Origin of the sequence: Streptomyces sp. NPDC052052 (genome assembly GCF_040680455.1) — a bacterium.
Taxonomy (GTDB): domain Bacteria; phylum Actinomycetota; class Actinomycetes; order Streptomycetales; family Streptomycetaceae; genus Streptomyces.
In genome coordinates this window covers 1-57,671 of record NZ_JBFAWU010000034.1, presented here as the reverse complement: position 1 = coordinate 57,671, position 57,671 = coordinate 1, and the positions used below count along the sequence as shown (strand labels likewise).

Here is a 57,671-nt window from a genome sequence, read left to right as displayed (position 1 = left end):
TTCTCTGGCGGCGGCATGGAGCCGCGCGGCCTGTGAGGGCAGCGGACGGGCCGCCTCAGCGGCGGCCTCGCGGGCAGTGCGCCCGGGACGAGGGACGAGCAGAGCGCGTTCCTCCAAGGACCGGACGATGGCACGCATGCGCTCCTGGACCGCTTCGTTCCAGCGGCGGGCGGCGGCGTGGGCCTCCGCAGTCGCCCGGTGTTCAGCAGCGCTCCGGGCACTGTCGTCGAAGAGCGCGTCCGCGGAACGAACGGTGCGGCGTGGTGTGCCCAGCCGCCACCAGAGTGCGGTGATCAGGCCGAGGGCGGCCAGCACGAGTACGACAAGGCCGAGTGGACCGCCCGGCGCGCTGCCGGAGGCCGTGTCCAGGAGATCGCTGATCCAGTTCCAGATCCGGTTGAGGCCGCGGTGGAGCAGATCGGGGTCGTTCTCGTGGTACATCGGCTTGGACAGTTCGTGCTTCGCCGCCTCGCGGGCGGGAACACGTGGGGTGTCCACGGGTATGTCGCCGCTCGCGTGGATGAGCAGCCGTGCTGATGTTGTGCCTCCCGCCCCCGACACCGCATCAACTCCTGGTGTCGTACCCAGGCAGGCCCGCCGCCCGGGCGATGTCGATGTCGAGTGCCTCGCGGCGGATGCGCTGATCGATGTAGAGGAGGGCCGTCACTCCCGCGGAGAGTGGGTAGGTGATCGTTGTGGTGATCACTTGGCCGACACCCGAGACGATGAGGAAGGGCCAGCCGAATTTCGTGGAGCCGTCCGTGAGGAAGGAGCCCACGCCGATGCCGTCGACAGCCAGCGCGAGGATGGTGAACGGGATGGCGATGACCACGCTCACGATGACCGTCAGGAGCCAGGTGAGCGCCAGGATGCCGAATGTCCGCCACCATGCGCCCCTGACCAGCTTCGCGGAGCGGCGCATGGAAGCCATGATCGATTGCCGCTCCAGCATCAGCGCCGGCGAGGCGAAGCAGAAGCGGACCAGCAGCCAGATGACGACGACAGACGCGGCCGCGAGCCCGATGACGAGGAGTCCGGCGCCCGCCGCGGAGCCGACCAGGACTCCAGGCACCATGCCGACCGTCATGATGCCTGCGCTGATCAGCGCCAACAGCACGGTCAGCCCCAGCAGCCGGGCCAGCCGGGGTCGGGCCTCGGCCCATGCGGCGGAGAGCGTCACCGGGCGGCCGAGCACCGATCGGCTGATCACGACAGTCAGTACAGATGTCGTGATCAGTACGGTGATCAAGGTGATGAGCAGGGACGGCACACTGTTGATCAGCGCCGACTGGGCCGCTTCGGCGGATTGCCGCAGCGCTTCCGCACCGGTGGCGTTCGCGTCGACCTCCGGGGTTTCCGGCAGCACATAGCGCTGTACAAGCGTGGTCGCGACCTGGGCGATCACGGATACGGCCAGTGTGATTCCGAGGACCGTGCGCCAGTGGACGCGCATGGTGGAGACCGCGCCGTCGAGGATCTCGCCGACGCCGAGCGGCCTGAGCGGGATGACGCCGGGCTTGGCCACGACGGGCGGCTGCCCCCAGCCGGAGCCCTGCGGTCCACCTGCCCAGCCCGGTCCCTGGGATCCGGCGCCCCAGCCGGGAGCGGGCAGTGGTGCGCCGTGACCTGTGCCGGGAGCGCTCGGTGGGGACCACTGCCCCGTGGGCGGCTGCGCGGCGGACCAGTTGCCGGTCTGACCGCTGCCGTCGGCGGGCTGGGAAGGTCGGGGTACGCCTGCTCCCTGACCCTCGGAGGGGGCAGATCCGGGCGAGGCCCAGCCCGGAGTGTCGTTCATTCTCGCTCCTTCACGGTCCTGTCCGCTCATCGGGGCGACAGGCTGGCAGCCATCGTGCCACGCGTTGCTCCGGTGCGGGGCCGGTGCTGTATCTCCTTCGTACCTTCATTTGTGGGCCGTTCACCGGGCAGACTGGGCGGATGGCTGATCAGGACGAGCAATCACCGGTGGGCATCGAGCCTCCCGTGCTTCCCGTGCTTCGTTGGGACGAGCTTCCGGAAGGTCCCGTGCTGGTGCTCCTCGACCAGACTCGGCTGCCTGCCGAGGAGGCCGAGCTGGCATGTACCGATGCACCCGAGCTGGTGCGGGCGATCCGGACGCTGGCGGTTCGCGGCGCCCCGCTGCTGGGCATCGCAGGGGCCTATGGCGTGGCCCTCGCAGCGGCGAGGGGAGACGATGTGGCGGGGGCCGCGGAACTGCTGGAGGGAGCGCGGCCCACCGCGGTGAATCTCGGGTACGGGGTACGGCGGGCTGCCGGTGCGTACCGAGTGGCCGTCGAGAGCGGGGCGGATCCGGGGCGTGCTGCGGCGGTGGCGCTGGCCGAGGCCAGGGCACTGCACCGGGAGGATGCCGAGGCCAGCGGGCGTATGGCGCGGTACGGGCTCGCCCTTCTCGACGAGCTCCTGCCCGGCGGCGGGCACCGACTGCTGACCCACTGCAATACGGGGGCGCTCGTCTCGGGGGGTGAGGGCACCGCCTTCGCGGTGGCGCTCATGGCGCACCGGGAAGGGCGACTGGAGCGGCTGTGGGTGGACGAGACGCGTCCGTTGTTGCAGGGCGCCCGGCTGACCGCGTACGAGGCGGCGCGCAACGGGATGCCCTACAGCGTGCTCGCGGACAACGCCGCAGGTTCTCTCTTCGCAGCGGGGGAGGTGGACGCCGTGCTCATCGGGGCGGACCGCATCGCCGCGGACGGTTCGGTGGCGAACAAGGTGGGGAGTTATCCGCTGGCGGTGCTCGCGAAGTACCACCACGTACCGTTCATCGTGGTGGCTCCTAGTACTACCGTGGATGCGGACACTGCGAACGGGGCATCGATCATCGTGGAACAGCGGCCGGGCAGTGAGGTGACGGAGTTCACATCTGTGCGAGCCGGGGCCACGGGAGGAGATGCCGACCGATGGCCCGTGGCGCCGGAGGGAAGCCCGGCCTACAACCCTGCGTTCGACATCACACCGCCTGAGCTGGTCACGGCGATCGTCACGGAGGAGGGGGCAGTTTCCCCGGTCACGGGGGTCGGGCTGGCGGAGCTGTGTGCCAGGTCATCACAGATAACGATTAGCTAATGGGATGATGTCGATTATGAAGGGACGCGTCCTTGTCGTCGACGACGACTCCGCACTGGCCGAGATGCTCGGGATTGTGCTGCGTGGTGAAGGTTTCGAGCCGTCGTTCGTAGCGGACGGCGACAAGGCACTAGCCGCATTTCGTGAGGCCAAGCCGGACCTGGTCCTGCTGGACTTGATGCTGCCCGGCAGGGACGGTATCGAGGTCTGCAGACTGATCAGGGCCGAGTCGGGTGTGCCGATCGTCATGCTCACTGCCAAGAGCGACACGGTTGACGTGGTGGTGGGCCTGGAATCCGGGGCCGACGACTACATCGTCAAGCCGTTCAAGCCCAAGGAACTGGTTGCCCGGATCAGGGCACGTCTGCGGAGGTCCGAGGAACCGGCTCCGGAGCAGCTGGCCATCGGGGATCTGGTCATCGATGTGGCCGGTCACTCGGTGAAGCGGGAGGGGCAGTCGATCGCCCTGACCCCGCTGGAGTTCGACCTGCTGGTCGCACTCGCCCGTAAGCCGTGGCAGGTCTTCACCCGTGAGGTACTGCTGGAGCAGGTCTGGGGATACCGCCACGCCGCCGACACCCGGCTGGTGAATGTGCACGTCCAGCGTCTGCGTTCCAAGGTCGAGAAGGACCCCGAGCGTCCGGAGATCGTCGTGACCGTCCGAGGCGTCGGGTACAAGGCCGGGCCGAGCTGATATGCCCCCGAGCAGTGCTGTTCCGCAGTCCGGGGAGTCGGCAGCCCGTGCGGAGCGGGCTGCTGCCCCGGCAGGACACAAGGAGTCCCGGAGCGGACACCCTCTGTCGGGAGGCCGGTTGTTCCAGCACCGGGCGCTAAGCGGCCCTGTGCCGCGCCTGCTGATGCGCTGGGTGCGGCGTCCGCTGCTGCCGGCCGTGCGGCTGTGGCGGCGCAACCTCCAGTTGCGGGTGGTGGCGGGCACGCTGCTCATGTCGCTCGGAGTGGTTCTGCTCCTTGGGCTCGTCGTGATCGGGCAGGTGCGCAACGGCCTGCTCGATGCGAAGGGGAAGGCTGCTCAGACCCAGGCTGCCGGCGGTTTCGCGGCAGCGCAGGAGAAGGCGAACGCTCTACTCAGTCCGGGTGGGCAGGGCGGCGACGCGGCGGACGGCACCTCGGCCAACAACTCCTGGCGGACCGAGCTCGTCGATCAGCTCGCCAGCGGCGGCAAGAACGCCTTCAACGTGGTGGCGCTCAGTGCCGACGAGGGAAGCCGTGCGCCCCGCGGCTCGGGCAGCGTAGAGGCGGCGAGTATTCCGCAGAGCCTGCGGGACTCCGTGAACAAGGGCCCGGGAGCGTTCCAGACGTACTCCCTGATCCAGTACGCGAACGGACAGGAGCCGCAGCCCGGACTCGTCGTGGGCAAGCGGCTCTACGACATCGACCACAACCCGTACCAGCTCTACTACCTCTTCCCGCTGACGCAGGAGGAGAAGTCGCTGACCCTGGTCAAGGGCACGCTGGCGACGGCCGGACTGTTCGTCGTCGTGTTGCTGGGGGCCATCGCCTGGTTCGTCGTGCGGCAGGTGGTCACGCCCGTGCGGATGGCGGCAGGCATCGCCGAGCGACTCTCCGCCGGCAGGCTCCAGGAACGGATGAAGGTCACCGGCGAGGACGACATCGCCCGGCTCGGTGAGGCCTTCAACAAGATGGCACAGAACCTGCAGCTGAAGATCCAGCAGTTGGAGGAGCTGTCCCGGATGCAGCGGCGTTTCGTGTCCGACGTCTCCCACGAGCTGCGGACGCCGCTGACGACCGTGCGGATGGCCGCCGATGTCATCCACGAGGCCCGCGGCGACTTCGATCCCGTGACGGCGCGCTCTGCGGAGTTGCTCGGGGATCAGCTCGACCGGTTCGAGTCGCTGCTCTCCGATCTGCTGGAGATCAGCCGGTTCGACGCGGGCGCTGCCGCACTCGAGGCCGAGCCGATAGATCTGCGACAGGTTGTGCGCAGCGTGATCGGTGGGGCCGAGCCGCTGGCCGAGCGCAAGGGCACCCGGATCCGGGTGGTCGGCGACGATCAGCCGGTGATCGCGGAGGCCGACGCGCGGCGGGTCGAGCGGGTTCTGCGCAATCTTGTGGTCAACGCCGTCGAGCACGGTGAGGGCCGGGACGTCGTGGTGCGGATGGCGGCGGCCGGAGGTGCCGTTGCCGTGGCCGTCCGTGACTACGGGGTGGGGCTCAAACCCGGCGAGGCGACGCGGGTGTTCAACCGCTTCTGGCGGGCCGACCCGGCTCGTGCGCGGACGACCGGCGGCACCGGACTCGGGTTGTCCATCGCGGTGGAGGACGCCCGGCTGCACGGCGGCTGGCTGCAGGCATGGGGCGAACCGGGCGGCGGTTCGCAGTTCCGGCTGACTCTGCCGCGCACGGCGGACGAAGCGCTGCGCGGATCCCCGATACCGCTGGAACCCGAGGACTCCCGCCGCAACCGCGAGAACCAGGAGCGAGGCGCAGCCCCCACGGCCGGCAGTCGGCACCGGCTGACAGCGGTACCGGCCCAGCCCGGTGGCGGCGGCCGGTCCGCGCTGCCTGTTGCCTCGCGTGCACCCGTGGCCCCGGGAACGGCGTCGGCTTCGGTGAATCCGGCGGCACTGCCGGGGAGCGGCGCACGAGTGGTCGCGCGCGCCGCGGAGGGCCGGCCGGGTGGCGAAATCAATGCTGCAGCGCAGGACCCGGAGCGGGAGGACACGCATCGTGGGCACTAGGGTCTTTCGTTCGGCTCAGGCTGGATCAGGAAGCGGTGCCGGGGCGCGCGAGCCCCGCATGACCCAAACGGAAGAGCCCGACCGCCGCAGGGACGGCCGTGGACGCGCGCTGGGGCTGTTCGCGCTGCTCGGATGCGGGGGCATGGTTCTGTCCGCATGTGGTTCGATGCCCGTCACTGGTGATGTCAGAGCGGTCGACGCCTCGCAGGCCGCTGACCCCCAGGTGCAGGTGTACGCCGTGGCGCCGCGTGACGACGCCACGCCCAACGAGATCGTCGACGGCTTCCTGGAGTCCATGACCAGTGATGACTCGGAGTTCAGGACGACCCGGAAGTACCTGACGAGGAAGGCGGCGAGCACCTGGAGGCCGAGCGCGTTCACGACAGTGCTCACCAATGCGCCGAATCGCAGTGACCGTCCGTTCCGCGACAACGCCCCCGACGTCACGGAGATCACCTACGCCCTGACCGGGGAGAAGGTGGCAACGGTCGATGCCCAGAACGCCTATCAGCCGCTCGCACCCACGGACTACAGCCAGACGCTGCGTCTGGTGAAGGAGAACGGTCCGGAGGGCAAGGAGTGGCGCATCGATTTCGTGCCGGACGGCCTGCTGCTCGGGCAGTCGGACTTCAAGCGCCTCTACCGCTCCGTCGACAAGTACTACTTTGCCGCAGGGCGGACAGCCGAATCGTCGACCCTGGTCGCCGACCCCGTCTACCTGCGCAGCCGGACCGACCCCGTCACGGGGATGGATACGGTGACCCAGGCGGTTCGCAGTCTCCTGGCAGGGCCGACCAGTTGGTTGCGACCGGTGGTCGACTCCCGTTTTCCCGCAGGTACGGCACTGAAGAAGGGCGTCACCTCGCTGGCGCCCGACGAACGCAACGTGCTGAAGGTCCCGCTCAATGCGAAGGCGGACGGCGTCGGGCAGAGCTCCTGCCGCATGATGGCCTCACAGGTTCTCTACACCCTCAGGGACCTGACGTCCGCTCGGGTCGAGCAGGTGGAACTGCAACGCTCCGACGGCTCCCCGCTGTGCGTCCTGGGGAGGGACCAGGCGGAGGAGTTCGCGCCTGACGGTTCGTCGAGCGGGCCGGACGGCCAGTACTTCGTCGACATCAACGGGTATGTGGAGCGCATTCCCGGCAGTACCCGGGGCAGCGGCACTCCGGAGGCAGTGGCAGGTCCGCTGGGCGACGGGCCGGTGCGGATGGGCGTGGTCGGTGTGGCCAGGGACGAGCAGTCGGCGGCGGCGGTCTCACAGGACAGCAGGGCTCTCTACGTGGCATCGATCGTCTCGGACGGCGAGCTTCCCGTGCCCTCGGTGACCAGCAGGGCCCGGAACCCGGACGACCGTCTGTCGGCGCCGAGCTGGGACGGCCTGGGCGACCTCTGGGTGGCCGACCGCGATCCCGCCAACTCCAGACTCCTGCGGCTGACCGGTGGAACCGGAAAACCGCAGGAAGTCACGGTGCCGAGCCTGGCCGGTGGACGGATCGAAGCGCTGCGGATGTCCGCGGACGGAGTACGGATCGCCCTCCTGGTGAAGCGGCACGGGCACAGCACGCTGAAGATCGGCCGGATCGAGCGCCACGGGTCGGAGACGGAACAGAAGGTCTCGGTGGTGGAGCTGCGGCAGGCCGCACCCCAGTTGACGGACGTGACCGCGATGTCGTGGTCGGGCCGGAGCCGCCTCGTCGTGGTCGGCAAGGAACAGGGCGGCGTCGAGCAGGTCCGCTATGTGCAGGCGGACGGTTCGACGCCCGCGTCGGGCGTACTGCCCGGTGTGAACCAGGTGTCGTCGGTCGCAGCGGCGGACGACGAGCAGTTGCCGCTCATGGCGGCCACGGTGGAGGACGGGATCGTGAAGTTGTCGCCGGGCGACAACTGGCAGACGGTGGTCAAGAAGGGCTTTGCGCTGGTCTATCCGGGCTGAGACCGCACATGGCGTCGTCCGCGTTTTCCACAGGGGTGGCCCGTCCTTTTCGGGGAGGGCACAGTGGAGTCATGCGGGGATGGTGGCGGGAGATCTCCGGACTGGTTCTGCCGGTGTCCTGCGGGGGCTGCGGCAGCCCCCGCACGGAACTGTGCGAGGAATGCGGTACGGAGCTGTACGGCGGGGCACCGCGCCGGGTGCGGCCCGTGCCGGAGCCCGTGGGCCTGCCGGTGGTGCATGCGGCGGCCGCGTACGAGAACGCGGTACGTGAGGTGCTCCTGGCCCACAAGGAGCGGGGTGCGCTGGGCCTTGCCGGGGCGCTCGGCAGGGCGCTGGCGGGGGCTGTACGGGCCGGGACGGAGCGCACCGGCGTGGCCGGCCCGCTGTTGCTCGTACCCGTGCCGTCCGCGCGGCGGGCCGTGGCGGCGCGCGGACATGATCCGATGCGCCGGATCGCGCTGGCCGCAGCAGGTGAACTGCGGCGAGGAGGTGCCCACGCCCGGGTACTGGCGGCGCTTCGGCAGCGGCGGGCGGTGGCCGATCAAGCGGGGCTGGGGGCCCGGCAGAGACAGGCGAACATGGCCGGGTCGCTGGGGGTCGTGGCCGGGGGCGAACGGCTGCTGGCAGCCGGACGGGTGGTGCTGGTGGACGATCTTCTGACGACCGGCGCCTCGCTGGCCGAGGCGGCGCGGGCGATCGGGACGGCGTGCGGTGAGCCAGACGAGTGCGACGGGCCCGGTGCTGCGCCGGAGGGAAGCAGCCAGGCCGCCGTGGTCGCGGCATCCCCGTTCGCCTTCGAAATAAACCGGAACTGTCGGTGAACTTGCATCGTTGCAGGTAGTGAGTGGGCAAAGGAACTGGAACGGAGGTACGTGCGAGTAGCGGGTGCCGACATCCGGCCAGGCAGGATATGTTCAGTTGTGAGGAACGGCGAACGCCAGACCTCAAGGAATGCACCGCCGCGTTTCGGGCAGGTAACTCGCCAGTAGTTCCGAAAGTGCGGAATTCGGTGGGGTGGAGACCTCGCCGATGGGGGAGGAGGAGGTGGAAGTCACCGAGTCCGCGGCTCCGGCCACTGCCGGGGCCTGGTGCAAAAGGGAGATGCTCCGCCACTGGGCGGAGTGATCCGGGAACGGAGTTCTGCGTGGACATCGTCGTCAAGGGCCGCAAGACCGAGGTGCCCGAGCGGTTCCGCAAGCACGTGGCCGAGAAGCTGAAGCTGGACAAGATCCAGAAGTTCGACGGCAAGGTGATCAGCCTCGACGTCGAGGTGTCCAAGGAGCTGAATCCCCGTCAGGCCGACCGTTCCGACCGGGTGGAGATCACGCTCCGCTCGCGTGGACCGGTCATCCGGGCGGAAGCAGCGGCAGGCGACCCCTACGCAGCGCTGGACCTGGCCACCGGCAAGCTGGAGGCGCGGCTGCGCAAGCAGCACGACAAGCGCTACAGCCGCCGTGGCAACGGACGGGTTCCCGCTGCCGAAGTCGCGGAGAACGTGCCGGGCGCGGCGTCGTTCAACGGGGAGGGCGATCTGGTCGGCGCCGAGACGGAACGGTCCGTCCCCACCACCAGGTTCGGCTCGCTGGAGGTACAGGGCGAGGGCCCGCTGGTGATGCGCGAGAAGACGCACGTCGCCGCACCGATGTCGCTCGATCAGGCGCTCTACGAGATGGAACTGGTCGGACACGACTTCTATCTGTTCGTCGACTCCGAGACGAAGGAACCCAGCGTCGTCTACCGACGGCATGCCTATGACTACGGTGTCATCCACCTGAGGACCGATCCGCTGGCCGCCGACGAGGCGGGCGGCGCGGGCGGCGCCCTCGGCGGCTGACGCCACTCTCCCGGGGTGCCCCTGGAGCGCCTGTGCGCCCCCAGGGGCACCCGTGTGCGGCTACAGCATCACCGCGCCGACGCCCGGGCATGAAATCATGTCGTCCCGGCCAACCGGCGTTCTGTGACGTGCTGTTGGCGGACAGTCTGTGAACTCCAGGCCGTGGCCTTCAGGGGGAGGAACGATGGCGGACACCTTCGGGCCTGTGCGCGATGCGATTGAAACCGACCGTGGTGCCCGTGCCGACGCCGGGGCGGGCAGGGACGGTGGTTCCCGCGGGGAGCCGATCCGGGTCCTCGTGGTGGATGACCACGCACTCTTCCGCCGGGGCCTGGAGATCGTCCTCGCCCAGGAGGAGGACATCCAGGTCGTCGGCGAGGCGGGTGACGGGGCCGAGGCGGTCGACAAGGCGGCAGATCTGCTGCCCGACATCGTGCTGATGGATGTGCGAATGCCCAGGCGCGGCGGGATCGAGGCCTGCACATCGATCAAGGAAGTGGCCCCCAGCGCGAAGATCATCATGCTGACGATCAGCGACGAGGAGGCCGACCTCTACGACGCGATCAAGGCGGGTGCCACCGGCTATCTCCTCAAGGAGATCTCCACGGACGAGGTGGCCACCGCGATTCGCGCAGTCGCCGACGGGCAGTCCCAGATCAGTCCTTCCATGGCGTCGAAACTGCTCACGGAGTTCAAGTCGATGATCCAGCGGACCGACGAGCGCAGGCTGGTGCCGGCGCCGCGGCTCACCGACCGGGAACTCGAAGTCCTGAAACTCGTCGCCACGGGCATGAATAATCGCGATATCGCGAAGGAGCTCTTCATTTCGGAGAACACCGTGAAGAATCACGTCCGCAACATTCTGGAGAAGTTGCAGCTGCACTCCAGGATGGAAGCCGTGGTCTATGCCATGAGGGAGAAGATCCTGGAGATCAGATGACCGGTCCCGTGCTGGGACCGGTCAGGGCGACGCCGGGTAAAGGGACGGGAATGTGCGCTCAGGCCAGCGCGCGACCGATTTCCCGGGCGAGCGGCCCACGCAGTTCCGGAGCGTCGACCCGCTCCAGCCGGACATCCGTACAACCGACCCAGGACGCGGCCTCCACCAGCGCCTCGGCCATCGGTGCCACGGCCTTTCCGCTCTCCAGGGACACCTGGCGGGCGACCAGCGTGGTGCCCTCGCGTGCCGGGTCGACTCGGCCCTGCAGCTTTCCGCCCGCCAGCAGCGGCATCGCGAAATAGCCGTGTATCCGCTTTGGTTTGGGGACGTAGGCCTCCAGACGATGGGTGAATCCGAAGATCCGCTCGGTGCGGGCCCGCTCCCAGACGAGTGAGTCGAACGGCGACAACAGGGTCGTACGGTGCCGGCCGCGCGGCTCCGTGGCCAGGGCCGCCGGGTCCGCCCAGGCCGGCTTCGCCCAGCCCTGCACCCTCACCGGCACCAGACCGGAGTCCGCCACGACCGCGTCGAACTGTTCGCCCCTGAGCCGGTGGTAGTCCGCGATGTCCGCGCGGGTTCCGATGCCCAGCGACTGCCCCGCGAGCGCGACCAGCCGCCGTACGCACTCCGCGTCCGGGAGATCGTCGTGCAGCACGGCATCGGGCAGGGCCCGCTCTGCGAGGTCGTACACCCGCTTCCAGCCGCGGCGTTCGGTGCACACCACCTCGCCGTACATCAGGGCGCGTTCGACGGCGACCTTCGACTCCGACCAGTCCCACCACTCCCCGCCGTTCTTCGCGCCGCCCAGCTCGGTCGCCGTCAGCGGGCCCTCGGCACGCAGCTGCTCGATCACCCTCGCGTAAGCGCCGTCGGGCAGGTCGTGGTGCCAGTGGGGGCGAGCCCGGTAGGCGCGGCGGCGGAACGCGAAGTGCGGCCATTCCTCGACCGGCAGGATGCAGGCCGCGTGCGACCAGTACTCGAAGCTGCGACCGGCCGACCAGTACGCCTCCTCGACCGTGCGCCTGCCGACCGCGCCGAGGCGCGCGTACGGAATCAGCTCGTGCGAACGCGCGAGCACCGAGATCGTGTCGAGCTGTACGGCACCGAGATGCCGCAGCACCCCCGGCACCCCGGCCCGGCGGTCCGGAGCACCGAGGAAGCCCTGGGCGCGCAGGGCTATCCTGCGCGCCTGGTCGGCGGAGAGTTCGGCGGCTGGGGGCGGCACAGACGTCATGCCCTGCACCCTAGAGGCAGGCACTGACATCGGGACCTGGAGTTCCCGGGGGCATGTGGACCCGGCGTCCTGAGGCGGCCGGCGGCCGGTGCGCAGGGGCCCGGTGAGGTCGGCCGGCGGCGGGCAGATAGGCGCAGGTGCCGGGCAGGCCGAGATCCGACGGGAGCAGCGCGCCCACCCAGACGTCGCGTCGGACACCGTTGTTGAGCAGTCCCGACCGCTGCTCGCCCTCCATCCGGAAACCGGTCCGCAGCGCCACGGCACGCGAGGGGTGGTTGCCCACCTCTGCCCGCCATTCGAGCCGGTCACCGCCGAGCGAGGTGAAGGTCCAGTGGGCGGCGGACAGCACCGCCTCCGACGTGTAGCCCCGGCCTCGGTACTCCTTCGCGGTCCAGAACCCCACCTCGTACGTGCCCGGCAGATGGTGGCGGGTGATGCCGAGCGCACCCACCAGTGCTCCGCTCCCGCGCAGAACCACCGCGAAGTTGTACGTGGAGTCGTCGTGCCAGCCGTCCGGGCACAGCTGTGCCGTGAAGGTTTCCGCGTCGGCGCGGCCGTAGGGCGAGGGCACCGTCGTCCAGCGCTGGATGTCCGGATCCTGGCAAGCGGCGTGGACCGCGTCCGCGTCGGTGCCGGCGAAGGGACGCAGCAGCAGACGCTCGGTGGTCAGGGTGATCGGCTCCATGTACGGATTCTGGTGAGGCGCGGGACATGAGGCGAACACTTTTCGGAGTTCCCGGCACCTTCGGCGCTCCCCGGCCGTTGACTCGACAGGGGGCGAGGGAAGCCGACGCGGTGGCAGCCCTCCCGGCGCGGCGGTGTCCTCGCTTACGATGGCCGTTGCGGTGGGGCCCACCTGCCGTGCCCGCGCCAGCGTCCATCACACGACCCAGTGCCAGGCCCGACCGGCAAGGAGACCAGCCTCAGTGTCCGTCTTCAACAAGCTCATGCGTGCAGGCGAAGGCAAGATCCTGCGCAAACTGCACCGCATCGCGGACCAGGTCAGCTCCATCGAAGAGGACTTCGTCAACCTCTCCGACGCCGACCTGCGGGCGCTCACCGACGAGTACAAGGAACGGTACGCGGACGGCGAGAGCCTGGACGACCTGCTCCCCGAGGCATTCGCAACCGTCCGTGAGGCCGCCAAGCGGGTCCTCGGACAGCGCCACTACGACGTCCAGATCATGGGCGGCGCCGCACTGCACCTCGGCTATGTGGCCGAGATGAAGACCGGTGAGGGCAAGACCCTGGTCGGTACCCTGCCGGCGTATCTCAACGCACTCTCCGGCAAGGGTGTGCACCTGATCACGGTCAATGACTATCTGGCCGAGCGCGACTCCGAGCTGATGGGCCGGGTCCACAAGTTCCTGGGCCTGAGCATCGGTTGCATCATCGCCAACATGACGCCGGCCCAGCGCCGTGAGCAGTACGCCTGCGACATCACGTACGGCACGAACAACGAGTTCGGCTTCGACTACCTCCGGGACAACATGGCGTGGTCCTCGGAGGAGCTCGTGCAGCGTGGCCACAACTTCGCGGTGGTCGACGAGGTCGACTCGATTCTCGTCGACGAGGCCCGTACGCCGCTGATCATCTCCGGCCCGGCCGACCAGGCCACCAAGTGGTACGGCGACTTCGCCAAGCTGGTCAGGCGTCTGACCAGGGGCGAGGCCGGCAACCCGCTCAAGGGTGTGGAGGAGACCGGCGACTACGAGGTCGACGAGAAGAAGCGGACCGTGGCCATCCATGAGTCCGGCGTCTCGAAGGTCGAGGACTGGCTCGGTATCGAGAACCTCTACGAGTCGGTGAACACCCCCCTCGTCGGGTACCTCAACAACGCCATCAAGGCCAAGGAACTCTTCAAGAAGGACAAGGACTACGTCGTCATCGACGGCGAAGTCATGATCGTCGACGAGCACACCGGCCGTATCCTCGCCGGCCGCCGCTACAACGAGGGCATGCACCAGGCGATCGAGGCGAAGGAGGGGGTGGACATCAAGGACGAGAACCAGACGCTCGCCACGATCACCCTGCAGAACTTCTTCCGCCTCTACGACAAGCTCTCCGGCATGACCGGTACGGCGATGACCGAGGCCGCGGAGTTCCACCAGATCTACAAGCTCGGTGTGGTGCCGATCCCGACCAACCGGCCGATGATCCGGGCCGACCAGTCGGACCTGATCTACCGCACCGAGGTGGCGAAGTTCGCCGCGGTCGTCGACGACATCGTCGAGAAGCACGAGAAGGGCCAGCCGATCCTGGTCGGCACCACCTCGGTCGAGAAGTCCGAGTACCTCTCGCAGCAGCTCTCCAAGCGCGGTGTCCAGCACGAGGTGCTCAACGCCAAGCAGCACGACCGTGAGGCGACGATCGTAGCCCAGGCCGGCCGCAAGGGCGCCGTCACGGTCGCGACGAACATGGCCGGACGAGGCACCGACATCAAGCTCGGCGGCAACCCCGACGACCTCGCCGAGGCGGAGCTGCGTCAGCGCGGCCTCGACCCCGTCGAGCACGTCGAGGAGTGGGCGGCCGCGCTGCCCGCCGCGCTGGAGAAGGCCGAGCTGGCCGTGAAGGCGGAGTTCGAAGAGGTCAAGGAGCTCGGTGGGCTGTACGTCCTGGGCACCGAGCGGCACGAGTCGCGGCGTATCGACAACCAGCTGCGTGGCCGTTCGGGCCGTCAGGGCGACCCGGGCGAGTCCCGCTTCTACCTGTCGCTCGGCGACGACCTGATGCGGCTGTTCAAGGCGCAGATGGTCGAGCGGGTCATGTCGATGGCCAACGTGCCGGACGATGTGCCGATCGAGAACAAGATGGTGACGCGGGCGATCGCGTCGGCCCAGTCGCAGGTCGAGCAGCAGAACTTCGAGACGCGCAAGAACGTCCTGAAGTACGACGAGGTGCTCAACCGGCAGCGCGAGGTCATCTACGGCGAGCGTCGCCGGGTCCTGGAGGGCGAGGATCTGCAGGAGCAGGTCCTGCACTTCATGGACGACACGATCGACGACTACATCCGCCAGGAGACCGCCGAAGGCTTCGCCGAGGAGTGGGACCTCGACCGGCTGTGGGGTGCGTTCAAGCAGCTCTACCCGGTGAAGGTCACGGTCGAGGAGCTGGAGGACGCGGCCGGCGACAGGGCCGGGATCACCGCCGAGTTCATCGGTGAGTCCATCAAGGACGACATCCACGAACAGTACGAGGCGCGGGAGAAGCAGCTCGGTTCGGACATCATGCGTGAGCTGGAGCGGCGCGTGGTCCTGTCCGTCCTGGACCGCAAGTGGCGCGAGCACCTCTACGAGATGGACTACCTCCAGGAGGGCATCGGCCTGCGTGCCATGGCGCAGAAGGACCCGCTGGTCGAGTACCAGCGCGAGGGCTTCGACATGTTCAACGCCATGATGGAGGGCATCAAGGAGGAGTCCGTCGGCTACCTGTTCAACCTGGAGGTCCAGGTCGAGCAGCAGGTCGAGGAGGTTCCGGTGCAGGACGAGGCCGAGCGGACCTCGCTCGCCAAGGAGGACGCCGTGCCGGCGGCCCGTCCGGAGATCCGGGCCAAGGGGCTCGACACTCCGCAGCGTCCGGACCGGCTCCACTTCTCCGCCCCCACCGTGGACGGCGAGGGCGGGGTCGTCGAGGGCGACTTCTCCAACGGTGACGGTGGCGTCGTGTCCGAATCGGACGGCCTGACCCGCGCGGAGCGGCGCAAGGCGCAGAAGAGCGGTGGCGGGCGCCGTCGCAAGAAGTAGCGGTGGCGTCGACGCCATACCGGGCGTCGACGGTTACAGGCCGGGGCCGGGCACCTTTCGGGGTGCCCGGCCCCGGCTGCTTCCCAGGCCCGCGCCTGTCGCTTCCTCTGACCTCCGTTTCCCGTCCCTTCCCCACCCGCTGGGCGCCTGCGCTCCCGCCGGGCCACTGAGCGCCCTGGGCGGGCGCCTACCGGGCGGGCACTGCCTGGAGGTGTTCGTCACCCAGCTCCACCGCGGCGCAGCGCCAGCGGAGGTCTGAGCCCTGTTCCAGCCGGAAGGCCATGGCCCGCACCTGTTCGCCCGCCGCGATGCTCGCGCAGGCCTCCACCACACCCGGAGCCGGCTGGGTTCCGTGGCACATGCGGATGACCGGGCGGGCGCCGCGGGCCCGGAGCGGGGTGCGGGGGGCCAGTTCGGCCAGCTGGTCGTACGCCTCGCCGATGGTGTGTCCGAGCATCCAGTGCACCGGGCGCTGGCCGCTGAGGACGGCCAGGAGCCGCTCCGCGAACCAGTGATGGGGGCGCGCACGTCGGGGAGTCCTCGTGTACTGAGGCGGTACCCACCCGGGCCTGCGCGCATCGTGTCGTCCGGTGGGCCGGGTCCTGTTCGTGCTCATCGCTCACTGCCCCCGTGCTTCAGAGGCCCGGCTGAATACCGGGCGGTAACTTCTGCTGTGGCTCTTCTACGGCGACGACGGAGGAGGTCGCAAGCGTCGGTGAGCGCCGTATGCGCGCAGGAGGAATCACCTATTCGAGGGATGCGGCGGGGTACGGGCGGGCCACGGAGAGGGAGGCAGGAGGGTGAGAGGCGGTCGTCGGGTGGACGGGGCTGCCGGAGCGCACGTAACCCCAAAGGAGGACGTCGCACGTATCCTGAGGGCGTTTCCGACTACGAAAGCGGCCAGCCATGCGCGTGTACGTCCCCCTGACGCTTCCCGGTCTCGCAGCGGCGCACCAGGCGGGCGAGATCGGCCCCGGTCCGCTGACCGCCTATGGGGTGACTCCCGGACTGCGTGAGTGGTACGTCTCCGACGACATCGAGGAACTCGAGTACGCGGCGCTCAGCCGGGCCGCCGCCGCCTCCCTGCGCCTGATTGCCGGGAACCCGGACATCGCCCGCCGGCGGGTTGTCGTCGCCGTCGACGTGCCGGACGGCGCCGCTGTGGCCGACCCGGACCGCAGCCTCGACGCGTCCTCGCTCGGTGAGGTGCGGATCGCGTCCTCCGTGGCGCTGCGCGACGCCGCCGCCGTGCACGTCGATGCGGACGAAGCGGAGGAGGACGTAACCGCCGCCGCGGCCGCGCTGGGCGCGGCGGACCTCGGTGACGACGACGCGCAGTTCGCCGTGGACGGGGCCGAGGACCACGAACTGCTCTGGTTCGGCATTCAGGAGATTCCGAATCTGATCGGTTGATCGGGTGAGGGAAGGGGGCGCGCTGCCCGCCCGCCCGTCTTTCCGGTGCTGCCCGCCCCGCGGCCTGTGCGCGCTGCTCCGCGCGTGATCAGAACAGCCCCCCGGACGGATGTCGGACCCGGCAGGTACGTTCTTCCGCATGGGGACGCATGGGAAGCACCGCGCGCATCTGGTCTGGGACTGGAACGGCACACTGCTCGACGACAACGCCGCGGTCGTCGGCGCGACCAACGCCGCGTTCGGTGAGGTCGGCCTGGCGCCGATCACGCTGGAGCAGTACCGCGAGATGTACTGCGTTCCGATCCCCCGCTTCTACCAACGGCTGATGGGGCGGCTGCCCACCCAGGCCGAGTGGGAGCGGATGGACGGGATATTCCACCGGCACTACACCGAGCGGCGGGCCGCCTGCGGGCTCACCGAAGGCGCCGAGGAGCTTCTCACCCAGTGGCAGCTGGCCGGACGCAGCCAGTCCATCCTGAGCATGTACGGACATGACCAGCTGGTCCCCGTGGTCCGGGGATACGGCATCGAGCGGCACTTCCTGCGCGTCGACGGGCGCACCGGGCCGTCCGGCGGCAGCAAGGCCGAGCACATGGCGCGGCACATGGCCGCGCTGGACGGGGTGTCCCCGGAGCACACGGTGGTCGTCGGAGACGCGGTGGACGACGCCGTCGCCGCCGCCCACGTCGGTGCGAAGGCCGTCCTCTACACCGGCGGGTCGCACAGCAGGGCCAGTCTGGAGGCGGCCGGGGTGCCGGTGGTCGACAGCCTGGCCGAGGCCGCCGACGTCGCGGCACGGCTCGCCGGCCGGGCCGGTGAGCGGGCGTAGGGGTGAGCGGCGTACCCGGCAGGGGCCGGCCGGGTACGGGAAAGAGAACACGTGGGGCCCGGTCCCGCGTGAATGCCGTCAGGTGTTCACCGGGGCCTTGGTGCGGAGCACCTTCAGGAACTCGCGCATCCACGCCGAGTGGTCCGGCCATGCGCGTGAGGAGACCAGCGTGCCGTCGACCACCGCCTCGTGGTCCTCGTAGGTGGCGCCTGCCGCCTGCATGTCGGGTTCCAGCGCGGGGTATGCGGTGACGTGTCGGCCGGCCAGTGCGCCGATCGCCGCCGTCATCAGCGGACCGTGGCAGATCTGGGCCACGGGACGGTCCGAGTCGAAGAACGCCTTGAGGATCTTGCGCAGCTCGGCGTCGTTGCGCAGATACTCCGGGGCCCGGCCCCCCGGGACGACCAGGGCCACGTACTCTCCCGGGTCCACCTCGGAGAAGGCCAGGTCGGCGGGCCAGGTGTAGCCGGGCTTCTCGGTATACGTGTCGAAACCGGGCACGAAGTCGTGGACCACGAAGCGGAGCGTCTTGCGGGCGGGGGCTGCGATGTGGACGTCATAGCCCTCCTCGCGCAGCCGCTGGTACGGATAGAGGACTTCCAGGGACTCGGCGGCGTCGCCGGTGACGATCAGGATCTTCGGTGCCATGGCTGGGCTCCCGCGGGGGTTCGTCGTGGCCTGTTCCGTCTACCAGAGTGAGGCAATACGGGCCGCCGCGCTGTCCAGAGTGTCAAAGTTCGGCACAGTCTTTTGTACACATACAGCTCATGACGGTTCCGGGGGCGGGCGAGATAGCCTTGACCCCGTGATCAGCGCGATATGCCTCGGGGGCAGTGAAGCCTCCGACCTGCGCCCGGAGTGCCACAGCACCCGGGCGGCCATCCCTGATCTTCGTAGCCCGGACCGACTGCCAAAAATGGCCAATATGGTCCCGGGCGTCTCTCATAGCGGCATAGCGTCGAAGCAGACCGGAAACCCCGTGTCGTGGCGGTACGTCGTCTTTTTTCACCTACGTCACGCAACGGCGCGCGACAGGAGCCAGAGGACATGCAGACCAAGCTGGACGAAGCCAAGGCCGAGCTGCTCGCAAGGGCAGCCAAGGTAGCTGACAACAGTCCGGGCGGTGGTGTCGGCGGGCCGGGCGGAGCTCCCCGGGTGCGCGTCGCCACCGGGGCCGGCCAGGAGCGTCCCGGGCATGACGTACTCCTTGCCTACCTCCAGCGCTACTACCTGCACACGGCTCCGGAGGACATCGCGGGCCGCGACCCGGTGGACGTCTTCGGCGCCGCTTCCTCCCACTACCGGCTCGCGGAGACCCGCCCGCAGGGCACGGCGAACGTCCGGGCGCACACCCCGACCGTCGAGGAGAACGGCTGGACGTGCAGCCACTCCGTCGTCGAGGTCGTCACCGACGACATGCCGTTCCTGGTCGACTCCGTCACCAACGAGCTGACCCGGCAGGGCCGCGGCATCCATCTCGTCATCCACCCGCAGGTCGTCGTACGCCGCGACGTCACCGGAAAGCTCATCGAGGTCCTCGCCGAGGGCAACGGCCTCCCGACCGACCCGGAGGCGAACGCCAAGGGCACCAGGACCGAGCTGCCGCACGACGCGCTCGTCGAGTCCTGGATCCACGTCGAGATCGACCGCGAGACCGACCGCGCCGACCTCCAGCAGATCGCCGTCGACCTGCTGCGGGTGCTGTCCGACGTGCGGGAGACCGTCGAGGACTGGGAGAAGATGCGCGACGCCGCTCTGCGCATCGCCGACGACCTGCCCGCCGAGCCCCTCGACGACCTCGCCGACGAAGAGGTGAACGAGGCCAGGGAACTGCTGCGCTGGCTCGCCGCCGACCACTTCACCTTCCTCGGCTACCGCGAGTACGAGCTGAGGGACAGCGACGCGCTGACCGCCGTCCCCGGCACCGGCCTCGGCATCCTGCGCTCCGACCCGCACCACAGCCTCGACGAGGCGCATCCGGTCAGCCCGTCCTTCGAGCGGCTGCCCGCCGACGCCCGGGCCAAGGCCCGCGAGCGCAGGCTCCTCGTCCTCACCAAGGCCAACAGCCGGGCCACCGTCCACCGTCCCAGCTACCTCGACTACGTCGGTGTGAAGAAGTTCGACGCCGAGGGCAATGTCATCGGTGAACGCCGCTTCCTCGGACTTTTCTCGTCCGCCGCCTACACCGAGTCCGTGCGCCGGGTGCCCGTCATCCGCCGCAAGGTCGCCGAGGTGCTGGACGGCGCCGGCTTCTCGCCCCACAGCCACGACGGCCGGGACCTGCTGCAGATCCTGGAGACGTACCCGCGCGACGAGCTGTTCCAGACCCCCGTCGACCAGCTGCGCTCCATCGTCACCTCGGTGCTGTACCTCCAGGAGCGCCGGCGGCTGCGGCTCTACCTGCGCCAGGACGAGTACGGACGCTACTACTCCGCGATCGTCTACCTGCCGCGCGACCGCTACACCACCGCCGTACGACTGCGCCTGATCGACATCCTCAAGGAGGAACTGGGCGGCACCAGCGTCGACTTCACCGCCTGGAACACCGAGTCGATCCTCTCCCGGCTGCACTTCGTCGTCCGGGTTCCCCCGGGCACTGAGCTCCCCGACCTCACCGACGCCGAGACCGACCGCATCGAGGCCCGACTTGTCGAGGCCGCCCGCTCCTGGGCCGACGGCTTCCAGGAGGCGCTGGGCGCCGAATGCGGTGAGGAGCACGCCGCCGAACTGCTGCGCCACTACGGCCACTCCTTCCCCGAGGGCTACAAGGCCGATCACACGCCGCGTGCCGCCGTGGCCGACCTGGTCCACCTCGAAGCGCTCAAGAAGGACGAGAAGGACTTCGCCCTCAGCCTGTACGAGCCGGTCGGTGCCGGCCCCGGCGAACGCCGTTTCAAGATCTACCGGACCGGCGAGCAGGTCTCCCTCTCCGCCGTCCTCCCGGCACTCCAGCGGCTCGGTGTCGAGGTCGTCGACGAGCGTCCCTACGAGCTGCGTTGCGCGGACGGCACCCACGCCTGGATCTACGACTTCGGTCTGCGGATGCCGCAGACCAACGGCAACGGCACCTACCTCGCCGACGACGCCCGCGACCGGTTCCAGGACGCCTTCGCCGCGGTGTGGACCGGCGCGGCAGAGAACGACGGCTTCAACTCGCTCGTGCTGGGCGCCGGTCTGAGCTGGCGGCAGGCGATGGTGCTGCGCGCCTACGCGAAGTACCTGCGCCAGGCCGGGTCGACGTTCAGCCAGGACTACATGGAGAGCACTCTCCGCAACAACGTCCACACCACCCGGCTGCTCGTCTCGCTCTTCGAGGCACGGATGTCGCCCGAGCGCCAGCGGGCCGGTACCGAACTGACCGACGGGATCCTCGAGGAGCTGGACGGGGCCCTGGACCAGGTCGCCTCGCTCGACGAGGACCGGATCCTGCGGTCCTTCCTCACCGTCATCAAGGCCACCCTGCGCACCAACTTCTTCCAGACCGCGGACGACGGCAAGCCGCACGGCTACGTCTCGATGAAGTTCGACCCGCAGTCCATCCCGGACCTTCCGGCGCCGCGCCCGGCGTTCGAGATCTGGGTCTACTCGCCGCGCGTCGAGGGCGTGCACCTGCGCTTCGGCAAGGTCGCCCGAGGCGGTCTGCGATGGTCGGACCGGCGCGAGGACTTCCGTACCGAGATCCTCGGCCTGGTCAAGGCGCAGATGGTGAAGAACACCGTCATCGTGCCGGTCGGCGCCAAGGGCGGCTTCGTCGCCAAGCAGCTCCCGGACCCGGCCGCCGACCGGGACGCCTGGATGGCCGAGGGCATCGCGTCCTACCGCACCTTCGTCTCGGCGCTCCTCGACATCACCGACAACATGGTGGCCGGCGAGGTCGTGCCGCCCCGGGACGTGGTCCGTCACGACGAGGACGACACGTACCTGGTCGTCGCCGCCGACAAGGGCACCGCGAAGTTCTCCGACATCGCCAACGAGGTCGCCGTCGGATACGGCTTCTGGCTCGGCGACGCGTTCGCCTCCGGCGGTTCCGCCGGGTACGACCACAAGGGCATGGGCATCACCGCCCGTGGCGCCTGGGAGTCCGTCAAGCGCCACTTCCGCGAGCTCGGCCACGACACCCAGACCGATGACTTCACCGTCGTCGGTGTCGGTGACATGTCGGGCGACGTGTTCGGCAACGGCATGCTGCTCTCCGAGCACATCCGGCTCGTCGCCGCCTTCGACCACCGCCACATCTTCATCGACCCGAACCCGGACGCCGCCACCTCGTACGCCGAGCGGCGCCGTCTCTTCGAGCTGCCGCGCAGCTCCTGGGCCGACTACAACAAGGAACTCCTCTCCGCGGGCGGCGGCATCCACCCGCGCACCGCCAAGTCCATCCCGGTCAACGCGCACATCCGCGAGGCACTCGGCATCGAGCCCGGCATCACCAAGCTGACGCCCGCCGAGCTGATGCAGACCATCCTCAAGGCCCGTGTCGACCTGCTGTGGAACGGCGGCATCGGTACGTACATCAAGTCCTCCGCCGAGTCGCACGCGGACGTCGGCGACAAGGCCAACGACGCGATCCGGGTCAACGGCGAGGACCTGCGGGCCAAGGTCGTCGGAGAGGGCGGCAACCTCGGCGCCACCCAGCTCGGCCGGATCGAGTTCGCCCGCAACGGCGGCCGGATCAACACCGACGCGATCGACAACAGCGCCGGTGTGGACACCTCCGACCACGAGGTGAACATCAAGATCCTGCTCAACGGCCTGGTCCGGGACGGCGACATGACGGTCAAGCAGCGCAACAAGCTGCTCGCCGAGATGACCGACGAGATCGGCCGTCTGGTGCTGCGCAACAACTACGCGCAGAACGTGGCCCTCGCCAACGCCACGCCGCAGTCGCCCTCCCTGCTCCACGCCCACCAGCGCTTCATGCGCCGACTGGGCCGCGACGGGGACCTCGACCGCGGGCTGGAGTTCCTGCCCAGCGACCGGCAGATCCGCGAACTGCTGAACGCCGGCAAGGGGCTCACCCAGCCCGAACTGGCCGTGCTGTTCGCGTACACGAAGATCACCGCGGCCCGGGAGCTGATCCGGACCAGCCTGCCGGACGACCCGCACCTGCAGAAGCTGCTGCACGCCTACTTCCCGCACCAGCTGCGCGAGCAGTTCCCCGAGGCGGTCGACGGGCACGCGCTGCGCCGCGAGATCATCACCACGGTCCTGGTCAACGACACGGTGAACACGGGTGGTTCGACCTTCCTGCACCGGATGCGGGAAGAGACCGGGGCCTCGATCGAGGAGATCGTGCGGGCGCAGTTCGCGGCCCGTGAGATCTTCGGCCTCGGCCAGGTGTGGGACGCCGTGGAGGCGCTCGACAACAAGGTCGCCGCCGATGTGCAGACCCGGATCCGGCTGCACTCGCGCCGGCTTGTCGAGCGCGGTTCGCGCTGGCTGCTCGGCAACCGGCCGCAGCCGCTGGAGATCGCCGGCACCATCGAGTTCTTCAAGGAGGGCGTCGAGCAGGTCTGGGCCGAGCTGCCCAAGATGCTGAGGGGCGCCGACCTGGACTGGTACCAGTCGATCCTGGACAAGCTCACCGAGGCGGGTGTCCCGGGCGAGCTGGCCCAGCGGGTCGCCGGATTCTCCTCCGCCTTCCCGGCGCTGGACATCGTGGCGATCGCGGAACGCACCGGCAAGGACCCGCTTTCCGTCGCCGATGTGTACTACGACCTCGCGGACCGCCTGGGCATCACCCAGCTGATGGACCGGATCATCGAGCTGCCGCGGGCCGACCGCTGGCAGTCCATGGCCCGCGCCTCCATCCGCGAGGACCTGTACTCCGCGCACGCCGCGCTCACCGCGGACGTGCTGTCCGTGGGCAACGGGACCTCCACCCCGCAGGAGCGGTTCCAGGTCTGGGAGGAGAAGAACGCGGCGATCCTCACCCGGTCGCGCTCCACGCTCGACGAGATCCAGGGGTCGGAGGCGTTCGACCTGGCGAACCTGTCGGTGGCCATGCGGACCATGCGGACGCTGCTGCGTACGCACGCGTAGGTCGCATGACTGAGGGACGGGCGGCTGCCGGACACTCCGGCAGCCGCCCGTCCCCGTTCGGCCCGCAGCGGTCCCGGAACGCCGTCCCGGACGGCACCCTGAGCACTGCCCGGACAAGTCCGCCGTGCGGCAAGGGAGTCCGCCGTGCGGCAAGGGAGTTCGTCGTCCTGGCGGTTCGTCCCGGCCCGCAGCCCGCGCCGCTACCTCTTGCTGGTGAACTTCTCGTACGCGGCCACGACCTCGTCCGCAGGTCCGTCCATCCGCAGACTGCCCGCCTCCAGCCAGATCGCCCGGTTGCAGGTCTCGGTGATCGACTTGTTGCTGTGGCTGACCAGGAAGACGGTGCCCGCCTCCTTGCGCAGCTCCTTGATCCGTTCCTGGCTGCGCCGCTGGAACCTGGCGTCGCCGGTGGAGAGCGCCTCGTCTATCAGGAGGACGTCGTGGCTCTTGGCGGCCGCGATCGAGAAGCGCAGGCGTGCGCCCATGCCGGAGGAGTACGTACGCATCGGCAGGGTGATGAAGTCGCCCTTCTCGTCGATGCCGGAGAAGTCCACGATCTCCTGGTAGCGCTCGCGGATCTCGGCCCGCGTCATGCCCATCGCGAGCCCGCCGAGGATCACGTTGCGTTCGCCGGTCAGATCGCCCATGAGCGCCGCGTTCACTCCCAGCAGCGAGGGCTGGCCCTGGGTGTGCACCCGCCCCTTCGTCGCGGGGAGCAGACCGGCGATCGCCTTCAACAGGGTGGACTTCCCCGAACCGTTGGAACCGATCAGGCCGATGGCCTCGCCCTTGTACGCGGCGAAGCTCACCCCCTTCACGGCATGCACCTCGCGCACCCCGGGGGTCTGCCGGCGCGAGACGATCCGGCTGAGCGCCGAGGTGGCGCTGCCCTTCCCGGTGCGGGCGCCGTTGACCTTGTAGGTGATGTGGACGTCGTCCACGACGACGGTGGGCACCTGCTCGTTGGTGTCAGCCACGTCCGTACCGCTCCTCCGCCTGCCAGAAGTACACGAATCCGCCCACGCCGCACACGAGCGCCCAGCCCGCGGCGATCGCCCACACATGCGGCGGAAGATGCGACGCGCCGAAGCTGTCGATGAGCGCGAACCGCATCAGGTCGATGAAGACGGCTGCCGGATTGCACTCCAGCATCACCATCACGGCGTGCGGGACCCGGTCGCCCTTGAGCATCGTGTCCACGCTCCACATGACGCCCGAGGCGTACATCCAGGTGCGCAGGATGAACGGCATCAGCTGGGCGATGTCCGGTGTCCGGGCGGCCAGCCGTGCCACCACCATGGAGACACCGGTGTTGAACATGGCCTGCAGGAGCAGTGCGGGGACCGCCAGCAGCCAGGACGGCTTGGGGAACTGTCCGAACCCCACCAGGATGAGCACCAGTGCGGCCAGCGAGAACAGCAACTGCTGGAGCTGTTGGAGGGCCAGCGCGATCGGCAGTGAGGCGCGCGGGAAGTGCAGGGCCCGGACCAGGCCGAGGTTGCCGCTGATCGCACGGGTGCCCGCGGTGATCGAGCTGCTGGTGAAGGTCCAGATGAACACGCCGGTGACGAGGAACGGGACGAAGTCCTCGACATTGCGCTTGGTGTTCATCAGGACGCCGAAGATGAAGTAGTAGACCGTCGCGTTCAGCAGCGGGGTCATGATCTGCCAGATCTGGCCGAGCTTCGCCTGGCTGTACTGGGCGGTCAGCTTGGCGGTGGCGAACGCCGTGATGAAGTGCCGGCGCCCCCACAACTGCCGGAGGTAGGCGCCCAGCGTCGGCCGGGCCCCGCTCATGGTCAGTCCGTGCCGGGCGGCGAGCGCGGCGAGCTCACCCGGGGCGTACACCGGGGGGTGGGCGCCGGTGGGGGTGTCGGCCGGGGCCGTCGGCGTTGTTGTCTGGCTCACCTTGATCGCTTTCGATGGCAGGGTGGGGGTACGACGAGCGATGGAACGGGCCCGTATCGTCGCAACGCAGAGGTTAGGGCGTCGGTACGTCGCGACGCAACCGTTTCGTCGCCACGGACTATCATTTCGGTCATGACCACCGATCCGGGACCTCGACGCCGTACCCCTGCCGGAGCCGCCGTGCTGCGCGAGGACGTCACCGACGCGATTCGCAGCGCTGTCTTCGAGGAACTGGCCGCGGTGGGCTTCGCCCGGATGTCGATCGAGGGGATCGCCCGGCGCGCGGGTGTCGGCAAGACCGCCGTCTACCGCCGCTGGAAGTCCAAGCTGGCCCTGGTCCTGGACCTGGTGTCCGCCGTCGCCCTCCGGGGCATGCCCGCCCCGGCGACCGGTTCGCTGTACGGGGACGTCCGCGCCGTACTGGAACTCGCCGCCTACGCCCTGCGCCACCCCCTCGCCTCGCAGGTCATCCCGGATCTGCTCGTTGAGGCCGCCCGGAACCCGGAGATCGCCGAGACGATCAAGGCCGCCCTGCTGGACCCGCACCAGGGCATCGCCGCCGTCGTCGTCCGCGATGCCGTGGCGCGCGGCGAGCTGCCCGAGGGCAGCGACCCGGACCGCGCCCTGGACCTGATCGTCGGCCCGCTGTACTGGCGCCTGGCCGTCGTCCGCGCCCCGCTGCCCGCGGGCTACCTCGACGACCTGGCCGCCTCCGCCGTCGCCGCGCTCAAGAGCTGAACGCTCCCGCCTCCGGCGATCCGCTCAGCCCCCGGCGAGCAGCCGGTCCGCGACCCGCGCCGCCGCTGCGCCGTCGTCCAGATCGCAGAAGTCCCGGCGGAAGCTCGCGTACGCGTCCGCGTGCCGGGCCGCCGAAGCGGCCAGGGCACCCGGGGTGCCCAGGATTCCGGCGATCTCGTCCGTGGAGACGAGCAGCGGCCCCGGCGCCCGGGTCTCGAAGTCCAGACAGAACCCGCGCACCGTGTCGCGGTAGTGCGCCAGGTCGTAGGTGTGGAAGAGCATCGGGCGGCCCGTGTGCGCGTAGTCGAACATCAGCCCCGTGTAGTCCGTGAGCAGCACATCGGCGATCAGCAGCAGTTCCGCCGTGGTCGGATGCGCCGACACGTCCCGTACCCCGTGGACCTCGGGCACGCTCCCGGTCACCCGGGGATGGCGGCGCACCAGCACGGTGTGGCCGTCGCCGAGGGACCGGGCCAGTGCCGCCAGGTCGAGCGCCGGGTCCCAGCGGTAGCGGTGCCGTTCCTCGCCGGTGCCGGACGGGTGGGCCAGATGGTCGCGGTAGGTCGGCGCGTACAGCACGATCCGGCGGCCGTCGGGGATGCCGAGCCTGCGCCGCACCCGCTCGGCGGTCCTGGCCCGGTCGGCCGCGAAGAGCAGGTCGTTGGCGGGGGAACCGGCCTCCAGGACCTCGCCCCGGTAGCCGAGGGCGCGGCGCAGCAGCGGGGTGGCGTGGCGGCTCGGGGAGACCAGGACGGACCACTGGGCGGCTCGGTGCGGCAGGGAGGCGAGCCGGTGGTGGTCGGCGTACAGGGTGCCGCCCAGATCCGTGCCGAAGCGGCCGAGCGGGGTGCCGTGCCAGGTCTGCACGACGACCTGGCCGGGCCGCCGTTCGAACCACTCGGGCAGCTGGTCGCAGGTGACGATCCATCGTGACCGGGCGAGCGCCTCGTACCAGGCGGTGCTCTGCTCGACGACCGGGACGGCGGCGGACGGGACGTGGCCGTGCAGCCCGTCGGTGACCCAGAGATGCTCCGACTCCACGCCCCGGCGCACGAGTTCGGCGTGGACGGCGCGCGGTGAGTCGCCGCCGGTGTAGAGGACGGCGTCCCGCAGGGGCAGCGCCCGCCGGGTCGGGTAGTGCGCGCCGCGCAGTCCGGCCCGGCGGTACGCGCCCCGTTCGGCGATCGCGAGCACCGGCCCGGCCCGCACGGCCAGCCGGTCGCCGAACCGGCGGTCCAGGGCGAACTCCCTGCCGGGCGTCGGGGCCGTGGTGGCCGTCCCCGTACGGCGCAGCGGGAGACGGGCGGCGAGCGCGGTCAGTACCCGCACCGGCCGGCCGCCCAGATAGACGTCCCAGCGGCCCTCGGGCAGGCCCGCGGCCACCGAGGGGGCGAGGAACGCGGTGAAGCGGCGCCCCTCGTGGCCCCCTGTGCCGGGTCCCTGGCCGGCCCCGCGCGCACCGGTGCGCGCACCCTCGTACGCCCTTGCGCGCGGGGGCGCGTGCGTGACCGGGACGACCACGCGCTCGCGCAGCGCCTCGTGGACCAGGACGAGGTGGGCCGGGCCCTCGTCCTCCGGCATGCCGGTCCCGGCGCCGGTCACCCCCTCCACCCGCAGCGCACCGTCCGGCGTCCACGCCGCCGCATCCACGAACGGCCGGCCGCTCAGGTCCAGCACCAGCTCGCCCGCCGCGTCGGCCACCACCGGCGGCGCCGCATCCGGGGCCGCGGCCAGCGCCACCCTCGACCCGTCCGCCAGCACCAGCCGCCCCCGCCACCGCCCGCCGGGCTCCGCCTCGACCTCGCGTGGAGCCCGGTGCGGGACCCGTGGTGCGGCGGCCATCCCGGCCAGGTCGGCGAGCGGAATCCGTACGGAGAAACGGTCGCCCGCCAGGCAGGCGACCGGGTGGCCGAACTCCTGGTCCGGCACCCCGTCGCAGGTCAGCACCAGCGCCTTCGGGCGGGCGCCCCCGTACAGTCGGCCGGTCAACTCCAGCTCCTCGCCCACCCGGTGTGCCTCGCACCGGGCCGCAAGCTGTGTCAGGGTCAGCCGGAGCCGCCCGTCCAGGTAGTCGAGCACCGCCCGCCGACCGTCGCCCAGGTCATGGACGAGCGGCTGCACCGCCCCGACCTCCACGGCCCGAACAGCCACCCGGCGGACCGTGCCCTGGGCGGCCACCATCATGCCCACCAGCCAGCCGCCGGACCGCAACCGGCGCGGGTCGAGCGTCATCTCGAACCCTGAATGGTCGTAACTGTGCAGCTGCTGACCGGAGTTGATGGTCGCCTCAGGAGTGGGAACGCTCCGCACCGGCACCGTACGCAGATGCTGGCCGCGGGTGGCACGCACCATGCCCACCTTCAGCGAGTGGCGCGGCGCGGCGGCCGGCAGGTTGCGGATGTACGCGTATCCGCGCAGCCTCAGCTTCCCGTCGTCGCCCCACTGTGCGTCCAACAACCGTGCCACGGCCGGGAGATCGGTACGGGAGAGCCGGACGGTTTCCGGGATGCCGGGGACACCGGCCTGCCGTCGGCCCGGCACACCGCCGACCGTGAACGTTCCGGCGCCGTTGTCCCGTTCGAAGGCGAGCACGGTCAGCAGCTCCGTGAGCCTGCGCTCCTTCACCAGCTGCCACTTGACCCGCAGCTCCACCGGAAGTTCATGGGCCACGGCCTGCTTCGACCCTGCCGCCCCGTCCATCCGCTCCATCCGGTCCAGGAAGGCCCCCGCGTCCGACATGAACGCTTCCCGGTACTCGGGGCCGCCCATCGCGAGCCCGTCGAGGAAGTAGACGAAGTCGTCACGCAGGCACGAGAGGTCGTAACGGCGTCGCGCACCGCCGTCCGCCGTCCCGCCCCGCCCCGCGAGGAACGTGCTCACCTGCTCGCACGCCGAGATCCGGTCCCGTACGCCCCGCACGTCCGTACGCCGCCGGGTGATCGACCCCTCCCGCACCCGCCAGTAGTAGACATGCTCGTGCAGGACGTCGACCGAGCCCGCGAGGAAGTGGGCCGGGATCATCACCGGGGTGTCCTCGTAGAGCCTGCCCTCCGGGAAGGCGAAGGCGTGCCGGTCCCAGAAGGAGCGCCGGAAGACCTTGTTCCAGGCGACCCGGTCGGAGAGCAGCCGCGGATCGCGGCTGATGTGGGTGCGGGCCCGGGTGGCGGTCAGCCAGCGGTACTGCCAGGCCTGCCGGCGCCCCTGCTCGTCGAGCCGCCACACGTTGCCGGTCGCGAGGTCGGACCCGGTCGACTCCAGGGAGGCCAGCATCCGTTCGAAGGCGTCGTGGACGACGATGTCGTCGCTGTCGACGAACGCCAGATACGGCACGTCCGCCGTGGTGTGCCGCACCCCCGCGTTGCGGGCCGCGCTCAGTCCGGCATTGCGCTGGTGGACGTAAGCGAAGCGGCGGTCGCAGGCGGCGAACGACCTGGCGATGTCCGTGCTGCCGTCCGTCGAACCGTCGTCGACCAGGACCACCTCGATGTCGGTGACCGTCTGTTCGGCCACCGACCGCAGGCAGTCCTCCACATAGTCCTCGACGTTGTGGACCGGGACGACGACACTGAGGCGCGGCTTCATGTCAGGTCAACCGGGGCGGACGCGCCGGGTCACCGGCTCTGCCCCGAACGGGTGAACAAGCGATTCGGTGCGCGGTGGCTGCGCGATTACGCTCGGCTGCCATGCTCCTCAGTGTTGTCATGCCCGTCCACCGCGTTCAGGGCTATCTCAGGGCGAGTCTGGATTCCGTGCTCGACCAGGGGCCGGGGGCGTGGGAGCTCCTCGTCGTCGACGACGCGTCGCAGGACGGCAGTGCCCGGATCGCCGCCGAGTTCGCGGCGCGCGACCCCCGGATCCGGGTGCTCACCCTCCCCGTGCACCGTGGCGCGGGGCCGGCCCGGAACGCCGGGGCGGCAGAGGCGCGCGGCCGGTACCTCCTCTTCCTCGACGGCGACGACCTGCTGCGACCGGGCGCCCTGGAGGCGATCGGCGCACAGCTGACCCGCAGCGAACCGGACGTGCTCCTCCTCGGGCACGACCGCATCGACTGGTGGGGCGATGTCTCGCCCCGGCCCGCCCCGGAACCGTCCCCCGCGGAACGGTCCCCGGCGGAACCGTCCCCGGTCCCCGGCCCCGACGGCTTCTCCACCGACACCCCGCGCCTCTTCCGCCGCGCCTTCTGGACCGAGCGCGGCCTCCACTTCACCGACGGCCCCTACGAGGACGTCCTCCCTCTCCTGCACGCCACCCTCCTCGCCTCCGACGCGGGCACCCTCGACACCCTCGACCGGATCTGCGTCCGCCACCGCATCCGCCGCTCCGGCACCTTCGCCACCACCCCCGGACGCCACCACTTCGCAGTCCTCGACGCGTACGACCGGCTGCTCGCCCGTACCGGCGACGACCCGCGGATCCGGGCAGCGCGCACCCGCCATCTGCGCGCCGTGCTGGCCGACCCCGGCCGGACCGCGCCCGAGGACCGCGCCGCCCTCCACCGCGCGGCCGCGCTGCCCGGCAGCTACACCGTCCACCGCGTCCGGGAGGCCGTCCGCACCGCCCGCGCCCGCAGCCGGGCCGCGCTGCGCCGCCACCGGAAGACGCTCCGGGCCCGGGTCATGCGCGCGGTGTACCGGATCGACCTGCGCCGCCCCCTGGACCCCGACCTCGCCGTGTACGCCGCCTACTGGAACCGCGGAGTCGCCTGCAATCCGGCCGCGATCCACGCCAAGGCCCGCGAACTCGCCCCGCACATCAGGGGCGTGTGGGTCGTCTCCTCCCGGCACCGCGACCGGATGCCGCCCGGCATCCCGTACGTCATCGAGGGCTCCCGCGCCTACTGGCGGGCCATGGCCACCGCCACCTACCTGATCAACAACTCCAGCTTCCCCGGCGGCTTCACGAAACGCCGCGGCCAGCGCTATCTCCAGACCCACCACGGCACCCCGCTGAAGACCATGGGCCTGGACCAGCGGGCCTACCCGGCCCTCACCAACGGCATCAGCTTCGAGAAGATCGTCGCCCACGCCGACCAGTGGGACTTCTCCCTCTCCGCCAACCCGCACACCACCGAGATCTGGGACCGCGTCTACCCCTCCCGGTACGAGCATCTGAACCTCGGCTACCCGCGCAACGACGTCTTCTTCACGACAACTCCCGAGCGGATGGCGGCGCTCCGCCGGAGCCTGGGCCTCGCGCCCGACCACACCGTCGTGCTGTACGCACCCACCCACCGCGACTACCGCAAGGGCTTCGTCCCGCACCTCGACCTGGAGCGCCTGGCGCGCGAACTGGGCCCGGACCACGTGGTGCTGGTCCGGGCGCACTACTTCTACGGCCGCTCCGTACCGCTGGACGGCGCCTGCGTGGTGGACGTGACGGGGCATCCGTCGGTCGAGGAACTCTGCCTGGTCTCCGACGTGTTGATCACCGACTACTCGTCACTGATGTTCGACTACGCCTGCCTGGACCGCCCGATCATCAGCCACGTCCCGGACTGGGCCGCCTACCGCGCCTCGCGTGGCACCTATGTCGATCTGCTCTCCGGACGCCCCGGCGACACCCCGGGCGCGGTCTCCACCACCGAGGACGAGCTGCTGGAACTGTTCAGGACGGGGGAGTGGCGCTCGGCGCGGACGGCGCGGCTGCGGGCGGCGTTCCGGGAGCGCTTCTGCCTGTACGACGACGGGCACGCGGCCGAGCGGGTGGTGCGGCGGCTGTTCCTGAGCGACGCAGGGAGCGGTGCGGAGCAGCGCCGGACGGCAACATCGCGCGACCGATGTCACCCGTTCGGGAGAGAGGGCAACCGGTGACCCCCGGGGCTCCGCGGGGTTGAGCCATACGGACAACCAGGACCCCGATGAACGGACGTGCCCACCATGCCGCCACGGCTCAGTGTCGTCGTACCCGTCCACAACGTCGAGCTCTATCTGACGGACTGTCTGAACTCCCTCGCGGAGCAGACCATGAGCGACCTGGAAGTGGTGATGGTCGACGACGGGTCCACCGACAGCAGCTCCACCCTGGCCGCCGGGTTCGCCGAACAGGACGGCCGGTTCCGGCTGGTGAGCCAGGAGAACGGCGGACTCGGGCACGCCCGCAACGCCGGTGTCCGCAACTGCGACCCGGGCTCCCGCCACCTCGCCTTCGTCGACAGCGACGACGTCGTTCCGCCGCGCGCGTACGAACTCCTCCTCGGCGCCCTGGACGAGACCGGCTCGGACATCGCGTCCGGCAACGTGCTGCGGCTGCGCGCCTCCGGCAGACTCCAGCAGTCGCCCAACTTCCGCAAGGCGATGGCGACGACCCGGCTGCGCACCCACATCTCCCGCGACTGGGACCTCGCCGCCGACCGGATCGCCTGCAACAAGGTCTTCCGCCGGTCCTTCTGGGACGAGCACGCCTTCGCCTTCCCGGTCGGCGCCCTCTACGAGGACATCCCGGTCGTCCTGCCCGCCCACTTCCTGGCCCGCTCGGTCGACGTCCTGAAGGACACCGTCTACCACTGGCGCGACCGGGCGGGCTCGATCACCACCCGCCGCGCCGTCGTCCGCGGCATCCAGGACCGGGCCTCGCACGTGCTGGGCGTCTCCACCTTCCTCGACGAGCACCGCGGCGCCGCGGACAAGCAGCGGTACGAGGCGCATGTCCTCGCCCACGACCTCTGGTACTTCATGGAGGCGCTGCCCGACGGCGAGGAGGACTACCGGCGCGCCTTCCTGACGTACGCCAACGAGTTCATCGACCAGGTCGATCCGGTCGTCCTGGACGCCCTCCCGCTGCGGCTGCGCCTGATGTGGCACCTGGTGCGCGAGCGGCGGACCGAGGAACTCCTGGCCCTGCTCGCCTTCGACAAGGCCGAACCGGGCGCCTTCACCGTCCGCGGCGTCCGGCGCCGCAGCGCCTCCTTCCCGGTCCTCACCCGGCCGGTGCCGCGCCCTGTGCTCCGCGTCACCGACCGGGACCTTCCGCTCACCGCCCGGCTGAGGGAGGCCCACTGGCAGGACGGCAGGCTCCACGTCAGGGGGTACGCCTACCTCCGGAACCTGCCCGCCACCTCGCGGCGCAGCGAGCTGCGGGCCGGCTGGCTGCGGGCGGGGCGACGGCATGTGGTGCCGCTCAGGCTGCGCACGGTCGACGAGCCCGAGGCCACCGTCGCATCCCGGCAGAGCCTGCACGACTACGACTGCTCCGGTTTCGAGACGGTCATCGACCCGGCCAGGCTCCGCATCGACGCGCGGGGCAGCCTCGAACGGCTCACCTGGCGGCTGGAGATCGGCATCGCCGGACACGGCATGCTGCGCCGCTCCTGCCTCTCGACGAACGAGGCGGCAGCCCCGCCGCCCGTGCACCGCCCCGACGGCGACCACCGGATCGTGCCCGCCTTCGAGAACGGCAGGCTCGTCCTGCACGCGGAACGGATCGACGCCCGCTTCGAGACGCACCGCGCGGGCGGCCCGGCCGGCGGTGCCGGCACCGTGGCGATCGACGGCATGGTCCGCGACCGCTACGGCACCGGCCCGCTGCGCCTCGCCCTCACCCACAGGGCCTCCGGCAGTTCCTTCGACGCTCCGGTGACCGTGCACGAGGGGGCCGTGCCCTCGGCGGCGGGATGGCGGCGCTTCACCGCCGTCGTCCCGCTCGACGCCCTCGTCGGCGCCCGCCCGGCAGCGGGGGAGGGGGCGGTGCCCGCGCAGCTGTCGTACAGCCTGCATCTGGTCGGCCCGGACGGGCGCAGGACCCCGATCGACGTGCCGGGGCCCGTACCGCCGGGCCGCTACCCGCTGGACGGGGAAGGGGAAGGGGAAGGGGACGGGGACGTCGGCGAACGGCGCGAACTGGGCCTCACCGCCGGCTCCCGCGGGAATCTGCTGATCAGCGACCGCGCCGTACAGCCCGCCGTGGACCTGGCGACCTGGACGGAGGACGGACAGGTGCTCCTGGAGGGCACCTTCCCCGACCTTCCCGGACACCCCGTCGAGCTGGTGGCCCGGCACAGCGGGCACGGGGAGGAGGCCGTCCTCCCTGTCACCTCCTTCGGCCCCGCCGGGGAGCGCCGGTTCCGGGCGGCGCTGCGGCCGGACGCGGTCGAAGGACCCGGCGGGAAGCTGCCGCTCGGCCAGGGCCACTGGTATCTCTTCCTCCGGGAGCAGGGCCGACGGGACGACGCGCACGACGCCCCGTTGCGCATCCCGGCCGCGGCCCACCGCACCCTGCCCGCTGCCCGCACCCTCGCGGGCCGGAGATACCTCATCGAACGGCGTTTCCACGATCAGTTGCTGATCAACTGCGCGTCGGTGCTCACCGCCGCCGAACGTGGCGCGCGCGGCAGACGGCTGCTGCGCGAGGCGTACCGGAGCCGGCGCACGACACCCCTGCGCGACACCGTGCTGTACAGCAGCTTCGACGGCCGCCAGTACTCCGACTCGCCGCGCGCGATCCATGAGGAACTGGTCCGGCGGGGCATCGAGCTGGAGCATCTGTGGGTGGTGCGCGACCAGCAGGCCCTCATCCCGACGGGCGCCACCGCCGTGGAGCACGGCAGCGCCGCCTGGCACGAGGCGCTGGCCAGCAGCCGTCACATCGTCACCAACACCCAGCTGCCGGAGTGGTTCGAACGACGCGAGGGTCAGTGTGTCGTCCAGACCTGGCACGGCACCCCGCTCAAGCGCATCGGCCTCGACCTCGCGGGCACCGCCCAGGCCAACGCCGCCTATATCGCCACCATCGAGCAGCGCGCACGCCAGTGGAGCCTCCTGGTCTCCCCGAACCGCTTCTCCACCCCCGTCCTGCGGCGTGCGTTCGGTTACCGGGGCGAGGTCCTGGAGTGCGGATATCCCCGCAACGACCTGTTCCACGCCCCGGACCGGGCCAAGGTCGCCGCGGCGGTCCGGGAGCGGCTCGGCATTCCCGAGGGCAAGCGGGTCGTGCTGTACGCCCCGACCTGGCGCGAGGACCGACCGCAGGGCGGTGGGCGCTACGCCCTCGACCTCCGGCTCGACCTGACCGCCGCCGAACGCGCGGCCGGCCCGGAGACCGTCCTGCTGGTGCGCCGCCACTACCTGGTCACCGACCGCCTCCGGGACAGCGGCAGCGGCTTCGTACGGGACGTCTCGCGCTACGGGGACGTCGGCGAACTGATGCTGATCAGCGACGCCCTGGTCACCGACTACTCCTCGCTGATGTTCGACTTCGCCCAGACCGGTCGCCCGATGCTCTTCCACACGTACGACCTGGCGCACTACCGCGACACCCTGCGCGGGTTCTGCTTCGACTTCGAGACCCGCGCCCCCGGCCCTCTCATTCCCGACTCCGCCGGACTCGTCGAGGCGCTGCGGGATCCACAACAGGCCACCAGGGGACATGCGCAGGCGTACGAGGCGTTCCTCCGGGACTTCTGCGACCTGGACGACGGACACGCGGCGGCGAGGGTGGTCGACCGGATGCTTCAGGCCCCCGCCCGGCCCTGATTCGCCCGCACGGCTCTGATTCACCTGACTGGCTCTGAATCGCCCGGCCGCCCTGAACCGTTCGAGTGAGAGTGAGACGTGGATGTCCGCAAGCGCACGGGGGCAGGTGAAGTCGCGACCCCGGACGTGTGATGATCGATGCGTCACTCTGTGTCGTTGGCTTGCTACGTTCTGTTTTCATGAGTATTCGAATGCGATGCGATACCCGGGACGTGCGACGGGCGAGAGCAGTGGTGATCACCGTTTCGGCCGTCGGCCTCCTCACCCGCATGCTGATCGCGGCGCATACTCCGGGCCCTGCCGACGTGCGCATCTTTCAGGGCTTCGCCAGGGCCATCACGCGTTACGGTCCCATCCGGATCTATGAACAGCCGCTGCCGGGACTGCCTGTCTACAACCACCCACCGCTGGCCGGCTGGATGCTGCTGGGCCTTGAGAAGCTCTCCGAGATCGGGATCCCGTTCGGAACGTTGATCAGGGCTCCTGCCTCGATCGCCGACTTCTTCTGCGCCGTTCTCGTGTTCGAGATCGTGCGCCGTCGCAGCTCGGTCGGCACGGCCGTCGCCTGTGGGGTGGGTGTGGCCGTCAGCCCCCTGCTGATCGCCACTTCGGGCTATCACGGCAATACCGACGAGGTCGCCATCACCTTCGCCCTGGCCGCCGCGCATCTGTTGGTGGACCGGAAGTCACCGCTGGCCGCAGGGGTGTGTGCCGCGCTCTCGATCAGCGTCAAGTTCATCCCGGTGGTGGTGATCCCGGCGCTGTTCGTCGTCGCGCTGCGGGCGGGCCGGCCGGCCCTCGTCCGGTTCACCGCGGGCTTCGTCGCCCTGGTCGCCCTCGTCTGGGGGCCGGTCCTGGTCACCGTCCCGCAGGACCTCAAGGAGAACGTCCTGGAGTACGCGGGTGGCAACTACCGCCTGTGGGGCATCGTCCGGTTCGCCGACGCGCTCGGTCTGCCGCAGTCCTTCATCACCTTCGTCCGGGGCGACGGTCACTTCCTCTTCGTCCTGGCCTGTGTGGTGGCCGGGATCTGGCTCGCCCGGCTGCGGCCCGCCCAACTGCCCGTGGTCGTCGCCGTGACGATGGGGCTGCTGCTGCTGCTCTCCACCGCGTCCGGCCTGCAGTACCTCACCTGGGCGGCGGCCGGACTGTTCGTCATCGGGTTCTGGGAAGGTGCTGCGTACAACGCTCTGCTCGGCCTGACGGCGATCCTCGGCTACCAGGGGCGCTCCGCCGTGCACTGGAGCGAAACGGTGCTGCACCTCGGCGAGGCCGGCTGGTTCGTCCTCGCCGTCTGCCTCGTCAGCGGAGTGCGCAAACTCCTTGCCGCGCCATCGGGCGTACCCCCGCAACCCGCTGCCGGGCGTACCCCGCTTCCGGCGCCCTGTGCCGAGCGGCCCACCGGACCGTCCGTCAACTGACCTTCCCTCCCGAGCACCGAGCACCGAGCACCGAGCGCAACTGGAGAACGCCCCATGAAGGAAAGCCCGAGCCCCAGGATCGGCATCCTGGTGGTCGCGTACAACGCCGAGACGACGCTGGAGAGAACCCTCGACCGCATTCCCCCGGACTTCCGGTCCAAGGTCACCGAGGTCCTCATTCTCGACGACGCGAGCCATGACGCGACTTTCACCGCCGGCTGCCGCTGGTCGCAGGCGGAAGACCTGCCGCGGACCGTGGTGATGCGGCACACCAAGAATCTCGGATACGGCGGAAACCAGAAGGCCGGATACGCGCTCGCCGCCGAACACGGCCTCGACATCATCGTGCTGCTGCACGGCGACGGACAGTACGCCCCCGAGTTCCTGCCCGACATGGTCGCCCCCATCGAACGCGGCGAATGCGAAGCCGTGTTCGGGTCTCGGATGATGCATTCCGGATCCGCCCTCAAGGGCGGCATGCCCCTGTACAAATGGCTCGGCAACCGTATTCTCACCCGCCTGGAGAACGCCCTTCTCGGTTCGCGGCTCACCGAATTCCACTCCGGATACCGCGCCTACAGTGTCGCGGCACTCAAGAAACTGCCGATCCACCGGAACACCGACGCGTTCGACTTCGACACCCAGATCATCGTCCAGCTCCTCAACGAGGGAATGCGGATCAAGGAGATCCCCGTCCCCACCTACTACGGCGACGAGATCTGCTACGTCAACGGCATGAAGTACGCGAAGGACGTCGTCAAGGACGTCCTCGAATACCGGCTCGCCGTCAAGGGTTTCGGCACTTGCGCCTGGATCCCCAAACCCGTCGAGTACGCGTTCAAGGAGGGCGACGGCTCCTCGCACTCCGTGATCCTGGAGAAGATGCGCACCCTGCCGCCCGGCCGGGTCCTCGATCTCGGCTGCTCCGGCGGCCTGTTCGCGCAGCGCCTGGAGACCCTCGGGCACGAAGTGACGGGCGTGGACTACGTCGAGGTCCCCGGCGTGCGCGAGAGGTGCACCCACTTCCACCTCGCCGACCTGGAGGAGGGGCTGCCCGCGGACATCGGCACCGACTACGACTACGTCGTCGCGGGCGACGTCATCGAACACCTCTCGCACCCTGAGCGGGTGCTCGCCGAGGCCGCCGCCGTGCTGCGGCCCGGCGGCCATGTACTGCTCTCCGTACCGAACTTCAGCCACTGGTACTCACGGTTGCGGGTCGCGTTCGGCGTCTTCGACTACGACCGGCGCGGCATCCTCGACGAAACGCACCTGCGCTTCTTCACCCGAGCCAGCCTGCGCCGAACCGTTCGGGGCGCGGGCTACGACGTCCTCCACATCGTCTCCACCGGAGCCCCGTTCTGGGCGCTGCTCGGAGGTGGACCGCTCCCCGCGGTCCTGGGCGGTCTGTCGAAGCTGCTCACCCGGATCCGGCCGACGCTGTTCGGCTATCAGCACGTCGCACTGCTCACCCCGCATGCGGCCGAGACGATCATCGCTGGAGAGCACGTCGATGTGCAGGACATCCTCAACCGACAGTACGCCCCCGCCGGCCGGGTCCGTGGCTGAGGCCGCCGTCCCCCGTCCCACTCCCGCCCCGGTGTCCGGGGAGCCGGTGCCCGCAGACAGGAGCAAGGCCTTGACCCTCCCCAGTCTGATGCTGCTGCTGTTCGCCGTGTTCTCGTCGGCGGGCGGCCAGATCATGCTCAAGCACGGGATGAGGAGCGCCGCGGCGGCTGCCGCGCAGGGCGGTGGATCCGTCGCCCTGCGTGCCGCGACCAGCCCCTGGGTCGTCCTCGGTCTCGTGGTCTTCGCGGTCTCCGCCCTCGCCTGGATGACCACGCTGGCCAAGGTGCCGCTGTCCATCGCCTACCCGTTCAACGCCCTCGGGTATCTGCTGATCGTCGCGGCCGGGTCGACCGTGCTGCATGAGCGGACCTCGATGTGGACCTGGGGCGGCTCACTGCTCGTGGTCATCGGCCTCGTCACGGTGATGGTCGGCCAGCAGCGCTGAGTCCCGTTCGTTCAGCAGGCCCGCCCACCAGGCCCCGCCCCTCAGCCCCGTTCATCAGCCCCGCCCCTCAGCCCCGCCCGGAGGCCGACGGCACACCGTCGCCGGACGGGTCCGGACGTTCCCCCAGCAGCACCTGCCGCACCACCCGTTCCGCCGCGCGTCCGTCGCCGTACGGACAGAACCGGGCCCGGAACGCGGCCCGCAGCGCCTCGTTCGCCGGGCTGCGCCAGGTGCCGTCGAGGAAGATCCGGGCCAGCTCCGTCGTGTCGGTGGAGACCGCTCCGGGGGTGTCCCCGGGCCTCCCGGAGAGCAGGTCGAAGCAGACCCCGCGGACCGTGCGGTACGTCTCCCAGTCGGGGGCGTGCACCACGATCGGGCGGTCCAGATGGGCGTAGTCGAACATCACCGACGAGTAGTCCGTCACCAGCGCGTCCGCGGCCAGACACAGCTCCTCGATCCGCGGGTGGTCGCAGACATCGATGAGTGACGGGTGCTCCGGCAGCCCGGCGCCCTCGTAGAAGTAGTGGGCGCGGACCATCACCACGGTGTCCGGGCCGAGCGCCTCGCAGAGGCCGACCAGATCGAGCCGACTGGTGAACGCCGCCTCGTAGTCGCGGTGCGTCGGCGCGTACAGGAGGACACGCCGGCCGGGCCGGATGCCGAGGTCCTCGCGGACCTGCGCGATCCGTTCCTCCGTGGCCGTCGCGAGGACGTCGTTGCGCGGATACCCCGATTCGAGGGACCGCGCGGTGCCCGGATAGACGCGAGCCCACACCTCGGTGGAGTGCGGATTGGCGGAGACGCTCCAGTCCCACCGGTCCACGCGCTGGAGCAACCGGTCGAAGTTCAGCCCCTGGGCCGCCGCCGGATAGTCCTGCTGGTCGAGCCCCATGATCTTCAGCGGGGTGCCGTGATGGGTCATCACATGGATCTGGCCACGCCGCTTGACCAGGTGGTCGGGGAAGTTGACGTTGTTGAAGAAGTACGTGGCGCGGGCCAGCACCCGCCAGTAGCGCCGGGTCCCCGGCACCACGTGATCGATGCCCTCGGGCACCGAGTCCGCCTGGTTCTTCGACACCACCCACACGCCGCGCACCTGCGGCGCCAGCTCCTGGGCCTTGCGGAAGACCGCCTCCGGATTGCAGCTCACGCCGCGGTTCCAGTACGCGGCGTAGACGGCGAGACCCGGGTCCAGCGGGAGCCTGCGCTGCCACCAGTAGAAGCGCGCGGACAGGGTGCGCCTGGCCCGCGCCCGCACCGCGCCGGGTGCCGCCCGCAGGCTCCGGCGCAGGGCCAGCAGGGTGTCCAGGGCGCCGAGCACGACGTACCGGCCCCGCCCCATCAGCCGGGGCCGCAGCCCCCGGGCGCCGGCCGGGAAACGGTGTCCCTCGGGCCGGTGCGCGCGGTGGAACGTCGCCACGGACCGTACGTAGCGCCTGCGGCGCCGGGTCACCGACGGGTACCCGGAGAGGAGCTCCGAGGCGGCCTGCTCGAAGAGCAGCGTCCGTACCGGGTGCAGCGGCGGCCGGTCCCGCACGAACTCCATCAGCCCGGCGTACGCGTCGACGAGCTGCTGCGGTGCCGAACCGTCGGACTCCTGTGCCGGTTCGGTGCCGTCGGGCAGCCGGCGCCGGCCGCGGTGCTCGACGCAGGCCATGGGCAGTACGGCGACGGACCGGGCCGCGGCGAGGGTCTGGTGTGCGTACATCCGCTCCCCGTGCTGCCCCGGTCCGAAGGCCAGCTTCTCGCCCTCGTGGAGGGTGCGGTGCACGGCACGGTTCCAGGAGACCGGTGCGATGTCCAGGAGATCGGGATGTCCGGCCAGGGTCAGGCGGCCCGTCGGCAGTCGGCCGAGGAGTTCCAGTGACCGGGTCGGCCGCGGGCGGCCCCGGAACGGCCGCCGGAGATGGCCGAAGAGCAGCAGCTCGGGGTCATCGGTCTCCTCCAGCCGGTCGGCCACGGCCCGCAGGGCGCCCGGCAGCAGGACGAAGGCGCCCTCCAGGAAGAGGAGGTAGTCCCCCATGGCGCGTTCGGCCCCGGCGTTGCGCCGCCCGTCCGGACCGGCACCCGGCGGCAGATGGATGGCCTGCACCCGGTCGTCCCGTGCGGCGAACTCGTCGAGGATCAGCCCCGAACCGTCCGGCGCACCGTCGTCCACCCCGATCAGCTCGATGTCCGTGAACGACTGCGTGAGCACCGACTCCAGGCACTGGCGCAGCTCCCCTCGGACGCGTCGGACGGGGACGATGACACTCAGCCGGGGCATACGGGTACTTTCTCGGGCTCGGGCCCACGAGGGGTGCGCGGGTCCACGGGGCATACGGGTCGACGGGCAGATGAGGTGAGGTTGCGGTCAGGGGCGGTCGGGGGGCCGGACCCCGGCGAGGCCGAGCTCCGAGGACGCCTGCCGGTCGGCGGGGACCACGGCGCCGGCCGACGCCCGGACCGGGATCCGGGTCGGATCGCCCACCGCCGGAGCGGGCCGCCGCTCGGCCGGAGGGACCGCGGGCGGCTGTGCGGAGGTGTCGCCGAGAAAGACCCGGCGTACCACCCGCTCGGCCGCGTGCCCGTCGTCGTACGGGCAGAAGCGCTCCCGGAATGCCTCGCGCAGCCGCGCCGTGTGCGCGGTGCGCCAGTGGCCGGTCGCGAAGATGCCGAGCAGTTCGTCCTCGCTGTGCGCGATCGCGCCCGGCGGGCAGGAGTGCAGGTCGAAGTAGGTTCCGCGGGCCGCCTCGTACGCCTCGCGGTCGCCGAAGTGGATGACGACGGGCCGGTCCAGATTGGCGTAGTCGAACATCAGCGACGAATAGTCCGTGATCAGTGTGTCCGAGGCGAGCGCGAGTGTCTCGACGCAGGGGTGGCCGCTGACGTCGATGATCCGCGGGTGCGGTTCGCGCACCGGCGCGGCGTCGTACGAGTAGTGCGCGCGGTCGAGGATCACGGCGTGCGGACCGAGGACCCGCAGCAGGCGCGCCAGGTCGAGCGTGACGTGCGGGCCGCGCCGGTAGTCGCGGTGTGTGGGCGCGTACAGCACGGCCAGGGCGCCCTCGGGGATACCGATCGACTCGCGCAGCCGGGCCACCTCGTCGGCGGTGGTGCGCTGGTAGACGTCGTTGCGCGGACAGCCGTACTCCAGCGTCGTGCAGTGCGCGGAGGCCGACGGGTAGGCCTTCTCCCAGACGAGGGTGGAGTGTCGGTTCGCGGAGAGCGAGTAGTCCCATTTGTCGACATTGGCGAGCAGCTGGCCGAAGTCCATGCCGCGGGCCGCGGCGGGCCGGTCCTGGAGGTCGAGGCCCATGGTCTTGAGCGGGGTGCCGTGGTGGGTCTGGAGCAGTACCTGGCCGGGTCGCTTGACCAGCCGGCGGTCGAAGTTGACGTTGTTCACCAGGTACCGGGAGCGGGCCAGTGCCCGCCAGTAGCCCCCCGTCCCGGGGGTGATCGGTCGCGTCCCGGGGGGCAGGGTGCGGGCGTCCTGCGGGCGGCAGATCCAGGCGGTCCGCAGCCCCGGCACCAGTTCGCGGGCCTTCGCCTCGATCGCTGCGGGGCTGCAGGCGTAGCCGCGGTGCCAGTACGCCGCGAACACGGCCCGGTCCGCTTCGACGGGCAGGCGCAGCTGGATGCGGTAGTACGCCTGGAGCGCGGCGGCCCGCAGTACCCGGCGGCCGGTCGCGGTGAGGTTCCGCAGCCGGCCGTGCAGCGACTGCGCGGTCCACAGCGCGCGGTAGGTGCGGTGCGCGCCCAGCCGGATCAGCGTGTGACGCAGCCGGGCGCGGCGCGGGGCGGGGGCGCCGGGGGTGCGGTAGCGCAGGTAGTGGGCGCGGGCACGGCGGAAGAACGCGGCCCGGCCGCCGCGTGGCAGCCGGCCCCTGGCGGTGAACAGCGTGCAGAAGTGGTCGAGCATCCTGCGGAAGATCACCGGCCGCCAGGGCGCGAGTTCGGGTCGGGCGTCGATGAACGCGAAGACCCGGTCGTACTGTTCGAAGACGTCGAAGTGCCTGCGGCTGGTAGTGGCCAGGATGTTGCCCTGGCGTCGCTGCCGGTAGCCGACGCACACCCGGTCCAGGACCGCGATCGAACGGGCGGCCATCAGTACCGGATACGTCCAGGGTGTGTCCTCGTAGTAGCCCGGCGGGAAGGTGAACCCCTCGGCCTCGACGAACGCGCGGCGGTACGCCTTGTTCCAGACGACCATCAGGACCTTCAGCAGGCCGGGCCGGTCGGCGAGTGTGAAGGTGGCGGGACCCGTCTCGGCGAGGTGTTCGGCGAAGGTGTTGCGTACGCTCTCGCCCGTCCAGTACGTACGGGCGTAGTCGTAGACCAGGACGTCCGGTTCGCCGGTCTCCTCGATCCGGTCGGCGATGGCCCGCAGGGCGCCGGGGGTGAGGGTGTCGTCGCTGTCCAGGAAGATCAGGTAGTCGCCGGTGGCCCGGGCGATCCCGGCGTTGCGGGCCCGACCCAGGCCCACGTTCTCCGGCAGGTGCAGGGCCCGCACCCGGTGGTCGCGGGCGGCGAACTCGTCGATGACGGCGCCGCAGGCATCGGGGGAGCAGTCGTCGACCGCGATGATCTCGAAGTCCTCGAAGGACTGGGTGAGCACCGAGTCCAGGCTCTCGTGGAGATACGCCTGAACCCGGTACGCAGGCACGATGACACTGAACCGGGGCACAACACATCCAGGGGTCGTTCGCAGCGCGGGCGGGCGGTCCGCAAACGTCCTATGGAGTGAAAGAGTTACGTCAAAACGTGGCACATCCGTGAAGTTGCAGGTGAGGCGGCCCTGTTGTGGTGAACAGGGCCGCCTCGCGTTGACGGATGCATGTGCGGACTACTTCACCGCTCCCGCCATCACGCCGGAGACGAACTGACGCTGGAAGGCGAAGAAGACCGCGAGCGGAATCACCATCGAGACGAAGGCGCCGGGCGCCAGCACGTCGATGTTGTTGCCGAACTGCCGTACCTGCTGTTGCAGGGCCACGGTGATCGGCGGGGACTCGGAGTCCGCGAAGATCAGTGCGACCAGCATGTCGTTCCACACCCAGAGGAACTGGAAGATCCCGAGTGAGGCGATCGCCGGACCGCCCAGCGGCATCACGACCCGGGTGAAGAGCCGGATCTCGCCCGCCCCGTCGAGGCGGGCCGCCTCCAGCAGCTCCCGCGGGATCTCCGCGAAGAAGTTCCGCAGCAGGAAGATTGCGAAAGGCAGGCCGAACGCCGTGTGGAAGAGGATCACACCGAGCGTCGTCTCGAAGATCCCGACGGCGCCGAAGAGCTTGGAGACGGGGACCAGAGCGACCTGCACCGGCACCACCAGCAGCCCCACGACCAGCAGGAACCACCAGTCGCGGCCGGGGAACTCCATCCAGGCGAAGGCATAGCCGGCCAGTGAACCGATCACCACGACCAGGACGGTCGACGGGACGGTGATCGCGACCGTGCTGAGGAGGGAGTGGGTGATGGTCGAATTGTCCAGCAGGCGTGCGTAGTTGTCGAAGGTGAGCTGGGAGGGGGCCGTGAAGACCTTCCACCAGCCGGTCGACGCGATGTCCTGCGGCCCGCGCAACGAGGACAGCAGCAGGCCGATGGTCGGCATCAGCCAGAACAGGCCCACCAGGACGAGGAAGACCCGCATCGCACCGCCGCCCACGCGGGCGGCGACGCGTGAACCGAGAGACCGCTCGCCCCTCACCGGCCCGGTGGCGGCCGGCGTGCTCGGGGCGGTGTCCGCGGTCGACGCCGTCGTCATCGGCGCCCCTCCTTCCGGATCCGGCGGATGTTGACGTACATCACCGGGAGAACCAGCAGCAGCAGGAGCACGGCGATGGCGCTGCCGATCCCGAGGTCCGCGTCCGTGCCGAACGAGGAGCGGTAGAGCTGGAACGCCAGCACGTTGGCGTCGTCCTGCGAGGATCCCGGCGCGATGATGAAGACCAGGTCGAAGATCTTCAGGACGTTGATCATCAACGTGACCAGCACCACCGCGAGAACGGGCGCGAGCATCGGCACCGTGATCCGGCGGAACACCTGCCACTCGTTCGCGCCGTCCACCCGTGCCGCTTCGAGGAGTTCACGCGGCAGGCCCGCGAGTCCCGCGGCGATCAGCACCATCGCGAAGCCGGCCCACATCCAGACGTAGGAACCGATGATGGCGGGCGTGACCAGAGTCGGCCCGAGCCACTGGACCCCGTTGTACGCCTCCCTGAAGTTCGAGGCAGGCAGCCGGAGTTCGGCTCCGTCCGCCGACACGGGCAGGGTGAACACACCGTCCGCGCCCGCCGTCGCCGAGGCGACCACTCTGCCGTCCTTGACCGCCTCCACCGTGATGCCCCTGAGCCCCAGTTCCCCGGGGTCGATGACATTCGGTCTGCCGCCGCCACCCCGGGTGAAGTCCAGCCAGGCGGTGCCGGTGATCTTCCCGGACTCCGTCGCGGCGGCCTTCGCGGGCTTCGCGTCCTTCGGCATCCTGGCCGGTGCCACACCGACCAGCGGCAGCTGCACGGCCTGCCCGGCCCGGACCGTCGCCCGGGTGACGAACGAACCGCCGCCGCCCGCCTTCAGCGGGTGGACGGGCAGCGGATGCGCCTTCGGGTAGCTCGCCGATTCGGCGAACGTGTCGTGCACCCCCACCCAGACGGCGTTGGCGACCCCGCGCTCCGGGGCCGCGTCGTACACCAGCCGGAAGATGATGCCCGCGGCGAGCATGGAGATCGCCATCGGCATGAAGACGACCAGCTTGAACGCCGTGCCCCAGCGGATCCGCTCCGTCAGCACCGCGAAGATCAGCCCGAGCGCGGTGGAGACGGTCGGGGCGACCACGACCCAGATCGCGTTGTTCTTCACCGCCGTGACGATGGTCTCGTCGGTGAACAGCGCCTGGTAGTTGTCGAGTCCGGCGAAGCCCGTACCCGCCCGGTCGAAGAACGACCGGTAGACGGAGTACACGATCGGATAGACCACGAGTGCGCCCAGCAGCACCAGTGCGGGTGCCAGGAACAGCGCCGCGACGACCCGGCGGGTGCCGGTCACGCTTCTGCGGCTGCGCCCCGGGGTGCCGGCCGGGGCGGCGGGCGGCTTCCTGGGGCCGGGCACCGACGGCCGTCCGGGCGAATGCGTGTCGGCGGGGGGCGCCTCGTCGGCGCCCCCCGCTGCGGCTGTCGTCATCCCGTCAGCTCTTGTACGCCTTGGCCGCGTCGGACTCCAGCTTCGCCTGGGTCCCCGCGATGTCCTTCGGGTTCTTCAGGAAGTCCTGGAGGGTCTTCCACTCGCCCTTGCCGGGCGTCCCGCCGAACGACTGCGGGGCCTGGTCGGACATGTCGAAGCGAACGGCGTCCCCGGCCGCGATCAGTGCCTTGGCCATCGTGCGCTGTACCTCGTTCGGGTAAGCGGCGGCGTCCAGGGCCTTGTTCGGCGAGATGAACCCGCCCTGCTCGGCCATGATCTTCGCCGCGTCGGCCGAAGCCAGCCAGGTCAGCAGGGCCTGGGCGCCCTTGCCGTCCTTCAGCGCCACCGCCGCGTCGCCACCCGTCACGACGGGGGACTCGGCACCGACCGACGGGAACGGGAAGACCTTGGCGTCGGTCCCGATCTTCGCCTTCGTCTCCCCGATGTTGACAGCCACGAAGTCACCTTCGTAGACCATCGCGGCCTTGGGCTGGTCACCGCCGGTGAAGGTCTGTGTGACCGAGGCCGGGAACTCCGTCTGCAGTGCGCCGTCGGCACCGCCCGCGATCAGCGACGGCTTGCCGAAGAGCTGCGCGAGCGTGGTCAGCGCGTCCTTGACCGAGGGGTCCTTCCACGTGATCTCGTGCTTGGCCAGCTGGTCGTACTTCTCCGGGCCCGCCTGGGAGAGATAGATGTTCTCGAACCAGTCGGTGAGGGTCCAGCCGTCCGCACCGCCGACGGACACCGGGGTGACGCCGGAGGCGGAGAGCGTCTCGGCCGTCGCCAGGAAGTCCTTCCAGGTCTTCGGCTCGGCGGCGCCCGCGTTCTCGAACGCCTTGGCGTTGTACCAGATCAGCGACTTGTTGGCGGCCTTGAAGTAGACGCCGTACTGGGTGCCGTCCACCGCCCCGAGGTCCTGCCAGACCTGGGAGTAGTTCTTGGTCAGCTGGGCCTTCGCCTCGGCACCGACCGGCTTGGCCCACTTCTTCCGCGCGGCCTGCTGGATCGCGCCGACCTGCGGGATCATCGCGACGTCCGGCGGCTGGCCGCCCGCGATCTTCGTACCGAGGAAGTTGACGATCGGGTCCTGCGCCGGGACGAAGGTGACGCTCGCCCCCGTGCGGTTCTCGAACTCCTTGAGGACCTTGACGAAGTTGGCCTGCTCGGTTCCCGTCCAGACCGCCGCGACCGAGAGCTTCTCGCCGTCCAGTTTCGGGAGTAAGACGCTCGACGAGCTGTCCTTGCCTCCTCCGGAATTCTTGTCCGTCTTGTCCTTCCCGCCGTCGCCGTCGTCGCTGCAGCCGGTGAGAGCCAGTGCGCCGATGGCGGTGAACACCATGGCGGCCCGGCCGATCCGGAGGGTTGTGCGCATCGCTTCCCCGTCTCTCACATCGTTGTGTGCGCACAGTCCTACGCCGGGTGCACCGGTGCCGCAACACCCCCGCGTCAACTCGGTGATACTGATGGTCGCGTGACGGGGCGTCAGGAAAGCTCTGGACCCGGATCGGTTTGCTGGTCGTTTCGGAACGGGCTGTCACGTCCGGGACATCGGTGAGCGCGCGAGACGAAATCCCACGTCGTCGATCCGGAAGGTCGGATGGCTGCGCCGCCGCACCGAGGCCCGGCAGCTCCAGTGCTCGTCGGCCCACCCACCGCCGCGGAGCACGCGATAGGTGCCGTACACCTCGGCGTCGTAGACGTCCCAACACCAGTTCCACACATTGCCCAGCATGTCGTGCAGCCCCCAGGCGTTGGGCTGCTTGACCCCCACCGGGTGGATGTGCCCCTCCGAGTTGCCCTGGTACCAGGCGATCTCGTCGAGCGGGCCATGGCGCGGGCCGGTGGTGCCGGCGCGGCATGCGTGTTCCCACTCCGCCTCGGTCGGCAGCCGGTACCCGTCGGCAGAGGCGTTCCAGTCGGCTGTCTCCTCGCCGGGACGGAGGTGATAGGCGGGTGTCAGCCCCTCACGGCGGGACAACGCGTTGCAGAACCGGACCGCGTCCCACCACGACACGCCCTCCACCGGCAGCCGGTCGCCCCGGGCGGTGCTCGGCTGCTGACCTGTGACGTGTGCGTACAACGACTGGGTGACCGGTACCGCCGCCATCCGGAACGGTGCGACCTCGGCCGTCCAACTCCTCTGCGTCCGCCGGTCCGACAGCGTCACCCGTCCCGGCGGGACCGCAACCATCTCAGTTTCTGTCCCCGTGTCCACCGGGCCACCCTAGGGGCTGCCCCGTCATCCCTGGTGGGCGTGCGACGACAGCTACGGCACCTCGCGACGTTGCCGGGCTCGTCCGCATACGACCCGGTACGAGGACGACCCTCCGCCTTGCGATGCACCGCATCCGACGCCGCGCGCTCATCCACCGGGGATGACGGGGCAGCTCTGAGCGGCGGCGTCATGACCCGCCCCCTGGATGCGGAGTCGTTGGGACGGGTGCGGCCCCACGACCGGTCAGGAGGCACCTGTTCCGAACGGGGCTATCGGCTCGGCGTTCACCGACCGGGCGGCCCGCTCCAGCGCACTGGCCAACAGCGCCAGATCCGTAGGGCCGTTGCCCAGCTCGCGGACCGGGCGCCGGGCCGGCGGATCGCCCATCCGCTCCCACTCCAGCGGGACGACGGTCGGGCGCAGGGTCGCCGTACGCGGGATGCGGCCCGTCACCCGGCCGCCCTGGAACGGCGTCACCCGCCCGTCCGGATGCCCCAGTCGGCCCCGGCCGGGCGCCGGGTCCCCCGGCGACGGCGGGACGACGGGTGCGTCGAGCACGATGCGCAGCCGGGTCCTCTGGGCCAGGTCCGTGTCCTCCGTACGGTCCGGGCGGGCGGACGTCGCGACCAGATGGACGCCGAGCCGGCCGCCCTCCCTGGCCACGGCCTCCAGCGCCCGTACGACCGAGCCCGCCGCCGGGCGGCCGGGGCTGCCGAGCGCCGGGGCGACCAGTGCGTCGAAGTCGTCGACCAGGACGACGAGCCGGGGCAGCGGGCAGGGGGCGGACAGTGCGGAATGCGCGGCGACGGTCCGCAGCCGGAGCGTCCCGCCCGTCGGGGAGGCCAGGTCGCTGCGCTGTTCCGCGCCGCTCGGCGGGCGCTGGCCGATCACCCGGTGCGCCACCTCGTACCGCTGGTGCCACTCGGTGAAGTCGTACGGGCCGAGCAGTTCGGAGCGCCGCTTCAGTTCGCCCCCCAGCGCCTGGGCGAACTCGCGCATCCGTATCGGATCCGCGGCCACCAGGTGGGTGAACGCGTGCGGCAGCTCGGTGCACGGGCGCAGGCTCTCGCCCCGCTCGCCACCCGCGCCGTCGACCAGGAGCAGCCCCAGCCGGTCGGGCCGGGCGGCGGCGGCCAGCGACGCGGCCACGGCCCGCAGCAGCTCCGTACGTCCGCTGCCGGCCGGCCCCTCGATGAGGAGATGGGGGCCTTCCTCCGTCAGATCCACGCTGACGGGGCCCCGGGGCCCGGCCCCGAGCACCACGACGGGCCGCCCCGCGGCCACAGCGGCACCACCCTCCGGCCGGGCGGCGGGCAAGGCGTCGGCCGCGGTGTCCGGGTGGGGTTCCACGGCCGTGCGGGCGGCGCTTCCGAGGCCCTGGGAGCCGCCACCGGTCCAGCTGCCGGAGCCGGGAACGGTGCGGGAACTCGGGGTGCCCCCGGGCGAGCCGCCGATCTGGGGCGCCGGGGCGGCGGGATACGGGGTGCGCCCGGAGCCGCGCGTCTCCTGGGCGTCCTCGGGCAGGAGGCCGTGGCCCGCCGTGCCGACGTGGGTGGTGTTCTCGCTGCCGGGATACGGGGTCCGCCCCGAGCCGGGGACGTACCCGCCCCGGCCGTCCGACCCCGTCGAACCGCCGGTGCGCTGGGCGCCCACCCGGGCAGCCGGGCTGCCCGGGTGCTCCGTACGGCCCGAACCGCGCACCTCCGCGTCCGGACGGCCACCGGCCGGGCCGCCCGCCCAGCGCCCCGAACCGCGCACGGTGGCGCCCGGATGGTCGTCGGCGGTGGAGGCCCAGCGGGCCATCAGCGAGGCCGGAGTGGCTCGCGCCAGGCCCAGTTCGTCCAGCAGGCGGGCGGTCGGCGGGAGCGCGGCCGACACCGGTCGGCCGTGGACCGACGCCGGGCCTTCCGACCGCAGCGGGGCCATCGCCCGGCCGAACCGCTCGGCCCAGTGCGCCGACACCGCGTCCACCACGGCGACCGTGCCGCGGCCCGAGGCCCGGCCGTCCGCCGGCCGAAGCAGCCGCAACGCCGTCGCCACGTCGCCGCTCAGCATCGCCACCGCTCCGCACTCGCGGAACGCGATCGAGGCGTGGCAGGCGGCCTCGTACGTCGCCGCGACCGGCGAGGTGGGCGTCGCGGCCGGGGTCTCGGCCAGACAGATCAGATGGATTCCTGCGGCGGCCCCCGCCACCGCCAGCCGGGCGGTGTTCTCGCGCAGCTCCGCCGTGCCGGGGTCGCCGTCGACGATCAGCACGGTGTACGGGCCCGCGTACTGCCCGGCGGCCTCGGCGACGCTGCTCCGGTCCAGGCTCGCCCAGCCGGGCCCCAGCGGCCCGGTGTCCAGGCGGTGCACCAGCTCCGTCGTGCGGGCGACGGCCTGCTCGCGGTCGTACGCCAGGAGCAGCCGGCAGTCCTGGCCGTGCAGCGGGCGCAGATGGGGCAGCCAGCCGAGCCAGGACCACTCCAGCCGGCGCTCGTCCGTACTGCGGGAGCGGTCCGTGCTGATCAGCACGATCTCCAGATCGGCGGGGGAGTGCAGTGCGGCGAGCTGCGCCACCACCGAACGGGCGAGCCCGGCCAGCCGGCTCCGCGGACCCGCGAGCCCGAGGGAGCCGGCCTCCCGCAGCCCGACCGTCACCGGGGCGGCGGGCAGCCCGGTCCGGTCCGTGGTGCCCACACGCACCACGAGCGCCTCCGGGTGCGCGGTGTCGCGCTCCCACAGCCGGGGCCCGGGGCCGAGCGCGGTCAGCAGCACGGCCGCGGGGTCGGGCCAGGTGTCCTGCGCGGTGGCCTCCGGCGCTGCTCCGGAGGCGGCGGCCGGGTACGGCTGATCGGCGCCCGACTCGTCGGGCGTCGCCTCGTGCACGGGCTCGCCCTTGCTGCCCGCGAGTCTCCGCGCCCAGGCGCCTATCCCACCCCGCCGGGACATTCCGTCGTCCGAGAGGGGGAGTGGCTGACGACGGGTGTCGGCGCCCTCCGTCACATCGCCCTCGTGCGGGCCACGGCCGGCGGAATCCGTGCCCGGGGCAGGGACCGGGGCGTATCCGTGTCCGGAGCCGTGCGCCTCGCTGTCCGTGCCTGCCGCTGCGGACACTCGTAGATGCCCCTCGCCGTCCGGGGTCGTCGCCCTCCTCGGCGGACGGGCGCCCGGGACCAGCCGGAGCGTCGATTCACCGAGCCGCAGCAGTGCGCCGGGCTTCAGACGCACCGGGCGGTCGCGGACCTCCGCACCGTCGAGCAGGGTGCCGTTGGTGGAGCCGAGGTCGGCCACCGAGACCAGGCCGTCGGCGGAGACCGTCACCGTGCAGTGCAGGCGGGACACATCGGGGTCGTCGAGCGGGACGTCCGCGTCGGCGGAGCGGCCGATCCGGACCTTGCCGCCGTGCAGCAGATGGACCCCGCCCGCGTCGGGCCCCGCGATCACGTGCAGCCGCGCCGGAACGACGTCGTCCGGGGCCTCGTCCTCGCCGGGGACCTGGAGCGAGAGCACCGCTCCGTCGACCAGCGGAGGCTCGCCCAGGGCACACCGCTGTGCGTCGAGCCGCTCACGCCCGGCGAACAGCGCCACCGCACCGCCACCGAGCGAGCTGTCGGGCCCGGAGACGGCCGCGGCCAGAGAGGACGCCACGGTGGCCAGAGCCGTGCCCGGTGGGGCGGTGACCAGCACGTCGCAGGCGCGCGCCGGAGTCTGGCCGCTGCGCGGCGCGAGGACGGTCAGCCGGATCTGCATCGCCGTCAGCGATCCCTTCTGCGCGGGGCGCCGGGCAGGGGAATGCCCTGTGAGTCCCCCTGCCCGACACGGACGCGTCGTCCGGTACAGGTTCGTCACGTGCCGCGGGGCCTGCTGCCCCACAGTCCGTGCTGAAGGCATCTTCGCACCTGCCACTGACAACGTGCCCGGGGGCCTTCGCCAAGTGATCTTGAACGGTCGGTGGTGCGTCCGCTCGGAGCGGACGTTCTGCACCCCAACAGCCTTGCCGGGACGGCGCCCAGGGGAGGGCCCGGGGCAGAACGTCGGGCGGATGCGCGGCAGTCACCGGCCCGGCGCGAGCGCGATGCACCGGTCTCCTACGGAGCCGGGCCGGGGGTGCCGCAGCCTCAACAGGTCCACCAGCCACCGACGTTCCGACTCGGCCCCCACAGGAAAGGGCGCGCAGGGCGAACAGGAAAGGACAGGCAGGGCGAACAGGAAAGGACAGGCAGGGCCACCCCCGTGGCGACACCCGGCACGCACTCCTGCCGCACCGCCGCAAGCCCGGGGACACCCGGTACGAGGACGTGCGACCGACCGGCCGGACGCACGCACCGGACGCCACTCCTTCACGGGCGGACATTGCCTGCCGCGGCACTAGAGTGGGCCGGAATCCCGGGCGGATCCGGGGACCACGCAAGCACCACGATCAGCAGGGAGCGCATGACGTGCGGCCGGTAGGTAGCAAGTACCTGCTCGAGGAGCCGTTGGGACGCGGCGCCACGGGCACCGTCTGGCGTGCCCGCCAGCGTGAGACCGCAGGCGCCGAGGCGGCCGTCGCCGGCCAGCCCGGCGAGACCGTGGCGATCAAGGTCCTGAAGGAGGAGCTCGCCAACGACGCGGACGTCGTGATGCGGTTCCTGCGCGAGCGCTCGGTGCTGCTCCGGCTCACCCACGAGAACATCGTGCGCACCCGGGACCTGGTCGTCGAAGGTGATCTCCTCGCCCTCGTCATGGACCTGGTCGACGGGCCCGACCTGCACCGTTACCTCCGCGAGAACGGCCCGCTCACCCCGGTCGCCGCGGCGCTGCTCACCGCGCAGATCGCGGACGCGCTCGCCGCCAGCCATGCGGACGGCGTCGTCCACCGCGATCTGAAGCCCGCCAACGTCCTGCTCGACGAGCGCGACGGCGAGATGCACCCGATGCTGACCGACTTCGGCATCGCGCGCCTGGCCGACTCCCCGGGGCTCACCCGCACCCACGAGTTCGTCGGCACGCCCGCCTACGTGGCACCCGAGTCCGCCGAGGGCCGCCCGCAGACCTCCGCCGTCGACATCTACGGCGCGGGCATCCTGCTGTACGAGCTGGTCACCGGCCGCCCGCCGTTCGCCGGCGGCACCGCCCTCGAAGTCCTGCACCGGCACCTCAGCGAGGAGCCCCGCCGCCCCACGACCGTCCCGGCGCCGCTGTGGACGGTCATGGAACGCTGCCTGAGCAAGGACCCCGACCAGCGGCCCAGCGCCGAGAACCTGGCCCGTGGACTGCGTACGGTCGCGGCCGGTATCGGTGTGCACGCCGACGCCGCCCAGATCGCGGCGGCCGAAGGGGTGGGCGCCCTGCTCGCTCCCGATCCGGCGCCCGCGGCCGTCCCCGAGACCCCCGGCGCCGCCGACCCGACGCAGGTGCTGCCCAGCAACGCCGGCTCGTACGATCCGAACGCGGCGACCAGTGTGATGCAGCACACCCCGGGGCAGGGCGGCCACGCCGACCCGACCTCGGTCATGCCGCCGGTACCGCCGCGCCCGGACGGCCCGCCGCAGCCCGAGGGCCCGCACCCCTGGCAGTCCCAGCTCCAGGCGGCCCGTGATCGCAACGAGCAGACGCAGGTCCAGTACCTCGACCCGAACCAGGACCCGCTGCGCCGTCGGCCCCAGCGGCCGCAGCCCCAGCAGCCGCAACGGCAACAACAGCAGCCGCAGCAGTACCAGCCCCAACAGCAGTACCAGCAGCCGCAGCAGTACCAGCAGCCGCAGAGGTCTGCGCCGCCCCAGCAGCAGTACCAGCCGCAGCAGCAGCGTCAGCCCCAACAGCAGTACCAGCGGCAGCAGTACGCACCCCCGCAGCAGTCCGCGCCGCCCCAGCAGCCGGTAACGCGCCAGCCCCGCGAGCCGCGGCAGGGCAGCGCCAACCCGATGAAGATCCCCGGCCTCGGCTGCCTCAAGGGCTGTCTGTTCACCCTGGTGCTGCTGTTCGTGGCGGCCTGGCTGATCTGGGAACTGACACCGCTCCAGGACTGGATCGGCCAGGGCAAGAGCTTCTGGCAGGCGATCAGCGACACCGTCTCCAGCGTGACCGACTGGGTGTCGGAATGGGGCGGCGGAAGCAGTGGGAACGACTCCTGAGCGCCCGTCACCGCGGCACCTCTGTAGCTATATCGACTTCTGCGGGCGAGTTTCCACCGCAATTCGCCCGCAGAAGTGAGGGTCGGCGTTGTCGCGGGCACTCAACACCCTGATCGACGCGTAAATTTGTCGACGGGGGTCATGGGCGACGGTTCATCGCCAGCCGTTGAGGGAGCAGTCTTGGCACGGAATATCGGCAGCCGGTACACCGCCCACCAGATTCTGGGGCGCGGCAGCGCGGGCACGGTCTGGCTCGGCGACGGGCCCGAGGGCCCGGTGGCCATCAAACTGCTCCGCGAGGACCTCGCGTCCGACCAGGAGCTCGTGGGCCGCTTCGTCCAGGAGCGCACGGCCCTGCTCGGCCTGGACCATCCGCATGTCGTCGCCGTCCGCGACCTCGTGGTGGACGGCAACGACCTGGCCCTGGTCATGAGCCTGGTACGCGGCACGGACCTGCGCACCCGCCTCGACCGCGAACGCCGTCTCGCGCCCGAGGCCGCCGTCGCGATCATCGCGGACGTCGCCGACGGCCTGGCCGCCGCGCACGCCGCCGGGGTGGTCCACCGTGATGTCAAGCCGGAGAACATCCTGCTCGACATGGAGGGCCCGATCGGCCCCGGTGGATCGCACCCGGCCCTGCTCACCGACTTCGGCGTGGCCAAGCTGATCGACACCCCCCGCCGCACCAAGGCCAGCAAGATCATCGGTACGCCGGACTACCTGGCTCCCGAGATAGTCGAGGGCCTCCCGCCGCGCGCCGCCGTCGACATCTACGCCCTCGCGACGGTCCTGTACGAACTCCTCGCGGGCTTCACGCCCTTCGGCGGCGGACACCCCGGCGCCGTCCTGCGCCGTCATGTCACGGAGACGGTCGTCCCGCTCCCGGGCATCCCCGAGGAGCTCTGGCAGATCCTGGTCCAGTGCCTGGCCAAGGCCCCGGCGTCCCGGCTGCGCGCCTCCGAGCTCGCGGCCCGGCTGCGTGAGCAGCTCCCGCAGCTGGCGGGCATCCCAGCGCTGGAGGTGGACGAGCCGGACGCCGAAGCGGAATCCCGGACGTACGACGAGCAGAGTTACGCCGCCGTGCCCGAGGAACCCCGCCGCCGCGGCGCGGTCCCCCTCGTTCCCGGCTCGTCCGCCGACTCCAACCGGGACACCCACACGAGCATGCGGGTCCCGGCCCCCGACGAGCTCTCCGGCGGCCCCCGTGGCACGGCCAGGGCCCCGCGCGCCCCGGGGCGGCCCCGGCCGGGCTCGGCCCGCAACAAGTCCGCGGCCGTCCGCAAGCGCCGCCTGACGCTGGGCGCCGCGGCGCTGGTGCTGGTGGCGGCGCTGGGCGTGGGCGGCTGGCTGGCCCTGGGCGACGACGGTGCGGACGCGCCTGCCCCGGACACGGGGAACTCGGCGCCGGACGCGCCCTGACCCCGGGGCCGCGCGGTCGAGGCCCCCGGCCGGCCCCGGGGCCGGGTCCGCGACGGCTTCCGGGCCCGAAGGGGAAGCCCTGCGGAGCCCCTCCGCAACCCCTGCGCCGCACGGTCCGCGGACGCCTCGCGGACCCCTCGGCGAAGTCGTGATCATGCGGCCCGAGGAATGTCCGCGCCGACAGCCGTTACGCTTGGACGCGTGGCAGTCGTCGATATTTCCGAAGAGCTGAAGTCCCTCTCCTCGACCATGGGGTCGATCGAGGCCGTCCTGGACCTGGATGCGCTGAGGGCGGACATCGCCGCGCTTGAGGAGCAGGCGGCGGCGCCCTCCCTCTGGGACGACCCGGACGCGGCACAGAAGATCACCAGCAAGCTTTCGCACCTCCAGGCCGAAGTCCGTAAGGCCGAGGCCCTCCGCGGCCGCATCGATGATCTTGAGGTTCTTTTCGAGCTCGCCCAGGACGAGGGCGACGCGGACACCCTTGCCGAGGCCGAGGCCGAGCTGGAGTCCGTCAAGAAGGCGCTGGACGAGATGGAGGTGCGTACCCTCCTCTCCGGCGAGTACGACTCCCGTGAGGCGCTGGTCAACATCCGGGCCGAGGCCGGTGGCGTGGACGCCGCCGACTTCGCCGAGAAGCTCCAGCGCATGTACCTGCGCTGGGCCGAGCAGCGCGGCTACAAGACCGAGGTCTACGAGACGTCGTACGCCGAAGAGGCCGGCATCAAGTCGACCACCTTCGCCGTCCAGGCTCCGTACGCCTACGGCACGCTCTCCGTCGAGCAGGGCACCCACCGGCTCGTCCGCATCTCGCCCTTCGACAACCAGGGCCGTCGCCAGACGTCCTTCGCGGGTGTCGAGGTGCTGCCCGTGGTCGAGCAGACCGACCACATCGAGATCGACGAGTCCGAGCTGCGCGTCGACGTGTACCGCTCCTCGGGCCCCGGCGGCCAGGGCGTCAACACCACGGACTCCGCGGTGCGCCTGACCCACCTCCCGACCGGCATCGTCGTCTCGTGCCAGAACGAGCGCTCGCAGATCCAGAACAAGGCGTCCGCGATGAACGTTCTCCAGGCGAAGCTCCTTGAGCGCCGCCGCCAGGAGGAGCAGGCCAAGATGGACGCCCTCAAGGGCGATGGCGGCAACTCCTGGGGCAACCAGATGCGGTCGTACGTCCTGCACCCGTACCAGATGGTCAAGGACCTGCGGACGGAGTTCGAGATGGGCAACCCGGACGCGGTCTTCAACGGTGAGATCGACGGCTTCCTGGAAGCGGGCATCCGCTGGCGCAAGCAGCGGGAGAAGTAGTCGGCAGGGCCTGTCTCCCTGGTTCTTTGAACGGCGGTGCCGGAACCCCCCACGGGGGCAACCCGGTGGCGATGGCCATCGTCGCGACCACATTCTCCGACCCGGCTGAGCGGGCCAGGGCCATCGGCGTGTTCGGCTCGATGACCGGCCTGT

General features: G+C 70.8%; 36 protein-coding genes (1 of these 36 running past the window's edge). 20 read left to right on the top strand and 16 right to left on the bottom strand.

Annotated elements, in window-relative coordinates; all coding sequences use genetic code 11:
* Positions 1-561, bottom strand: the 5' portion of a protein-coding gene (locus tag AB0L71_RS30465) for a DUF4129 domain-containing protein (RefSeq protein ID WP_365249158.1). The gene continues 129 nt to the left of window position 1, outside the view; only the first 561 of its 690 coding nucleotides appear in the window; the start codon lies at positions 559-561; the stop codon falls past the left edge of the window.
* Between the two features lie 4 nt (positions 562-565).
* Positions 566-1,795 carry a glycerophosphoryl diester phosphodiesterase membrane domain-containing protein gene (locus AB0L71_RS30460; protein WP_365249155.1) on the bottom strand — a complete coding sequence of 410 codons (1,230 nt, stop codon included), beginning with the start codon at positions 1,793-1,795 and terminating at the stop codon, positions 566-568.
* A gap of 140 nt (positions 1,796-1,935) precedes the next feature.
* On the opposite strand from AB0L71_RS30460, the gene mtnA reads away from it, so the two are divergent.
* From mtnA to AB0L71_RS30425, 7 genes are all read left to right on the top strand, one after another.
* Complete coding sequence (mtnA, locus tag AB0L71_RS30455; RefSeq protein ID WP_365249152.1) at positions 1,936-3,081, top strand: S-methyl-5-thioribose-1-phosphate isomerase; 1,146 nt, start codon at positions 1,936-1,938, stop codon at positions 3,079-3,081.
* A 4-nt stretch (positions 3,082-3,085) separates the two neighbouring features.
* Positions 3,086-3,775, top strand: coding sequence for a two-component system response regulator MtrA (mtrA, locus tag AB0L71_RS30450; protein ID WP_365249149.1), 690 nt, complete (start codon positions 3,086-3,088; stop codon positions 3,773-3,775).
* A gap of 163 nt (positions 3,776-3,938) precedes the next feature.
* Positions 3,939-5,801 carry an MtrAB system histidine kinase MtrB gene (mtrB, locus tag AB0L71_RS30445; protein ID WP_365249176.1) on the top strand — a complete coding sequence of 621 codons (1,863 nt, stop codon included), beginning with the start codon at positions 3,939-3,941 and terminating at the stop codon, positions 5,799-5,801.
* A 58-nt stretch (positions 5,802-5,859) separates the two neighbouring features.
* The gene (locus AB0L71_RS30440) at positions 5,860-7,737 is read left to right on the top strand and encodes an LpqB family beta-propeller domain-containing protein (RefSeq protein WP_365249146.1); all 1,878 of its coding nucleotides are present in this window, start codon (positions 5,860-5,862) and stop codon (positions 7,735-7,737) included.
* Positions 7,738-7,808: 71 nt separating this feature from the next.
* Entirely contained in the window at positions 7,809-8,558 is a 750-nt protein-coding gene (locus AB0L71_RS30435) for a ComF family protein (RefSeq protein ID WP_365249143.1), read from the top strand.
* 323 nt (positions 8,559-8,881) lie between these two features.
* Positions 8,882-9,571, top strand: a complete 690-nt coding sequence (gene raiA / locus AB0L71_RS30430; protein WP_365249140.1) for a ribosome-associated translation inhibitor RaiA — start codon at positions 8,882-8,884, stop codon at positions 9,569-9,571.
* Positions 9,572-9,755: 184 nt separating this feature from the next.
* Complete coding sequence (locus AB0L71_RS30425) at positions 9,756-10,511, top strand: response regulator transcription factor (RefSeq protein ID WP_365249137.1); 756 nt, start codon at positions 9,756-9,758, stop codon at positions 10,509-10,511.
* Between the two features lie 58 nt (positions 10,512-10,569).
* Here the strand turns inward: AB0L71_RS30425 and AB0L71_RS30420 are convergent, their stop codons facing one another.
* Together AB0L71_RS30420 and AB0L71_RS30415 are read right to left on the bottom strand one after the other, a co-directional pair.
* Entirely contained in the window at positions 10,570-11,745 is a 1,176-nt protein-coding gene (locus AB0L71_RS30420) for a crosslink repair DNA glycosylase YcaQ family protein (protein ID WP_365249134.1), read from the bottom strand.
* Positions 11,746-11,755: 10 nt separating this feature from the next.
* Entirely contained in the window at positions 11,756-12,430 is a 675-nt protein-coding gene (locus AB0L71_RS30415; RefSeq protein WP_365249131.1) for a GNAT family N-acetyltransferase, read from the bottom strand.
* A 241-nt stretch (positions 12,431-12,671) separates the two neighbouring features.
* On the opposite strand from AB0L71_RS30415, the gene secA reads away from it, so the two are divergent.
* Entirely contained in the window at positions 12,672-15,488 is a 2,817-nt protein-coding gene (gene secA / locus AB0L71_RS30410) for a preprotein translocase subunit SecA (RefSeq protein WP_365249128.1), read from the top strand.
* Positions 15,489-15,675: 187 nt separating this feature from the next.
* On the opposite strand, the gene AB0L71_RS30405 is transcribed toward secA, so the two are convergent.
* Entirely contained in the window at positions 15,676-16,104 is a 429-nt protein-coding gene (locus AB0L71_RS30405; RefSeq protein WP_365249125.1) for an Rv3235 family protein, read from the bottom strand.
* A gap of 290 nt (positions 16,105-16,394) precedes the next feature.
* On the opposite strand from AB0L71_RS30405, the gene AB0L71_RS30400 reads away from it, so the two are divergent.
* The gene (locus tag AB0L71_RS30400) at positions 16,395-16,901 is read left to right on the top strand and encodes a hypothetical protein (RefSeq protein WP_365249122.1); all 507 of its coding nucleotides are present in this window, start codon (positions 16,395-16,397) and stop codon (positions 16,899-16,901) included.
* A gap of 139 nt (positions 16,902-17,040) precedes the next feature.
* Positions 17,041-17,730, top strand: coding sequence for an HAD family hydrolase (locus AB0L71_RS30395; RefSeq protein ID WP_365249119.1), 690 nt, complete (start codon positions 17,041-17,043; stop codon positions 17,728-17,730).
* Positions 17,731-17,808: 78 nt separating this feature from the next.
* Here the strand turns inward: AB0L71_RS30395 and AB0L71_RS30390 are convergent, their stop codons facing one another.
* Positions 17,809-18,378, bottom strand: coding sequence for a DJ-1/PfpI family protein (locus tag AB0L71_RS30390; protein WP_365249116.1), 570 nt, complete (start codon positions 18,376-18,378; stop codon positions 17,809-17,811).
* A gap of 399 nt (positions 18,379-18,777) precedes the next feature.
* Here AB0L71_RS30390 and AB0L71_RS30385 point away from each other — a divergent pair, with 399 nt between their 5' ends.
* Positions 18,778-23,772, top strand: a complete 4,995-nt coding sequence (locus AB0L71_RS30385; RefSeq protein WP_365249112.1) for an NAD-glutamate dehydrogenase — start codon at positions 18,778-18,780, stop codon at positions 23,770-23,772.
* 200 nt (positions 23,773-23,972) lie between these two features.
* On the opposite strand, the gene AB0L71_RS30380 is transcribed toward AB0L71_RS30385, so the two are convergent.
* Positions 23,973-24,749, bottom strand: coding sequence for an ABC transporter ATP-binding protein (locus tag AB0L71_RS30380; RefSeq protein WP_365249109.1), 777 nt, complete (start codon positions 24,747-24,749; stop codon positions 23,973-23,975).
* Positions 24,742-25,620: an ABC transporter permease gene (locus AB0L71_RS30375; protein WP_365249173.1), complete on the bottom strand. Its 879-nt coding sequence runs from the start codon at positions 25,618-25,620 to the stop codon at positions 24,742-24,744. The genes AB0L71_RS30380 and AB0L71_RS30375 overlap by 8 nt, the downstream gene beginning before the upstream one ends.
* Before the next feature lie 192 nt (positions 25,621-25,812).
* Between AB0L71_RS30375 and AB0L71_RS30370 the strand changes: the two genes are divergently transcribed.
* On the top strand, positions 25,813-26,418 hold the full coding sequence (locus tag AB0L71_RS30370) for a TetR/AcrR family transcriptional regulator (RefSeq protein ID WP_365249106.1): 606 nt from the start codon (positions 25,813-25,815) through the stop codon (positions 26,416-26,418).
* 24 nt (positions 26,419-26,442) lie between these two features.
* Here AB0L71_RS30370 and AB0L71_RS30365 read toward each other — a convergent pair whose 3' ends face one another.
* Positions 26,443-30,000: a CDP-glycerol glycerophosphotransferase family protein gene (locus AB0L71_RS30365; RefSeq protein WP_365249103.1), complete on the bottom strand. Its 3,558-nt coding sequence runs from the start codon at positions 29,998-30,000 to the stop codon at positions 26,443-26,445.
* A gap of 101 nt (positions 30,001-30,101) precedes the next feature.
* On the opposite strand from AB0L71_RS30365, the gene AB0L71_RS30360 reads away from it, so the two are divergent.
* The 5 genes from AB0L71_RS30360 to AB0L71_RS30340 all read left to right on the top strand — a co-directional run bounded on the left by AB0L71_RS30360 (position 30,102) and on the right by AB0L71_RS30340 (position 39,320).
* Complete coding sequence (locus AB0L71_RS30360) at positions 30,102-32,228, top strand: CDP-glycerol:glycerophosphate glycerophosphotransferase (protein ID WP_365249100.1); 2,127 nt, start codon at positions 30,102-30,104, stop codon at positions 32,226-32,228.
* 66 nt (positions 32,229-32,294) lie between these two features.
* A complete protein-coding gene (locus AB0L71_RS30355) occupies positions 32,295-35,885 on the top strand; it encodes a CDP-glycerol glycerophosphotransferase family protein (RefSeq protein ID WP_365249170.1) in 3,591 nt (1,196 codons plus the stop codon).
* Between the two features lie 233 nt (positions 35,886-36,118).
* Positions 36,119-37,306, top strand: a complete 1,188-nt coding sequence (locus AB0L71_RS30350; RefSeq protein WP_365249097.1) for a hypothetical protein — start codon at positions 36,119-36,121, stop codon at positions 37,304-37,306.
* Between the two features lie 54 nt (positions 37,307-37,360).
* On the top strand, positions 37,361-38,875 hold the full coding sequence (locus tag AB0L71_RS30345) for a bifunctional glycosyltransferase/class I SAM-dependent methyltransferase (protein ID WP_365249094.1): 1,515 nt from the start codon (positions 37,361-37,363) through the stop codon (positions 38,873-38,875).
* A 70-nt stretch (positions 38,876-38,945) separates the two neighbouring features.
* Positions 38,946-39,320, top strand: coding sequence for a hypothetical protein (locus AB0L71_RS30340; RefSeq protein ID WP_365249091.1), 375 nt, complete (start codon positions 38,946-38,948; stop codon positions 39,318-39,320).
* A gap of 67 nt (positions 39,321-39,387) precedes the next feature.
* Here the strand turns inward: AB0L71_RS30340 and AB0L71_RS30335 are convergent, their stop codons facing one another.
* The 7 genes from AB0L71_RS30335 to AB0L71_RS30305 form a co-directional block, all read right to left on the bottom strand.
* Positions 39,388-41,586 (bottom strand): bifunctional glycosyltransferase family 2 protein/CDP-glycerol:glycerophosphate glycerophosphotransferase, encoded by a 2,199-nt coding sequence (locus tag AB0L71_RS30335; RefSeq protein WP_365249088.1) that lies wholly within the window; start codon positions 41,584-41,586, stop codon positions 39,388-39,390.
* A gap of 87 nt (positions 41,587-41,673) precedes the next feature.
* Positions 41,674-43,986, bottom strand: a complete 2,313-nt coding sequence (locus tag AB0L71_RS30330) for a bifunctional glycosyltransferase family 2 protein/CDP-glycerol:glycerophosphate glycerophosphotransferase (protein WP_365249085.1) — start codon at positions 43,984-43,986, stop codon at positions 41,674-41,676.
* 159 nt (positions 43,987-44,145) lie between these two features.
* On the bottom strand, positions 44,146-45,063 hold the full coding sequence (locus AB0L71_RS30325) for a carbohydrate ABC transporter permease (protein ID WP_365249082.1): 918 nt from the start codon (positions 45,061-45,063) through the stop codon (positions 44,146-44,148).
* Positions 45,060-46,478, bottom strand: coding sequence for a sugar ABC transporter permease (locus AB0L71_RS30320; protein WP_365249079.1), 1,419 nt, complete (start codon positions 46,476-46,478; stop codon positions 45,060-45,062). The genes AB0L71_RS30325 and AB0L71_RS30320 overlap by 4 nt, the downstream gene beginning before the upstream one ends.
* A gap of 4 nt (positions 46,479-46,482) precedes the next feature.
* Positions 46,483-47,850 carry a carbohydrate ABC transporter substrate-binding protein gene (locus AB0L71_RS30315; protein ID WP_365249076.1) on the bottom strand — a complete coding sequence of 456 codons (1,368 nt, stop codon included), beginning with the start codon at positions 47,848-47,850 and terminating at the stop codon, positions 46,483-46,485.
* Positions 47,851-48,012: 162 nt separating this feature from the next.
* A complete protein-coding gene (locus AB0L71_RS30310) occupies positions 48,013-48,669 on the bottom strand; it encodes an SUMF1/EgtB/PvdO family nonheme iron enzyme (RefSeq protein WP_365249073.1) in 657 nt (218 codons plus the stop codon).
* A 267-nt stretch (positions 48,670-48,936) separates the two neighbouring features.
* A complete protein-coding gene (locus tag AB0L71_RS30305; RefSeq protein ID WP_365249069.1) occupies positions 48,937-52,425 on the bottom strand; it encodes an FHA domain-containing protein in 3,489 nt (1,162 codons plus the stop codon).
* Positions 52,426-53,114: 689 nt separating this feature from the next.
* Between AB0L71_RS30305 and AB0L71_RS30300 the strand changes: the two genes are divergently transcribed.
* From AB0L71_RS30300 to prfB, 3 genes are all read left to right on the top strand, one after another.
* Positions 53,115-54,791 (top strand): serine/threonine-protein kinase, encoded by a 1,677-nt coding sequence (locus tag AB0L71_RS30300; protein ID WP_365249066.1) that lies wholly within the window; start codon positions 53,115-53,117, stop codon positions 54,789-54,791.
* 180 nt (positions 54,792-54,971) lie between these two features.
* Positions 54,972-56,210 (top strand): serine/threonine-protein kinase, encoded by a 1,239-nt coding sequence (locus tag AB0L71_RS30295; protein ID WP_365249063.1) that lies wholly within the window; start codon positions 54,972-54,974, stop codon positions 56,208-56,210.
* A 201-nt stretch (positions 56,211-56,411) separates the two neighbouring features.
* A complete protein-coding gene (gene prfB, locus AB0L71_RS30290) occupies positions 56,412-57,518 on the top strand; it encodes a peptide chain release factor 2 (RefSeq protein WP_365249060.1) in 1,107 nt (368 codons plus the stop codon).
* Positions 57,519-57,671 lie beyond the last annotated feature (153 nt).

Bases quoted from the DNA above. Each gene is read 5' to 3' on its own strand.
- AB0L71_RS30460 (WP_365249155.1), bottom strand. From the start codon at position 1,795: ATGAACGACACTCCGGGCTGGGCCTCGCCCGGATCTGCCCCCTCCGAG.
- mtnA (WP_365249152.1), top strand. From the start codon at position 1,936: ATGGCTGATCAGGACGAGCAATCACCGGTGGGCATCGAGCCTCCCGTG.
- mtrA (WP_365249149.1), top strand. From the start codon at position 3,086: ATGATGTCGATTATGAAGGGACGCGTCCTTGTCGTCGACGACGACTCC.
- mtrB (WP_365249176.1), top strand. From the start codon at position 3,939: ATGCGCTGGGTGCGGCGTCCGCTGCTGCCGGCCGTGCGGCTGTGGCGG.
- AB0L71_RS30440 (WP_365249146.1), top strand. From the start codon at position 5,860: ATGACCCAAACGGAAGAGCCCGACCGCCGCAGGGACGGCCGTGGACGC.
- AB0L71_RS30435 (WP_365249143.1), top strand. From the start codon at position 7,809: ATGCGGGGATGGTGGCGGGAGATCTCCGGACTGGTTCTGCCGGTGTCC.
- AB0L71_RS30425 (WP_365249137.1), top strand. From the start codon at position 9,756: ATGGCGGACACCTTCGGGCCTGTGCGCGATGCGATTGAAACCGACCGT.
- AB0L71_RS30420 (WP_365249134.1), bottom strand. From the start codon at position 11,745: ATGACGTCTGTGCCGCCCCCAGCCGCCGAACTCTCCGCCGACCAGGCG.
- AB0L71_RS30415 (WP_365249131.1), bottom strand. From the start codon at position 12,430: ATGGAGCCGATCACCCTGACCACCGAGCGTCTGCTGCTGCGTCCCTTC.
- AB0L71_RS30405 (WP_365249125.1), bottom strand. From the start codon at position 16,104: ATGAGCACGAACAGGACCCGGCCCACCGGACGACACGATGCGCGCAGG.
- AB0L71_RS30400 (WP_365249122.1), top strand. From the start codon at position 16,395: ATGCGCGTGTACGTCCCCCTGACGCTTCCCGGTCTCGCAGCGGCGCAC.
- AB0L71_RS30395 (WP_365249119.1), top strand. From the start codon at position 17,041: ATGGGGACGCATGGGAAGCACCGCGCGCATCTGGTCTGGGACTGGAAC.
- AB0L71_RS30390 (WP_365249116.1), bottom strand. From the start codon at position 18,378: ATGGCACCGAAGATCCTGATCGTCACCGGCGACGCCGCCGAGTCCCTG.
- AB0L71_RS30385 (WP_365249112.1), top strand. From the start codon at position 18,778: ATGCAGACCAAGCTGGACGAAGCCAAGGCCGAGCTGCTCGCAAGGGCA.
- AB0L71_RS30370 (WP_365249106.1), top strand. From the start codon at position 25,813: ATGACCACCGATCCGGGACCTCGACGCCGTACCCCTGCCGGAGCCGCC.
- AB0L71_RS30365 (WP_365249103.1), bottom strand. From the start codon at position 30,000: ATGAAGCCGCGCCTCAGTGTCGTCGTCCCGGTCCACAACGTCGAGGAC.
- AB0L71_RS30360 (WP_365249100.1), top strand. From the start codon at position 30,102: ATGCTCCTCAGTGTTGTCATGCCCGTCCACCGCGTTCAGGGCTATCTC.
- AB0L71_RS30355 (WP_365249170.1), top strand. From the start codon at position 32,295: ATGCCGCCACGGCTCAGTGTCGTCGTACCCGTCCACAACGTCGAGCTC.
- AB0L71_RS30345 (WP_365249094.1), top strand. From the start codon at position 37,361: ATGAAGGAAAGCCCGAGCCCCAGGATCGGCATCCTGGTGGTCGCGTAC.
- AB0L71_RS30335 (WP_365249088.1), bottom strand. From the start codon at position 41,586: ATGCCCCGGCTGAGTGTCATCGTCCCCGTCCGACGCGTCCGAGGGGAG.
- AB0L71_RS30325 (WP_365249082.1), bottom strand. From the start codon at position 45,063: ATGACGACGGCGTCGACCGCGGACACCGCCCCGAGCACGCCGGCCGCC.
- AB0L71_RS30320 (WP_365249079.1), bottom strand. From the start codon at position 46,478: ATGACGACAGCCGCAGCGGGGGGCGCCGACGAGGCGCCCCCCGCCGAC.
- AB0L71_RS30315 (WP_365249076.1), bottom strand. From the start codon at position 47,850: ATGCGCACAACCCTCCGGATCGGCCGGGCCGCCATGGTGTTCACCGCC.
- AB0L71_RS30310 (WP_365249073.1), bottom strand. From the start codon at position 48,669: ATGGTTGCGGTCCCGCCGGGACGGGTGACGCTGTCGGACCGGCGGACG.
- AB0L71_RS30305 (WP_365249069.1), bottom strand. From the start codon at position 52,425: ATGCAGATCCGGCTGACCGTCCTCGCGCCGCGCAGCGGCCAGACTCCG.